This window comes from Micromonospora sp. ATLC20 (genome assembly GCF_057196585.1).
The window spans coordinates 1-52,892 of the sequence record NZ_JBXUOV010000021.1; the positions used below are offsets into that span (position 1 = coordinate 1).

Here is a 52,892-nt window from a genome sequence, read left to right on the forward strand (position 1 = left end):
CGGCGGCGCGGCGGGTGGAGTCGGCGTGCCAGGCGCCGAGCGGCGCGACGCGCATCGCGGCGCCGTTGCCGCAGGAGCCCTGCCCGTCGAACGCGGACGCGGCGGCCACCGGCCAGGGCGTGCCGGTGCGGATCAGCCGCAGCACCGTCACCGTGCCCGGCCCGTACCCCCGGTACGGCTCGCAGCGCTGCGCGAACGCCAGCGCCAGCCGGTCCCGGTCGATGCGGCCGCCGGCGGCCAGCTCGGCCACCACCGAGCACGCCATCTCGGTGTCGTCGGTCCACTCCCAGGGTGGTTCGGGCAGCCGCCCGGCGGCGAGGTCGTCCGGGTGCCGGCCGGGGACGAAGAACTGGGAGCCGAGGGCGTCGCCCACCGACAGGCCGGCCAGCGCGTCGCGGGCGAGCGTGAGGCGGGTGTCGGGGAAGAGCGTGAACGTCATCGCCGTCCCAGCTTGCCCGCTTCCCCGGACCGCCGCAACGCGACCGGCTTGCCACGCCGAGTACGGTGCTGACGTGGCAACCGTCCTGCTGGTCGAAGACGACCACGTCGTGCGCGGCGCCATGCTGCGGTCGCTGACCGACCGGGGGCACGCGGTGCACGCCGTCGGCACCGCGCTGGACGCGCTGCGCCGGGTCGCCGCGGAGACACCGGACCTGGTGGTGCTCGACCTCGGTCTGCCCGACCTGGACGGCTCGGACGCGCTGCGCATGCTGCGCGGCATCACCGACGTGCCGATCATCATCGCCACCGCCCGCGACGACGAGCAGTCGGTGGTGCGGCTGCTGCGCGCCGGCGCGGACGACTACATGGTCAAGCCGTTCACCGGGGCGCACCTGGACGCCCGGATCACCACCGTGCTGCGCCGGGCCGGCCGGGCCAGCCGTACCGTCGCGCCTGCCGTGCACACGGTCGGCGGCCTGCGCGTCGACGTGGGCGAGCGCAGCGCGGTGCTGGACGGGGAGGCGCTGGCGCTGACCCGCAAGGAATTCGACCTGCTGGCGTATCTCGCCGCGCGTCCCGGCCGGGTAGTGTCCCGGCGGGAACTCTTGGAGGAGGTATGGCGGCAGCCATCGGTCGGCGAGGACCAGACCATCGACGTTCACCTGTACTGGCTCCGCCGCAAAATGGGCGAGTCCGCGGCGAAGCCGCGTTACCTGCGCACCGTGCGGGGGGTCGGCTTCCGGCTGGTGGCGCCGGACTGAGGTTCAGCCTCGCCGGGCTCACCGCGGGGCTGTGCGGCCTGATCGCGCTCGCCTTCCTCATCCCGCTCGGGCTGACCCTCGCCGACCGGACCCGGGAGGCGGAGCTGGCCGACGCGGCCCGCCGGGCCGCGCTGGTGACCGGGGCGCTCGCGGTCAGCACCGACACCGCGACCATCGAACGGGCGGTGGCCGCCGCCGCCGGCGACGATCCGGCCATGCGGCCGGTCGTGCACGGCATCGGCGCGGACGAGTCCGCCGGACGCGCCGACCCGCGGGTGCTCGCCGACGCCGCCGCGCAGCGGCAGTCGGTGGTGACCGACGTGGACGGCGGGGTGCTGCGGCTGGACCCGGTGGTGCTCGGTGACCGGGTCGCCGTGGTGGAGGTGTTCGTCCCCGACGAGGTGCTCGACTCCGGCGGCGGCGGGCGGTGGCTGCTGCTGTTCGCGATCGGCGTGGCGCTTGTCGGCGCGGCGGTCGCCGTGGTCGACCGGGTGGCGGCACGGGCCGTGGACGCCACCGGCGATCTGGTCAAGGCGGCGCTCGCGGTGGGCGACGGCGAGCTGGGGGTACGGGTCGAGCCGACCGGCCCGCGTGAGCTGGCCGAGGCCGGGCACGCGTTCAACCGGATGACGGAACGGCTGGTGGCGCTGCGTGCCGACGAGCACGAACTGGTCGCCGACCTGTCGCACCGGCTCCGTACGCCGCTGACCGCGCTGCGGCTGGACGCCGAGGCGCTGGAGTCCGACGACACGAGCATCGGCACGTTCAGCGAGGCGGAGCTGGACCGGCGACGCGGCATCCGGCGGATCCGGCAGGCGATCGTCACGCTGGAGGGCGAGGTCGACCAGCTCATCAAGACGACCCGCAAGGCGGTCGCCCAGGAGTCGGCGCCGGCGTCGTGCGACGTGAGCGAGGTGGTCCGGGACCGGATGGTCTTCTGGTCGGCGCTGGCCGGGGACCAGAACCGGCCGCACCGGGTGGTCGGGGCGCAGTTCCGCATCCCGGCGCCGGTGCCCCGCGCCGAACTGGCCGCCGCGCTGGACGCGGTGATCGGCAACGTGTTCCGGTACACGCCGCAGGGCACCGCGTTCGAGGTGGCGGTGAGCCGCCGGGACGGCTGGGTGGCGATCCGCATCGACGACGCCGGCCCGGGCATCGCCGACCCGGACCGGGCGCTGCGCCGGGGTGAGAGCGACAAGGGCTCGACCGGGCTCGGGCTGGACATCGCCAAGCGGGTCGCGTTGCAGGCGAACGGTTCGGTGAGCATCGACCGGGCCCGGCTCGGCGGGGCGAGCGTGGTGATGCTGCTGGCCGACCCGGATGCGGCACCCCGGCAGGTGAACCGGTTCGGGCTGGTCGGGCGGATGGCCCGGGAGGCCCGCGAGCCGCGTGCCGGGCGGCGCTGGCCGCGCCCGCGCTGACCCGTGGCTGTGTACGGGCGCAAGTTCTCCTTAAAGGTGGTTTAACGACGGCCGGAAAACCGGCGTGAACTGCCAGGATCGCTGACAGAACCCATCAGTTCCGTCGGCCGGGACGCCCCGTAAGACCTTCCGGCCGACGGATCATGCGCGCGGCGGGAGTCCGGTCCCCCCACACCTCGCTCCCGTCGCGCGCGCTCTCCCGTCGATCCCGGGCGCGAGGTGACCGTCATGCCACCGGCCGTCAGTCGTCTGCTCCGCTGGGCCGCCGTCATCGGCCTGGGCATCGCGCTCACGCTCGCGGTCTGGCAGGACCCGGTGCTCGCGCACGGGCCCGTCCGGCCCGCGCCCGCCGCTCCCGGTCCCACCGTCGCGCTCACCGTGCTCGCGCTGTCCGCGATGCTGCTGACCGCGCGGCGCCGGCCGCCCCGGGGATCCCGGCGGCCGGCACCGGTACGGCCGCTCAGCGTGCCGCGCTCCCCAGGTACGCGTCGATCTCGGCGGTGATCCGGGCCTGCTCGGCCGGCGTCAGGAACGCGGCGGCCACGGCGTCGCGGGCCAGCGCGGCGACCCCGTCGGGGCCGAGCCGCAGCAGCCGGGCGGCCACCGCGTACTCGTCGTTGAGCGTGGTGCCGAACATCGGCGGGTCGTCGGAGTTGATGCTGACCGGCACGCCGGCCTCGACGATCCGGGGCAGCGGGTGCGCGTCCAGGCTGGGCACGGCCCGGGTGCGCACGTTGGACGTCGGGGAGATCTCCAGCGGGATCCGCCGCTCGGCGAGGTAGGTCAGCAGCGCCGGGTCCTGCGCGGCGGAGATGCCGTGGCCGATCCGCTCGGCGCCCAGCTCGCGCAGCGCGTCCCAGATCGTCTCCGGGCCGGTGGTCTCGCCGGCGTGCGGCACCGAGCGCAGCCCGGCGGCCCGCGCCTGGTCGAACCAGGGCTTGAACTGCGGCCGGGGCACCCCGATCTCGGGGCCACCGAGGCCGAAGCTGACCAGCCCGTCGGGTCGTTCGTCGAGCGCGATCCGCAGCGTCTGCTCGGCGGCGGGCAGGCCGGCCTCGCCGGGGATGTCGAAGCACCAGCGCAACGCGATGCCGAAGTCGGCCTCGGCGCGCTTGCGGGCGTCCTCGATCGCCTCGCAGAACGCCGGCGCCGGGATGCCGCGGTTGACGTGCGAGTACGGCGTGACGGTCAGCTCGGCGTAGCGGACCTGCTGGCGGGCCAGTTCCCGGGCGACCTCGTGGGTGAGCAGCCAGACGTCGTCGGCGTCGCGGATGAGGTCCACCACGCTGAGGTAGACCTCGATGAAGTGGGCGAAGTCGCGGAACGCGAAGTAGTCGGCGAGCGCCTCCGGGTCGGCCGGGACGGGGCTGCGCCCCTCGTGCCGGGCGGCCAGCTCGGCGACGATCCGGGGCGAGGCCGAGCCGACGTGGTGCACGTGCAGCTCCACCTTTGGCAGTCCGGCGATGAAGGTGGGCAGGTCGGTCACGAGTTCTCCTCTGCGCGGGCGCCGGTGCGGGCCACCATGAAGATCCGGCGGAACGGGAAGTACACCTGACCCTGCCGCACCGGGTACGCCTGCGCGAGCCGTACCCCCAGCTCGGCGCGGAAGGCGGCCCAGCCGGCGGCGTCCAGCGCGGCGCGGACCGGGCGCAGCGCGGTGCCCTCCATCCAGGCCAGCACCGGGTGGTCGGCGCCGGAGGCGGGCAGCAGATGCACGTACGTAGTCTCCCAGGCGTCGACCGCGCAGCCCGCGTCGGTCAGCAGCGTGGCGTACCCGACCGGCTCGTCGACGGGGGCCTCGCGCAGCTTCCCGGCGAGCGCGTCGCGCCACCGGTCCTGCGCGGCGACCGAGCGCAGCAGCCGGTGTGACGGTGCGTCGAAGTTGCCGGGTACCTGGAACGCCAGCCAGGCGCCGGCCGGCAGCGCGCCCGCCCAGCGGCGGAGCAGGTCGCGGTGTTCCGGCACCCACTGGAGCACGGCGTTGCCGACCAGCACGTCCACGTCGGACTCCGGCCGCCAGTCGCGGACGTCGGCGACCGCGTAGCCGACCGGTCCGCCCTCGGCGGCCGCCCGGGCGATCATCTCCGGGGAGGAGTCCAGGCCGGTGACTCGGCTGCCGGGCCAGCGGGCGGCGAGCGTGGCGGTGAGGGTGCCGGGGCCGCAGCCGAGGTCGACCACGGCGCGCGGGTGCTCGGCGCCGACGCGGGCCAGCAGGTCGTGGAACGGCCGGGAGCGCTCGTCGCCGTAGCGCAGGTAGGTGCGCGGATCCCACATGACAGCCTCCAAACCGTACGTACGTCTTGTTAGACGGTACGGCCCGGCGCGCGCCACGGCAAGCCGCTCACTAGGCTCGACCGGGTGGAACAGCGCAGCTTCGACCGGCTCGGCCGGCACGTCGGCATCATCGGACTCGGCGCGTGGCAGCTCGGCGCGGACTGGGGCGAGGTCAGCGAGGACGCGGCGCTCGCCGTCCTGGCCACCGCCGTCGACGCGGGCGTCACCTTCCTGGACACCGCCGACGTGTACGGCGACGGCCGCAGCGAGGCCCTGATCGGCCGGTTCCTGCGCGCCCGCCCCGGGCACGGGCTCACCGTCGCCACCAAGATGGGCCGCCGGGTGGAGCAGACGCCCGAGGCGTACACCCTGGACAACTTCCGGGCCTGGACCGACCGGTCCCGGGCCAACCTCGGCGTCGACACGCTCGACCTGGTGCAGCTGCACTGCCCACCCACTGCCGTCTTCGCCGACGACCGGGTCTTCGACGCGCTCGACACGCTCGTCGCCGAGGGCCGCGTGGCCGGGTACGGCGTCAGCGTGGAGACCTGCGACCAGGCGCTCACCGCCATCGCCCGGCCCGGTGTGGCGAGCGTGCAGATCATCCTCAACGCGATCCGGCACAAGCCGCTGGAGCGGGTGCTGCCCGCCGCCGCTGCCGCCGGGGTCGGGATCATCGCCCGGGTGCCGCTGGCCAGCGGCCTGCTCTCCGGGCGGTACGACGAGAACACCACCTTCCCGGCGAACGACCACCGCACGTTCAACCGGCACGGCGAGTCGTTCGACGTCGGCGAGACGTTCTCCGGCGTGGACTACGACAGCGGCCTGGAGGCGGTACGCCGGCTCGCGCCGCTGGTCGGCGACGACCGCACGATGGCGCAGTTCGCGCTGCGGTGGGTCCTCGACCAGCCCGGCGTGACCGTGGTGATCCCCGGCGCCCGCTCCCCCGAGCAGGCACGGCGCAACGCCGAGGCGGCCGGGCAGCCGGCACTGACCGAGGTGGAGCTGGCCGCGGTGCGGGCCACATACGACGAGCTGATCCGCCCGCAGGTGCACGACCGGTGGTGAACCGGCCGCGCGGCGCGGCGTCGCCGGGCGCCGGCGGCAGGCATGCTGAAGCGGGACTGTCGTCGGAGGGGGAACGATGAGGGGTTGGTTCCGGCTCACCCTGGGGCTGCTCGCCGTGGTGATCGGTGCGTTGTGGACGGTGCTCGGCCTCGGCTACGTCGAGGGCAGCGTCATGAGCGACCAGCGGATCTGGGCGATGGTCGGCCCGGTGCTGGTCCTGTTCGGACTGGCCGGGCTCTGGTGGGGCATGCGGGCGCGACGCCGCTGAGGCGCGGCAAGGCGAAGCCCCGCCTCCCGTACGGGATGCGGGGCTTCCGGCACCGGCCGGCGCGGCCGGTGCGGTCAGCTCAGATGGGGCGGACCTGCTCGGCCTGCGGACCCTTCTGACCCTGGGCGATCTCGAACTCCACCCGCTGGTTCTCCTCCAGCGTGCGGTAGCCGCTGGTCTGGATGGCCGAGAAGTGGACGAACACGTCAGCACCCCCGCCGTCGACGGTGATGAAGCCGAAGCCCTTGTCAGCGTTGAACCACTTCACGGTTCCCTGCGCCATGTGTATCTCCTTCTAAAACTGGCGGCCGAGCACGCCGTGCGGCCGATTGGCCGTTTTCGAGCAGCGGTGCCTGAGGCGGCCCCCAATGCAGGAGACTTCTCTCAACCCACGCGTCTCTCAACAGCGTGAGAAAGCAAACCACGTACGCAAAAACTTCGCACAGCCTAGCGGACGAAATTCTCCGACATGTGACCTGAAGGTCGCGCGGACGGCGCTGCGCGGCCCCGCCGGAGCCATGCGAAAGGCCCCCTCCCCGCGCTCGGGAAAGGGGCCTTTCCGGCCTTTTCGTCAGTCCGGCCAGCGACCGGTCAGCCGGCGTACACCCACCGCCCCGCCCCGGTCGACGGCGGCCCGCACCACCGAGAAGATGGCCCCCTGCAGGGCCGCGGCGGCCAGCACCTCGCCCCAGCGGCGGTCCTCGTCGGTGGCGCTCGGCGCCTCGCCGTCGCCCGCCGTCACCTTCCAGACCTGACGGAAGATCGCCCCGGCGACAGCACCGGCGGCCAGGCCGAGCAGCACCCCCACCGGCTTGTACGCCGCCTTGCCGACCCTGCCGCTCACCTGCGCCTCCCTCGGACGATCACCAACACCACGGCGGTCACCAGCGCGCCGGCCGCGATCGCCGCCCACGGCAACGGGTTGCGCCCGACCGCCTCACCCTTCTCGTACGCCTGCGCCCGGACCAGCCGGGCCCGCTGGGCCGCCCGCCCGCGCACCCGGGCCGCGGTCAGCGACGCCTGCTCGCGCATCCGCGCCTTCGCCGCCTCGGCGGAGTGCCGCACCAGCGCCTTCGGATCGGCCCTGGCCGCGAGCAGCTCCATCGTCTCACCGAGCTCCACCCGGGTCCGGCGGATCTCCTCCCGGAGCGCCGCCACGTCCCCGGTCCCGTTACCGGTCATGCCCGCCTCCCGTCCTTCACCGCGGCGGTGACCGTGTCGACGTCCGCCCGCACGCTGCGGACCGCCGCCTCAGGCACCGGCGGGACGGCACGGCTGACCTGCTTCTTGCCCACCAGCGCCAGGATCCCGGCGAGCAGGAACAGCGCCACCGCCACGATCAGGGCGGCCAGCCACGCCGGCATGACAAGCGCCAGCAGCAGGATCACGGTGGCGACCAGGGCGCCCGCGCCGTAGAGCGCCATTACCCCGCCGCCGCCGAACAGACCGATCCCGATCCCGGCGTGCTTGCCCTTCTGGGTCAGCTCCGCGCGGGCCAGGGCCAGTTCGTCCCGCACCAGGCGGGTGACCTGCTCGGTGGCGCGCTGTACCAGTTCGGCGGTGGACGGCTCGCTCCCGGTCCGCGACGTGCTGCGACTCGCGACGTCAGCCATGCTGTCCTCCTTTCGTCATCACCGCGCTGTATGCCCGGAGTCGCCGCCCGTCAATCCTGCGCGGAGCAGCCGGTCCGCCCGGCCACGCGCCGCCGGGATCGGGTGCCGGGCACCGGATCCGGGGCGTGCGCACCACGTCCCCCGCAACCGCCCGGCCAAACCCGTCCGGCCGCAAAGCCGCCCGGACGCGGGAACCCCCGGCGCCGTGGGCGGCCCGGGGCTCCGATCGGGTACGGGATCAGCGACGCGCCTCGGCGTGCTCCTCCCGGCCCACGAACGCCTCACTGCGGGCCTCGCCGTCGTCGCTGCCGCCGAAGACACGCGCGTCGTCGGGCGCCTCGGTGTCGACCGCGCGGCGGACCGGGCGGCGGGGCGGCACCGCCTGCCAGGGCAGCGGGCCGGCGGTGTCGCCCACCTCGGCGCGCAGCCGGGGCAGGGCGGTCGGGCGCTGGTCGCGTACCCAGGTCACCAGGTGCTCGCGGACCAGGCACCGCAGATCCCACAGGCTGCCCGCGTCGGCGGCGCTGACCAGCGCGCGGACCTTGACCATGCCGCCCGTCGCATCGGTCACCTGGAGCACGCAGACCCGGCCGTCCCACAGCTCGGTGCCCTCGCACAGGCGGCGCAGCTCCTCCCGCATCGCCTGCACCGGGACGGCCCAGTCCAGCTCGAACTCGGCGGTGCCGAGCACCGCCGCCTCGGTCCGGGTCCAGTTCTGGAACGGCCGGCTGGTGAAGTACGAGGTGGGCAGGATCAGCCGGCGGTCGTCCCAGACCTGCACCACCACGTAGCTGAGCGTCAGCTCCTCGATCCGGCCCCACTCCCCCTCGACCACCACCACGTCGTCCAGGCGTACCGCGTCGCTGAACGCGAGCTGGAGACCGGCGAAGACGTTGGCGAGCAGGCTCTGCGCGGCCAGCGCGGCGACCGCGGCGATCACACCGGCGGAGGTCAGCACACCGGCGCCGACCCCGCGTACGGCCGGGAACGTCATCAGCATCACGCCGACCGTGAGGATCACGATCACCGCGATGGTCAGCCGGCGCAGCAGCACCACCTGGGTCCGCACCCGGCGGGCGTGCCTGTTGTTCGGCACGTCGACCCGGAACCGGGCCAGCGCGGTGTCCTCCGCCACCACCAGCAGCGAGGCCACCAGCCAGGCGGTGGCGGCGATCGTCGCGAGCACCAGCGTGTGCAGGACGAACTGCCGCCACGGGCTGCCGACCGCGTACGCGGTGGTGAACCGGACCGCGAACTGCACCGCGGCCACGGTGAGGGCGAGCTGGAACGCGCGGTGCGCGTGCTCGGTCAGCTCAGTCATCAGCAGCGAGCGGCGGCCGAGGCGGCGGATGACGCGGTGCACCACCTGGGCCAGCACCAACGCGATCGCCGCCGCGGCGAGCGCGGCGGCGACTGTCACGACGTAACTCTGCACGAACTCTCTCTCCCTCCGACCGGGCGGGAATCGGGCAAAGGCCCAATGGTGCCCGGCGGCCCGGGTATCGACCAGGATCAGACCTTGCGGTACCGGGACTGGAAGAAGCAGTAGACACCGAACGCGGCGATGCCGAGCGCCATGAGCGCCAGCAGCCACGGCCCGTACGACTGGTCGCGCAGCGTCCGCAGGGCGGCGTCGAGGCCACGCGCCTTCTCCGGGTCGTAGTTCACCGCGGCGACGACGACAAGCACGCCGGCGACGGCGAACACGGCGCCCCGGGAGGCGTACCCGGCCATGCCGAGCCGACGGGTGAGCTGGCGGGTCTTCGGGCTCATCTCGCCGGTCTTGAGGTTGCGCTCGAACTTCTTCTTCAGGCCGTAGATCACCATGCCGACGCCGAGCGCGGCGAGCGCGAGCCCGGCCAGCCCGACCAGCCACCGGCCGCCGTCGGAGGCCATCAGCTTCTCGGAGAGCTGCTGCTGCTGGTCCGAGGCGTTGGAGCTGGCGTCCTGGAAGACCTTGATCGCGGTCCAGCCCAGCCAGACGAACACGACGACCCGGACCACCGAGGCGATCCGTTCGAACAGTCGTTCCTTGCCGGTCCTGGACACGTGGCCGGAGATCGCCTCGAAGGCCTGCCAGATCGCCATGGCGAACAGGCCGACCGCCATCGCGATCAGGAGGAACTTCCCGAGCGGCTGTTCACCGAGGGTGCGCAGCGCGCCGTTCTGGTTACCCTCCTCGCCCGAGTTCCCGAAGGCGATCTGCAGCGCCAGCCAGGCGAGGAGCAGGTGCACGATTCCATATCCGATGAAGCCGCCACGGGTCAACAGTTCGAGCCACCGGCTGTTTCGAGCCTGGGCGGCGGTGGCTCCGGCGTTCCGGGTGAGAGACATGAGCCCTCAATCTCCCGGCGGGCGATTTTCCAAACGTCGCCGCCCGCCGGGACGGCCGAAACGGATCAGGCGCTCAGGTCGCGGGCGACCCGCACCACCACCTGCTGATCGTCGACGCTGTCCAGGCTGACCTGGAAGCCGGCGACCTCGGTGGCCTGCTGGCCCACGGTGAGCGAGAGCTGTTCCCCGGCGACCTCGACGGTCACCTGGTCGCCCTGGGCACCGATCAGCTTCGCCTCGACGCCGAGGATCCGGGCGCTGGCCTCCACGCCACGGTCGAAGGTGATCGTGCAGGCGTCCAGACCGCAGTCGGTCTCGGCACCTTCGGAACTGCATCCGGCGAGCAGTGCGGCGCCGAGGGCGAGACCGGCGAGCAGACCGGCGGCGCGGCGGGCGGGGGCGGAGGTGGCGCGTCGGATCGTCACCCGCCCAAGGATAGGCGGCGAACGCCACAGCGGCCTCGCGGGCGAGCGCGGGACGGCCACGCGGGCGGGGCGTCCGGGGTGCGCGCTAGGGTGCCGGAATGGCTTTCGACGTCGCCCGGGTCCGGGCCGCCTACCCTGCCCTGAGCGAGGGATTCGCCCACTTCGACGGCGCCGGGGGCACCCAGACCGCCGCCGCCGTCGTCGAGGCGGTGGCCGGGGCGATGCGCGCCGCGACTGGCAACCGCAGCACCGCCTTCCTGCCCGGCCGCCGGGCGCTGGACCTGGTCGCCGGGGCGCGGGCGGCGGTCGCCGACCTGCTCGGCGCGCAGCCGTCGGGCGTGGTGCTCGGGCCGAGCGCCACAGCGCTGACGTACACGCTGGCCCGGACGCTCGGCGCCGGCTGGCGTCCGGGCGACGAGGTGGTCGTCTCCCGGCTGGACCACGACGCGAACGTCCGCCCGTGGGTGCAGGCCGCGCAGGCGTCCGGCGCCACGGTGCGCTGGGCCGAGTTCGACCCGGCGACCGGTGAGCTGCCCGCCGGCCAGTACGCCGACCTGGTCACCGAGCGGACCCGGCTGGTCGCGGTGACCGCCGGCAGCAACGCGATCGGCACCGTGCCGGACGTGGCGGCGATCGCCAAGACCGCGCACGCCGCCGGCGCGCTGGTGTGCGTGGACGGCGTGCACTCGGTGCCGCACGGCCCGACCGACCTGGCCTCGCTCGGCGCGGACTTCCTGGTGACCAGCGCGTACAAGTGGTCGGGGCCGCACCTGGCGGCGATGGTCGCCGACCCGGCGCGGTGGGAGGCGCTGCGCCCGGCGAAGCTCGTGCCCTCCGCCGACGCGGTGCCGGACCGGTTCGAGTACGGCACGCCGAGCTTCCCGCTGCTGGCCGGGGTGACCGCCGCGGTGGACCACCTGGCCGGCCTGGACCCGGAGGCGACCGGCGACCGGCGGGAGCGGGTACGCGCCGGGCTGGCCGCCGCGCAGGCGCACGAGGAGGCGGTCTTCGACCGGTTGCTCGCCGGGCTGGCCGACCGCCGGTTCGTGACCGTGTACGGCGCACCCGCCCGGCGCTGCCCGACGGTGTCGTTCCGGGTGGCCGGAGCGAGCCCGGCGCAGACCGCGGCGGCGCTGGGCACGGCGGGCCTGTGCCTGTCGCACGGCGACTACTACGCCTACGAGTACTTCGAGGGCATGGGCCTGCGGGACAGCGGCGGGGCCGTGCGGGCGAGCGTATACCACTACAACACCGTCGACGAGGTGGACCGGCTGCTGGCCGAACTGGACCGGCTGGCCGGGCCCGGAGGGAGAATGATCCGGTGAGTTTTCTGGTCGAGGAGAACACCGCCGAGCGTCGCTTCGAGATCCTGGTGGACGACGCGCTGGCCGGGTTCACCGCGTACACGCCCCGGGGCGAGACGCTCGTGTTCACGCACACCGAGGTCGACGACCGGTTCCAGGGTCAGGGCGTCGGGGCCGCGCTGGTCCGGGGCGCGCTGGACCAGGTCCGCGCCCGGGGCGGCCGGATCGTGCCGCAGTGCCCGTTCGTGGCCTCGTTCATCGAGCGCCACCCGGAGTACGCCGACCTGGTGGCCGGCAAGCCGTGAGGCCCGGCCCGGCCGGGGGACCTCCCCACCCGGCCGGACCGGGAGTCAGCGTGCCCCGGTCAGCACCTCGGCGGCGGCCCGCGCCGCCGCGGCGGTGGCGCCGTGGGTGGCCAGGTGCACCGCGCCGGTGACCAGCTCGGGCACGCCCAGCTCGACCACCACCGCGTCGGGGCGTACGGCCAGCGCCCGGCGTACCGCGTCCCGCATCCAGTCGTGCCGGTGCAGGTCGCGCACCACGAGCACCAGCGGCCGCCCGGCCGGCGTCGCGCCCGGGTCGGCCGGTACGGCGTCGGCGGCGTAGCGGGCGGTGGTGGTGCCGGGCGCCAGGTGCGCCAGCGGCACGGCGACGCCCCACGGCGTCTCCTCGCCGATGGCGATGTTGCGCGGCGGCGCGAACTCCACCACGTGCGCCGGACCGGCCAGCGGCAGCAGCGCGGCGTCGCCGGTGACCCGTACCGCCCGGCGGGCGGCGGCGAGCCCGATCGGTGAGCCGTCGGCCGAAGGCGGGCCGGCGATCCGGCGGGCGCGGGCGGCGACGCTCCACGCGGCGAGCTGACCGACCCGCTTGGCCGCCTCGGCGAGCCGCTCCTCGGGCAGTTCCCCGCTGATCACCGCCGCCACGATCGCGTCACGCAGCTCGCGGGCGTCGGCCTCGGTGGCCCGTTCCCCGCCCACGCAGATCGCGTCCGCGCCGGCCACGAGCGCGCGCACCGCGGCGCCGGTGAAGCCGTACCGGTCGGCCACCGCGCGCATCTCGACCGCGTCGGTGACCACCACGCCGCCGAAGCCCATCTCCTCGCGCAGCAGGCCGCCGAGCACGCGCGGGCTGAGCGTGGCGGGCAGTTCCGGGTCCAGCGCCGGCACCAGCAGGTGGCCGGTCATCACCGCCTGCACCCCGGCGGCCACGGCGGCGCGGAACGGGGCCAGCTCGACCGCGTCGAGCCGGGCCCGGTCGCCGCCGATGCGGGGCAGGTCGTGGTGCGAGTCGACCCGGGTGTCGCCGTGCCCGGGGAAGTGCTTGGCGCAGGCGGCGACGCCGCCGGCCTGGAGGCCGCGTACCCAGGCGGCGGTGTGCCGGGCGACCAGCTCCGGGTCGGCGCCGAAGGAGCGCACCCCGATGACCGGGTTGGCCGGGTTGGAGTTGACGTCGGCGTCCGGGGCGTAGTCCAGCGTGACGCCGACGGCCGCGAGTTCGGCGCCGAGGTCGCGGGCGACCTCCTCGGTCAGCGCCGGGTCGTCGACAGCGCCGAGCGCGTAGTTGCCGGGACGGGAACTGCCCCGGGCGGACTCGATCCGGGTGACGTCGCCGGCCTCCTCGTCGATCGCCACGATGACGTCCGGCCGCTCGGCGCGCAGGGTCGCGGTGAGCGTGGCGACCTGCTCGTGGTCGACGACGTTGCGGGCGAACAGGACCACCGAGCCGAGGCCCTCGCCGAGCCAGCGGCACACCCACGGCGGCGGTGTGGTGCCGACGAACCCCGGTTGCAGGACGGCGGCGGCGAGCGCCGCCAGGTCTCCGGTCGATCCCTCGGTCCGCTCGCTCATGTGCTGTCGTACCCCCGTCTCCCCCACGGACCCGCCGGGGCCGGCGGGTGCTGACATGGTCACACCGCACCGCTAAATAGTCAACAATCCTTACTGTTAGCCGCTGGCGCCCCCGGACCTCGCGTGGGAGAGTTCCCACATGTCCGCTCTGCCGCTCGCCGACGCCACCAGCGCCGCCGACATCCCCGGCGTACGCCTGCTCGGCCTGGTGGTCGGCGGCCTGTTCCTGCTGATCGCGATCCGGGCCATGTTCCGCCGCTGATCCGCACCGGGCGGTGAGCGGCGGTGCCGGTTTCGCGCGGGGTCGCCAGGGGTAGCTGAGGCGCTTGATGAAACTGACCACGCACTCCTCCAGCCTGCGCCGGGCGGCGCGGAACCTGTTCGGCTGGACCGCGCTGCGGCCCAACCAGCTCGCCGCCATGCGCGCCGTGATGAAGCGCCGCGACGCCCTCGTGGTGCTGCCCACCGGCGCCGGCAAGTCGGCGATCTACCAGATCCCGGCCAGCCTGATCCCCGGCCCGACGGTGGTGATCTCCCCGCTGCTGGCGTTGCAGCAGGACCAGATCGCCGCACTCAACGAACGACAGCGCCCGGAGCTGCGCGCGGTGCGGATCAGCTCGGACGAGAGCGCCGCCCAGCAGGCCGAGGCGATCGAGGACATCCGGGCCGGGCGCGCGGAGTTCCTGTTCATCACGCCGGAGGCGCTGAGCAACCCGGACCGGCTCGCCGAGGTCCGCGAGCTGAAGCCGGCGCTGGTGGCGATCGACGAGGCGCACTGCATCTCCGCGTGGGGCCACGACTTCCGGCCGGACTATCTGGCGCTCGGTCACCTGATCGACGGCCTGGGCCGCCCGCCGGTGGTGGCGCTCACCGCGACCGCCTCCCCGCCGGTACGCGACGACATCATCGCCCGGCTGCGGCTGCGCGAGCCGGAGGTGGTGGTCTCCGGTCTGGACCGGCCCAACCTCTTCCTGGAGGTGGCCCACTGCCCGACCGACGACTACCGGTGGCGGCGGCTGATCGCGCTGCTGCGCGACGACGAGCGGCCCGGCATCATCTACGTGCCGACCCGGCGGGCGGCCGAGGAACTGGCCGAGCGACTCACCGGCGCCGGCTTCCCGGCCGAGTTCTACCACGGCGGCATGCCCACCGCGGCCCGGCACGAGCTGCACGAGGCGTTCCTCGCCGACCGGGTGCCGATCATGGTCGCCACGTCCGCGTTCGGCATGGGCATCGACAAGCCGAACATCGCCTGGGTGGTGCACATGGCGCTGCCCGACTCGCCGGACAGCTACTTCCAGGAGATCGGCCGGGCCGGTCGCGACGGCTCGCCGGCCCGGGTGCTGCTGCTGTGGCGCGCCGAGGACGTCGGCCTCCAGCGCTACTTCAGCGGCGGCCTGCCGGACTCCAAGGAACTGACCGAACTCGCCGCGGTGCTGCGCGGAAAGGCCCGCAACCGCAAGGAGCTGCGCGAGCTGACCGGTCTCGGTCCGCGCAAGCTGGGTCAGTACCTGTCCCTGCTGGAGCAGGTCGGCGCCGCCGAGCCACGCGCCAAGCAGCGCATCGGCGCGCCCCGGTACGCCCCGGCGGCCGCCGAGTCGGGCCGGGCCGCGCTGGCCGAGGCGGAACGGCAGCAGACGGTGACCCGGTCGCGTACCGACATGATGCGCGCGTTCGCCGAGACCACCGGCTGCCGGGGCCAGGCCCTGCTGGCGTACTTCGGTGAGCAGATGACCGAGGTCTGCGGGCACTGCGACAACTGCCACGCGGGCACCAGCGTCGCCGGTGACGGCGCGGTCGGTCCGTTCCCGGTGCACAGCCAGGTCCGCCACCCGGAGTGGGGCGCCGGCCTGGTGCTCAGCTACGAGGAGGACCGGATGACTGTGCTCTTCGACGAGGTGGGCTACAAGACGCTGTCCGTGCGCGTGGTGTCCGAACAGGGCCTGCTGGAGCTGGACTAGCCTGACCCGGGCGCCGCGGGGGCGCCCGTCGACAACGACGACCACGGCGAAAGGGGCCTGATCGTGATCGAGCAGCCGGCGTACACCCGGTTCGGCGTCTCCGACGAGGAGTGGGGGCTGCTGGTGGGGCTGCCGCAGTCGGTCCTCACCGCGGCGGCCGCCGCCGAGTCCGACGGCACCCGCCGCACCATGGCGGAGAACGCCGCCGGGCTGGAGACCATCGCGGCCGGCCGCGAGTCGGCCAGTCCGCTGGTCGCCGCGGTGGCCGGTGAGGTCGTCGACCGGGTGGGCGACCCGGAGACCGGTGCGGAACTGCCGGTGATCACGCCGCAGGACCCGAAGGCGATGATCGAGGACGTGCTGGCCCGGGCCGGGCAGGCGTCCGCGCTGCTCACCGCGCGGGTGGACGAGGGGCAGGCCGGGGCGTACCGGCACTGGCTGGTGGAGATCGCCGAGCAGGTGGTGGGGGCGGCCTCCACCGGCGGCATCCTGGGTCTGGGCGGCGACGCGGTGACCGATTCCGAGCGCCGTTTCCGGGACCGGCTGTCCCAGGTGCTGAACGACTGAACGGACTCCTAACAGAAGGCTCACAGATCCGTCAATGACGGACGTCACGCCCCACGGGTGTCGCTTTTCGACCCCGTGGGGCGTCCTGCTTAGAGCAGGAGTGGTGAGCCACGGGGGTCGTTGATGGACGGGAAGCTGCGACGTCAGGTGTTCGACACGGAGGCGCTGCCGCCGCCGGAGCGGTTCGGCATGTGGCTGGACATGATGGCGGGCACGCCGACGCCGCTGCGGGTGCACAGCGCGCACGCCGACGACTTCGTCGCCCGGGCCGAGTTCATCGACCTGGGCCGGATGCAGCTCATCCGCTACCGCTACCCGTCGGTGGACTGCGTGCGCACCTCGAAGCTGATCCAGCGCTCCGACCCCGACTACTACCTGCTGGCGCTGACGCTCACCGGGACCAGCCAGGCCGACCAGGCGGGGCAGCGCGCCTGCTGCCGCCCCGGCGACCTCACCTTCTACGACTGCTCCCGCCCGCACGAGGTCAGCCACCACGCCGACACCGCCGGGCCGGCGTACGCCCGCTCGATCGTGGCGCTGATGCCGTACGACGCGCTGCCGTTGCCGCCCCGCCGGCTCGCTCCCCTGTTCGCCGGCCGGATGTCCGGCTCCGAGGGCGTCGGCGGGCTGGTCGCCGACTTCCTCATCCGGATCACCGCCCACCCCGAGCAGTACCACGCGGCCGACGCGGAGCGGCTCGGCGCCGTCGGGCTCGACCTGATCGCCACGCTGCTCGGCCGCAACCTGGTGTCCGAGGACGAGGTGCCCACCGAGGTCCGGCGCCGCGCCCTCCAGGCCCAGGTGCGCGCGTACGTGCGCCAGCACCTCGGTGACGCCTCGCTGGACCCGGGCGCAATCGCCGACGCGCACCACATCTCGGTGCGCTCGCTGCACCGGCTCTTCGAGGACGAGGAGACCACTGTGGCCGCGTACATCAGGGACGAGCGACTGGCCCGGTGCCGCCGCGACCTGGCCGACCCGGCGCTGAGCGACCGCTCGATCCAGGTCATCGCCGCCCGCTGGGGTTTCCGCGACAAGGCGCACTTCAGCCGGGTCTTCCGGGCCGCGCAGGGTGAGACACCCCAGGCGTACCGGGCTCGTCACCTGGAACCGGCACGGATCGTCAACAGCGAGGCATCCGCCGTCAACCTGTCCCGTACATACTGAAAGCTGGGCTACCGCTCGCGGTGAGCCCACGGATATCGGGGGGCCGGGCGTGGCGCCCGCGGCGGTCCCGGCCGCGGGCGGCCCCGCCCGGTGATGGCTCCCGGGACCGCACCGGCGGCCGAGATTCCCGGCCCCGTCGCGCTTCCCCCCAGGACCGACGGGGCCGGTCGGCGGTCAGCCGGCCTCCTCCTCCAGCAGCGCCAGCACCGACTTCTCCACCGCCTCGCGCGGCATCTCCGGCTGCACCGGCGCCAGCACCCCGTCGTGGTAGAGGTCGACCACACGCGGGTCCACGTACGAGGTGCGGGCCACCGTCGGGGTGTTGCCGAGCAGTTCGGCCACCGAGCGCATCACCCCGGCCACGGCACGCTTGCGGGCGGTGGCGGACCGCTGCGGGCCCACGGTGGCCAGTTCGGCGGCGGCCAGCACCGTCGCGTGCCAGGTACGGAAGTCCTTCGCGGTCATCTCGCCGCCGCTGGCGTCGCGCAGGTAGTCGTTCACCTCGTCGCTGCGCACGTCACGCCAGGAGCGGCCGTCCCAGTAGCCGAACAGCCGCTCCTGGGCACGCCGGCGACGGCGCAGGTTGAGCAGCACCCGGCACAGTTCGGCGTCCTCGATCCGGCGGACCTGGTCGATGCCGCCCTTGGCCGGGAACTCGAACACCACGCACCCGCCCCGGGAGCGAGCGTGCTCGGGGCGCAGCGTGGCCACCCCGAACGTCGGGTCGTCCCCGGTGGCGTACTGGTCGCTGCCGACCCGGAACGCACCCATGTCGAGCAGCCGGGCGACGGTGGCGAGCACCCGTTCCCGGCGCAGGCCGCGCAGCGCCAAGTCGTGCGTGACCCGGTCGCGCAGCGTGGGCAGCCGGTGCGCCACCTCCAGCACGTGGTCGAACTTGGCCTCGTCGCGCTTGCGCCGCCAGCCCGGGTGGTAGAGGTACTGCTTGCGGCCCGCCGCGTCGATGCCGGTGGCCTGGATGTGGCCGTTCGGGTACGGCGAGATCCACACGTCCTGCCAGGCGGGCGGGATGACCAGCTCACGCAGCCGGGTCAGCTCCCCAGCGTCGCGTACCGGCTCGCCGGCCGGGTCGAGGAACAGCCAGCCCTTGCCGCGGCGCCGGCGCGCGTACCCCGGCCGGCCCGGATCGCTACGCCGCAACCGCACCGGAGACCCGTTCCACGTCGGCCACCGCAGCCACCACCTCGTCGATCCCGATGGCATCCAATGTCGGGTGGGTTCCTACCCCGCCCGACCCGGTCGAATCCGGGTTGACGGGCGTGGGCTCGATCGCACCCAGCGCCCGGTGGCGGGGGCGGTCCGGCGGTGGACCCCAGTGTGCCGCCGGCACCGGGCCGAACAGCACCACCGAGGCGGTGCCGTAGCCGGTGGCGAGGTGCGCCACGCCGGTGTCCCCGCTGACCACCAGCCGCGCACTTGCGACGAGCGCGGCCATCTCGGCCAGTCCGGTCCGGCCGGCCAGCACCGCCTGCGGCGGCAGCCCGGCGTCGCGGGCGACCCGCTCGGCCAGCGCCCGTTCGTCCGGCGAGCCGGTCACCGCCACCCGGTGCCCGCGCGCGGCCAGCTCCCGGGCCAGTCCGGCGAACCGGTCCGCCGGCCAGCGCTTCGCCGGGATCTTGCCGCCCGGGTGCAGCAGCGTCACCCCGGCCGGTACGCCGGCCGCCGCCGGACGCCGCAGCGCCAGGTCCCCCGGGTCGGCCGGCAGCCCGTACGCGTGCAGCAGCCGGCACCAGCGGCGGACCTCGTGCTCGTCGTCGTCCCAGGCCGGGCCGTCCGGGTGCCCGGCGCCCGGGTTGCGGTAGGCCAGCACGCGGCCGGGGCGGACGGCGGCCAGCGCCCGGTGCGACTGCGGTCCCCGGCCGTGCAGGTTGACCGCCACCTCCGGCGGCGGTCCGGTCCACCCGATCCGGTCCGGCCCGGTGGTGGGCAGCACCCGGTCGACCGCCCCGGTCAGCTCCGCCAGCGGCGCCAGCCAGGCCGGCGCGGCGAGCACCAGCTCCCGGCCCGGCAGGCCGGCGCGCAGGCCGCGCAGCGCCGGCACGGCGGTCGCCAGGTCACCGACCCCGAGCGCGCGCAGCACCAGGATCACGGGTACGAGGACTCCTGCGCGGCGCAGACCACCATCTCGCGTACCGCGCAGCCGGCCGGCTGGGACAACGCGAACATGACCGCGGCGGCGGTGTCGGCGGGCTCGTTGAGCACCGCGTCCGGGCCGGGGCGGTACTGCGCGTCCCGCTCGTCGAAGAACGCGGTCCGCATCCCGCCCGGGATCAGCAGCGTCACCCCGACCGCTCCGGCGAGTTCGGCGGCGAGCGCCCGGGTGAACCCGACCACCCCGAACTTCGCCGCGCAGTACGCCGTCGCGTCGCTGACCGCCTTCACGCCGAGCGTGGAGGCGACGGTGACGATGCTGCCCCGGGAGGCCTCCAGCCAGGGCAGCGCGGCCCGGATCACCGCGGCGGTGGCGAGCAGGTCGACGGTGACGATCCGTTCCCAGGTCTCGGCCGGGATGTCGGCGAGCTTCCCGGGCACGTCCATCCCGGCGGCGGTGACCACGGCGTCCAGCCCGCCGGAGCGTTCCGCGAGGTCGCGGGTGGCGGCCTCGGCGGCGCGGGTGTCGGCCAGGTCGCACTCGACCCAGGGCACCCCGTCGGCGGGACGCTGCCGGTCCAGCACCAGCGGGCGTCCCCCGGCGCGGGCCACCGCGGCGACCACCGCCGCGCCGAGCCCGCTGGAGCCGCCGGTGACCAGGACGGTCGGCCCGGCTCCGGGCACGCCGGCGCTCACGCCGCCACCGTCGGACCGGCGGGCGCGACCGCGCCGGGTCGGATGCGTCGCTCGTTCATCGTGCTCCCTTCGCCGTGGACCGGACCTGCGCGACGGCCTCGGCCGGGTCGACCGACGAGGCCGGCCAGCCGCCGCTGCCCCGCCCGGCCCGTGCCGCCGCGATCATGTCGGTGGTCGAGCGCCCGTCGAGGTACGGCACGACCACCGTGTGGCCGCCCCAGCGGGCCAGGATCTCCGTCTCGGGCAGCGTCTCCGGGCCGCCACCGCTGGCGTAGTCGCCGCCCTTGACCCAGATGTCCGGGCGCAGCCAGGACAGCGCCGCCTCCGGGGTCGGCTCGTCGAAGATCAGCACCGCGTCGACGCAGCCGAGCGCGGCGAGCAGCCGGCCCCGGTCGCCCTGCGGCACGACCGGGCGTTCCGGGCCCTTGAGCCCGGCGACGCTGGCGTCGGAGTTGAGGCAGACCACCAGGCAGTCGCCGAGTTGCCGGGCCGCCTGGAGCGTCGCCACGTGCCCGGCGTGCAGCAGGTCGAAGCAGCCGCCGGTGGCGACCACGGTGCCGCCGGCCGCGCGTACCCGGGCCACCACCTCGCCGGCCGCCCCGGCGCCGATCCGGTCCCCGCCGCCGGTGACCACCTCCGGGGCCACCGCGCGCACCGGCGCGGGCAGCGCCGCAGCGACGCCGCCGCCGGCCACGTACGCGGACGCCTCGGTGACCGCCTCCTGCACCGCCTCGGACACCAGCGCCCCACGGGCCAGGGCGAGGGTCGCGGTGGACGCGAAACGGTCGCCCGCCCCGCAGGTGTCCCCCTCGGCGGGCGGCGCCGGCACCACAAGGGGCGTGGACCCGGCGTGGCTGAGCAACGCGCCGTCCCCGCCGAGCGTCACCGCGACCGCGCGTGCCTGCCAGCGGCGGCGCAACGCGTGCGCGCTGCGGGACGCGACGGCCAGGCGGGAGCCGCCCGGCGGCGTCTTTGCCAGCTCGCGGGCCTCCGGCTCGTTCGGGGTCGCCAGGTGCACACCGGGCACGGCGGCCGGTCCACGCGGATGCGGGTCCCAGACCACAGGTGCCCGGGTGGCGGTCAGCGCGGCGCGCAGCGCCGGATGAGCTGCCACGCCCCGGCCGTAGTCGCTGACCAGCACGGCGGACGCACCGGCGATCAGCCGCAGCACGGCGTCGCTCGGCTGCCCCGGGGTACCGGCGCTCCCGCCCCGGTCGTGGCGCAGCAGCACCCGCCCGCGCGCCCGCAGCCGGATCTTCTCCGGGGTGGCACCGGCCAGCGGAAGCGCGTACAGCCGGACCCCGGCGGCGGCGAGCAGCGTGCCCAGCCGGGCCCCGCCCGCGTCGTCGGCGACGGCGGTGACCAGCGCGACCTCGGCGCCCTGCGCGGCGGCGAAGACGGCGGCCAGCCCGGCTCCACCCGGCCGGTCGGCGGAGACGGTCTCGTCGAGCACCGGCACCGGGGAGTCCGGGCAGAGCCGGTTCACCAGACCTTCGACGTCGCGGTCCAGCAGCGTGTCACCGAGCACCACCACCGGCCCCCTCATGCCACGCCTCCCCGTCCGGCCGGCGCCGCCGGGTCCGGCTCACCGACGACGACCTCGACGCCGGCGCGTACCGGCCCGGCCGCGGGCTGGGCGGCGAGCGCGGCGGGCAGCGCCAGTTCGACGTACTCGCAGAGCACGTGCGAGGCCACCAGGTGCAGTTCCTGCACGACCTGCCCGTCCGGCGAGTCGATCGCCAGGTGTTCGTGACAGATGTCGGCGAGGGGGTTGGGTGCGGGTCCGGTGAAGGCCCAGCAGCGCATGCCGGTCTGGTGGGCGGCGCGGGCGGCGGTGAGGAGGTTGGTGCTGGTGCCGCTGGTGGACAGGAGCAGGAGGATGTCGTGGGGCCGGCCGTGGGCACGGACCTGCCGGGCGAAGGCCTCGTCGTATCCGTAGTCGTTGGCGATGGCACTGAGGGCGCTGGTTTCGGCGTGCAGGGCGATGGCGGACAGGGGCTGGCGGTCGTGGCGGAGCTTGCCGACGAGTTCGGCGGTGAGGTGCTGGGCTTCGGCGGCGCTGCCGCCGTTGCCCGCGACCAGCAGGCGGCCACCGGCAGCGAGCCGCTGCGCCAGTTCCTCACCCCAGCGGGCCAGCATCTGTTCCGCCTCCCGCAGCGGCAGCAGCGCGGCAGCCAGCAGGCTCAGGTGGTCCTCCAGCACCGTCGCGCCGGCGGCCGGCGTCCCGGCCGTCATCAGGCGACCACCCGGGTCGGGCGGCGCACCGAGGCCACCTCGCCGTACAGCTCGGTGAGGCGGTCCGCGGTGGTGGCCCAGGAGTAGCGGGTGCGGGCCCGTTCCAGCGCGGCGGTGGCGTAGGCGAAGCGGCGGATCCGGTCGCCGAGCAGGCCCCGGAGCGCCGCGCCGAGGGCGGCCGGCTCCCGGGGCGGCACCAGGTCGCCGGTGCGTCCGGCCACCACCGTGTCGATCAGCCCGCCGACCGCAGTCGCGACCACCGGTACGCCGCAGGCCATCGCCTCCAGCGGGGTGAGCCCGAACGGCTCGTACCAGGGTGCGGCCACGAGCACGTCGGCCGACCGGTACCAGCGGCCCATCTCCTCCCGGGGGACCGCGCCGACCAGCCGGACCCGGTCGGCGACGCCGAGGGAGTGGGCCAGCGCGCGCAGGCGCAGCGCGTACGGGTCGGTCTCCAGGAGTCCGGCCGGTGGCCCGCCCACGACGACGCACTCGGCGTCCGGCACCTCGGCGACGGCCCGGATGACGTCCTGGAAGCCCTTGCGCTCGACCAGGCGGCCGACGGTGAGGATGCGGGCCCGGCCGCCGTCGCGGTCGGCGGCCGGGCCGAGCGGGGAGAACGTCGTGAGGTTCACCCCCGACGGCACCACTGTCATCCGGGACCGGGGCACGCCCATCCGGACCAGTTCGGCGACCTCGTCCTGGCACTGGGCGACCACCCGGTCCACCGAGCGGCCCAGCTTCCGCTCGTGTTCGACCCGGCCCGGCGGGCTGGTGTCCTGCACGCCCTGGTGGCGGCGCTTGACGGTGCCGAGCGCGTGGTACGTCTGCACCATCGGCACGCCCGCGCGGCGGGCCGCGGCGAGACCCGCCAGCCCGCTCATCCAGAAGTGCGCGTGCACCACCTCGGGCTGCCAGTCGCCGGTGCGCCACCGGTCGGCAAGCCACTGCCCGAACGACGGCATGTACGGCAGCAGGTCGTCCTTGGCCACCGGTTCGGCCGGCCCGGCCGGTACGTGCACCACCTCGTACCCGTCCGGGGTGCGGACGCTCACCGGCAGGTCCACCGCGTCGAGCCGGGTGTAGACGCGCACGTCGTGACCGGCGGCCGCGAGCGCGGCGGAGAGCTCCGCGACATGCGTGTTCTGGCCACCGGCGTCCTCCCCGCCGAGGACGGCGAGCGGGCTGGCATGCTCCGAGATCATCGCGATGCGCATACTTCCTCCTCCAGCAGCCGGTCCCAGTCGGCGAGGAATCGATCCAGGCCGTAGCGGTCCCGGGCGGCGGCCCGGGCCACGGCGCCCGCCCGGCGGGCGGACTCCCTGTCGTCCAGCAGCCCACGGGCGGCGTCGACGAGCGTGTCGACGCGTGTGGACAGCGCTCCCGCGGCCGGTGGCACCGCCTCCACCGCCTCGGTGGTCGCCAGTGCCACCACGGGCATGCCCATGGTCATGGCCTCGATGAGGCTGAGGCCGAGTGAGGTCCAGCGGCACAGGTGCAGGTACGCGCGCCGTTTGGCGAGTTCGGCGTGCATGGCGTGCTGGGGTACGTCGTCGTGGCTGGTCAGCCGGTCCTCGGGCAGGCCGAGATGGGCGGCGAGACCGTCCACCTTCATCCCGTAGACGTCCAGCGGCGCCAGCGCGGCGAACCGGGCGAGCAGGTCGGTGCCGGTGACCCGCCAGCGGCGTACCGGCTCGTTGATGACCACGGCGAGGCGGTCGAGTTCCCCGGTCCACTCGACGTTCGGTGGTACGACGCCGTGGTCGACGACAGTGGTGCGGGTGGCGCCGTTGTCCCAGAACAGCTCGTTGAACGCGGTGACGTGGGTGAGCAGCAGGTCGTCGCGGTCGGCCATCGGGTGCCGGGTGTTCGGCACGTCGCCTTTCGGCGTGTTGTGCTCGACGTAGATGGCCGGCACGTCCCGCCCGGGCCGGCGGCCGAGCCACTCGGCGGCGAGGTCGAGTTCCTCGGGGCGTTGCAGGATCACCAGGTCGACGTCGGTGTCGCGCAGTTCGTCGGGGGTGACCTCGACGGCACTGTCCGGCCACGGGTAGGTGCGCGCCCGGCCCAGCCCGTACGGCCCTCGATCAGGGGTGACCGGCACCAGGTAGCGGTGCTTGCCGTGCACGAAGGAGGTCGTCCACGACCCGTGGACGTGCCACAGCAGGATGTTCATCCGGCCACCCCGCCCGACACCGGCGCCGGCACGCCGAGCAGCCGCAACGCCTCCAGCACCCGTCCCGGCTCGACAGCCGACAGGCACGGGTGACCGGGCACCGGGCAGACGGTGGCGCGGGTGTCCCGGCACGCCGCCCCCGCGTCGCCGAGCCGCACCGTCGGCACCCGGTACGGCCCCCACTGCCCGAACGGCACCGTGGGGGCGAACAGGCTCACCACCGGCACGCCGAGCGCGGCGGCCAGGTGCGCCGGTCCGGTGTTGCCCACCACCAGCGCCCCGGCGCCGGCGATCACCGCCGCCAGGTCGTCCAGCCCGGTCCGCCCGCCCAGGTCCACGCCGCCCGCGGCGGCCACGCGCTCGGTCAGCTCCCGCTCGTCCGGTCCGCCGGTGACCACGACCCGGTAGCCGGCCGCGCCGAGCACGCGGACCACGCGGGTGGCCAGCTCCTCCGGGCAGGCGCGGGTCTCCACCGACGAGCCGGGGTGCAGGACCACGTAGCCGGGTTCGCCGGCGTCGGCCGCGCGCGGCGGAAGCCGGTCGGTGCGGATGCGCAGCGCCGGTTCGTCGTGGCCGGGCAGCGCGAAGCCGGCGGCGGCCGCGAGGGACAGAGCACGTTCCGGTTCGGGTACGCCTGCCGGAACGCGGTGGCGGACGTCGAGCAGGCTGCCCGGGTAATCGTCGCTGATCGCGCTGATCCGCGGTATCCCGGCCAGGCGCAGCAGCAGCGCGAGGGGCAGGGCGGACTGGTGGAAGGAGGTGAACACGACGGCCTCGTCGGCGCGTACCTCCGACAGCCGGTCGGTGAGCGCGCGCACGGCACCGGGGTCGACGGGTGGGGCGGGCGCGTCGATCCACGGCAGTGGCGCCTCGATGATCTCGTCCACGCCGGGGAGCAGTTCGGCGGCGGCCCGGCCGCGTGGCCCGCACAGCAGCACCACCCGCTGCGCTCCGGCCGCTACCGCCCGGATGCCCGGCCCGGTCACCAGCACGTCGCCCGCCGCGTCGCTGCGGACCACCAGCACCGTCCCGCGACGCGACCGGCGCGCGGGGTGCGGCGCGGCCGTCAGGCGCATCCGGGCCAGCACGATGCCCACCGCGTCCGGCAGGTCGGCGGCGACAGTGGGCGCGGCGGCGACCTCGGCGGCCCGGGTCGCCGGCGTGGGCACCATGATCGCGGCGGCGCCCGCAGCCGCGGCGGCTGCCGTGTCCGCGCCGATGTCACCGATCAGCACGCACCGGGTGGGCCTGGTGCCGAGCGCGCGGGCCGCCTCGTGGACGAGGCCGGGCGCGGGCTTGCGGCAGGCGCACCCGTCAGCTTCCGCGTGCGGGCAGATCACCCAGTGGTCGAAGGGCCCGAGCAGCTCCTCCACCCGGGCGTTGACCAGGCGCAGGTCGTGCGCGGTGAAGTACCCCCGGGCCAGGCCGGACTGGTTGGTGACCACCGCCAGCCGCAACCCGGCGGCCCGCAACCGGTCCAGCGCCTCCCGGGCGCCGGGCACCGGCCGTACCTTCTCGGGGTCGCCGTTGTACGGCACGTCCTCCACCAGCGTGCCGTCCCGGTCCAGCAGGACCGCGTCGTACAGGCCGGACGGGAACCGGTCAGCACCCGGGTCAACCCGGGCTGACCTGCACTGATCCCGCTCCTGGTCCCGTCGCACGGGCGGCGGGTTCCCGAGGCCCCGAGGAGTAAACGTCGGCGTCGGCGCCAGGCCGCCCCGCCGGTGCCGCACAGCCGGGTGCACACCTGCCACGACCGGCCCGGTCCGGCGATACCCGCCGCCCCGGAGAAGCTAACCCGGATCGCCGTTAGCGACCGCCCGCGCGGGGGTACCGCTCGGTGATGGCGGTTGTGGAGAAGGTGATCGACGCGCCCCCGGAGCAGGTCTTCGAGGTGCTCGCGGACGGGTGGACGTACAGCGACTGGGTGGTGGGCACCGCGCACGTGCGGGACGTGGACGACACGTGGCCGCGCGTCGGCAGCCGGCTGCACCACCGGGCCGGGCCGTGGCCGTTCTCGCTCCAGGACAAGTCGACGGTGCTGGAGTGCCAGGCGCCGCACCGCCTGGTCCTGCGCGCCGGGCTGTGGCCGGCCGGGGAGGCGGTCGTGGCGTTCGTGCTGGAGCCGCTCGACGACGGCAGGACCCGGGTGACGCTCGGCGAGGACTTCGCCGCCGGGCCGTTGCGGTGGATCCGGACCAAGCTCAACGACCTGGTGCTGCATCTTCGTAACCGGGAGACGCTTGCCCGGCTGTCCGACATCGCGACGCGGCAGAAGCCGGAGCGGTGATCGATCGCCGGCGGGGCGTCTGTGCGGCCGCCGTGCGAGGGACTGGCTACCCTCTCAGGTGAACCTGTCGGCTGACCGAGGATGTCCGTGATGATCGAACCCGTGCAGTTACCCTCCCCGTGGGGGGATGCGCGCCTGACCGTCGTCGTTCCGACCTACAACGAGGCGGGCAACCTCCCGGTGCTGGTCGAGCGCCTCCTCGCGCTGCCGCTGCCGGGGCTGAAGGTGCTGGTCGCCGACGACAACTCCCCGGACGGAACCGGCGAGGTCGCCGACAAGCTGGCCATCGAGCACCCGGACCGGGTGATGGTGGTGCACCGCCCGGGCAAGGAGGGCCTCGGCCGGGCGTACGTGGACGGCATCGGCCGGGCCCTCGACGACGGTGCGGACTTCGTCGCGCAGATGGACGCCGACCTGTCGCACCCGCCGGAGGCGCTGCCCGGCATGCTCGGCGCGCTGCTGTCCACCCAGGCTTCGGTGGTCATCGGCTCCCGTTACGTGCCCGGCGGTGAGCTGGACGAGAACTGGCCGCTGTACCGGCGCGCGCTCAGCGGCTGGGCGAACCTGTACGTGCACACGCTGCTGCGGGTCCGCATCCGCGACCTGACCGCCGGCTTCAAGATCTGGCGGGCGGACGCGCTGCGCGCGATCGGGCTGGACCGGGTCCAGTCGAACGGCTACAGCTTCCAGGTGGAGATGCACTATCTCGCCACCAAGCTGGGCCACACGATCCTCGAGGTGCCGATCCGCTTCGAGGAGCGCCGCGACGGCGACTCGAAGATGACCACCGCCACGAAGATCGAGAGCGCGCTGATGCCGTTCAAGCTGCGCAGCCGGCACCGCAACCTCGACTCCTGACCCGCTCTCCCGCACCTCCACCGCGCCCTCACGCTGCGTCATTGTCACCGCGCGTGAGGGCGCGGTCGTCCGGCCACATTCCCTCGTCGGCCCCTTTGCTCTGCAGCCATCGGCGCAGCACCGCCCTGAGCAGGGGCGCCTTCCGGAGCACCGTTTCGCCGGGCGCCCGGCTGCGGACACGGTGCGTGACCGATGCGTATGCGGGTGCAGAGCAAAGGCGGCGGTGCGGTCGCGCCTCGTCCCGGGCAGCCCGCAGATCTTGGTAGGAAACGGCCCCCATAGGGGCACTTTCGTACCAAGATCTACGGCGACTCCCAGGATGCGGGCTGCCGATCTCGTTTTCCGGGATCACTCGGCCCGTGGGCGGGGCAGCCGGTGGGGGCGCGGGCGGGTCAGCGGTAGATGGTGCGGTGGGCGGCGGCGATCGTGCGGGCGTACACCTCGCCGGTGACCGCCCGGTCGCGTGCGAGCGCGGCGCGTGCCGCGTTCGCCCCCGGCGCGCCGTGCACGCCACCGCCCGGGTGGGCGGAGGCGCTGGCCAGGTAGAGCCGGTCGACCGGGGTGTCGGCGCGGCCCAGGCCGGGGATCGGCCGCAGGAACAGCTGCTGGTACGCCGCGGCGGTGCCCCCGCCCAGCGCTCCCCCGACCAGGCTCGGCTCGGCGTCCTCCAGGTCGGCCGGGCCGGCCACGTGCCGCCCGACGATCGACGCACGGAACCCGGGTGCCGCCGCCTCCAGCACCTCCTCCATCCGCTCCACGTGCCCCGCCACCTCCTCGGCCCGCCAGTCGCGGCGGAACGGCAGGTGGGTGTAGGACCAGAGCGACTCGGTGCCGGGCGGTGAGTGGCTCGGGTCGGCCACCGACATCTGCCCCACCAGCAGGAACGGATCCCGTGGCAGCTCGCCGCGGGCCAGCTCGGCCGCGTACGTGGTGAGCCCGTCGAGGTCGGCGCCCAGGTGCACGGTGCCGGCGCCGGCCAGGTCGCGGTTCTTCCACGGCACCGGCGCGGACAGCGCCCAGTCGACCTTGAGCGTGGAGCCGTCCCACCTGAAGTGCGCCAGGTCCTCCACCATCCGGGGCGGCAGCGCCGCCGCGCCGACCAGGTCGAGGAAGAGCGCCGGGGCGGGCACGTCGGCGAGCACCGCGCGCCGGGCCCGCCAGTCGGTGCCACCGGCGGTGCGGACGCCCATCGCCCGGCCCCGGGCGGTGAGCACCCGCTCGACCCGGGCGCCGTACGTGATCCGCCCGCCCCGCTCGACCAGCCGCGCGACGAGCGCGTCGGTGATCTTCTGGGCGCCGCCCACCGGTACCGGCCAGCCCACCTGCTGGCCGAGCATGGCGAGCAGCCAGCCGTACACCCCGGAGCCGGCGTCCTCCGGGGACAGGTCGGTGTGCAGGGCGCAGCCGGCCAGCAGCACCGTGCCGCCCTCGCCCTCGAACAGTTCCGCGCCGAGCTTGCGGACCGGCAGCACGAGGCGGCGGGCCAGGCGGAGCGCGCCGCCGACCCGGAGTTGCCGCAGCAGGCCCAGCCCGCCGCGTACCGGCGGGAACGGGGTGGTGATGGTCTGCAGCATCGGCTCGGCCACCTGGCACCAGTCGGCGTACGCGTGCCGCCAGCGCTCCCCGTCGCCGGGGGCGAACGCCTCCAGCGAGGCGGCGGTGGTGTCCAGGTCGCGGTTGACCACTGCGGCGCGGCCGTCCGGGAGCAGGTGCGCCAGCACGTCCGGCGCGTGCGTCCAGGACAGGCCGTGCCGTTCCAGGTCCAGCCCGTCGAGCACCGGGGAGGCGTAGCCGAGCGGGTAGAAGGAGCTGTAGAGGTCGCTGAGGTAACCGGGCGCGGTCACGTACGCGGAGCGCACGGCTCCGCCGGGCGCCTCGGTGGCCTCCAGGACCTCGACGTCCCAGCCGGCGTCCACCAGCAGGTTCGCGGCCACCAGCCCGTTGTGCCCGGCCCCGATGACGACGGCGTCTGCGGTGGAGGTCATCGGATCCGGCTACCCGGCCGGTCACCGGGCGAAACGCGTTTGTCCCGCCCACGCCGGGGCAAGCACGGCCGCATGTACACGGTTGCGCAGCTCATTGGTGGGGTGTGGGGCGCCGGCGGCGAGGGCGGCGAGCTGGTCGTCCACGATCCGGCGGACGGGTCGCCGGTGACGCGGACGCCCGTCGCGACGGCCGACGAGGTGGCCAAGGCGGTGGAGGCGGCCCGGGGCGTGGCGGCGGAGTGGGCCGCGACCGCACCGGCGGAACGGGCCGCGGCGCTGCACCGGGCGGCGGACGCGGTCGAGGCGGCGGCAGACGAGCTGGCCGAGGCGACCACGGCGGAGATGGGCAAGCCGCTCGACGACGCGCGGGGCGGGGTGGCGGCGGGCGTCGGCACCCTCCGACAGTACGCCGAACTGGCCCCCGTCCGGGGCGGCCGGACGCTGCACGGCGCGCACGACGCGCTGGACTTCACGGCCCCCGAGCCGCGCGGCGTGGTCGCCGCGATCACCCCGTGGAACGACCCGGTGGCGGTGTCCTGCGGCCTGCTCGGCGCCGCGCTGGTCACCGGCAACGTGGTGGTCTACAAGCCGAGCGAGCGGACCCCCGCCACCGGCTGGCTGCTGGCCCGCGCGCTGGACTCGGCGCTGCCGGCCGGGGTGCTGTCGCTTCTCACCGGCGGTGGCGAGGTGGGCGCCGCGCTGGCCGGGCAGGAACTGGACGTGATCGCCCACGTCGGCTCCACTGCCACCGGCCGGGCGATCGCCGCCGCGGGCGCGCGTACCGGGGCGAAGGTGCTGCTGGAGAACGGTGGCAGCGACCCGCTCGTGGTGGACGCGGACGTCGACCCGGTCTGGGCGGCCGACCAGGCGGCGCTCGGGTGCTTCGCCAACGCCGGTCAGATCTGCGTGGCGGTGGAACGGATCTACGCGCACCGCGACGTCGCCGAAGGCTTCCTGGACGCGCTCGTGGCGCGCGCCGAGGCGCTCACCGTGGGCCCCGGCCGTGACCCGGGCACGCAGCTCGCGCCGCTGGTGGACCGGCGGCACCGGGACCACGTGCACGGGCAGGTCACCGCCGCGCTCGCCGACGGCGCCCGGGTACGCGCCGGCGGGGTGCTGCCGGACGGGCCGGGCGCGTTCTACCCGGCGACGGTGATCGAGGGCTGCCGGCACGACATGGCGCTGGTTCGTGAGGAGACGTTCGGGCCGGTCGCCCCGGTGGTGGTGGTCGACTCGTTCAGCGAGGGACTGCGCTGCGCGGCCGACTCCCCGTACGGCCTGGCCGCCACCGTGCTGACCGGCTCGATGAGCCACGCCCAGCGCGCCTGGCGGGAACTGCCGGTCGGCACCGTGAAGATCAATTCGGTGTTCGGCGGGGCGCCCGGCGGCGCGGCCCAGCCGCGCCGGGGCAGCGGTCAGGGCTTCGGGTACGGCCCGGAACTGCTGGACGAGTTCAGCACCGTGAAGGCGGTGCACCTGGAGGCGCCGGGCGGCGGCCACTGGTGAGACGGCACGACACGAGCCCGGGACCGAGGCGGTCCCGGGCTCGACGCGTACCCCCAGGGGTCAGCGACCCCCGCGGGCCTTGCGGGTCGCGTTGTTGTTCGCCTTCTCGATCGCCTCGACCAGTTCCGGCTTGGTCATCCGGGACCGGCCGCGCACGTCCAGTTTCTTCGCCACCTCCATGAGGTGATCCTTGCTGGCGTTGGCGTCCACCCCACCGGCCGTCGGCGCGCGCCGCGCCGGGCCGCCGCCTTCGGCCTGCTTGTCGCTGGGCCCCTTGCGGCCCTTGGGCTCCCAGTGGTCGCCCACCTTCTCGAACTCGTGCTTGACCGCGGCGAAGGCGGTGCGGTGCGCCCGCTCCCCCTCGCCGTACGTCTCGACTGCCGAGTCGTGCGTCTTCTCCCAGGTCCGCTGCGCCTTCGCCGGCGAGCGCCGCAGCGTGCTGGGCAGTACCTCGCGCCCGGGCATCTCGTCCTCCTGGAGTCTCGATCGGCTGTCTGGTGTGGTTCCCGCCCGCCCGGCGGGCAAACCGGCACCCGGTTTGTCGATTTCCCGCCGGGGGTACCGCCCGGCCACGCCCGACGGCGGGGCCTGGAGGAGGCGGACATGACCGTGACGACACCACAGACGGTCGGCGGCCGGACACGGTCCCGCTTCCCCCGCCGGATCCGCCAGCTCAACTGGCGCACCTGGCGCGGTGTGCTGGTGCGCAGCGGCAAGGGTTTCGTCACCGACAACTGCGCCGACTGGGCCGCGGCGCTCACCTACTACGGCGTGCTGGCCCTGTTCCCGTCCACGATCGTGGTGGTGGCTCTGGTCGGCCTGGTCTCCGACGGCCCGCGCACCGTCGACACCGTGATCGACCTGGCCCGGGAGATCGGCGCCGGCTCGGTGGTCGGCAACGACGCGTTCGTGGGTGTGGTGCGCAACGTGGTCGAGCAGCAGGGCTCGGCGAAGGTGCTGCTCAGCTTCGGTCTGCTCGGCGCGCTCTGGTCCGCGTCCGGGTTCATCGGCGCGTTCACCCGCGCCTCCAACGCGATCTACGGGGTGCGGGAGGGCCGGCCGTTCTACCGGCTGCGCCCGTTGCAGATCGGCATGGCCGCGGTGACGATCGTGCTGCTCGCGGTGGTGGCCACCGGGCTGATCGTCAGCGGCCCGGTCACCGACGCGGTGGGTGACCTGCTGCACGCCGGGGCGGTGGCCCGCACCACCTGGTCGGTGGCGAAGTGGCCGCTGCTCGCCGTGGTCGCGATGACGCTGCTGTCGCTGCTGTTCTGGATCGCGCCGAACGTCCGCCAGCCGCGGTTCCGCTGGCTCACCCCGGGCGGCGCCCTGGCACTCGTGGCCTGGGTGCTCGCGTCCTTCGGCTTCGGCCTGTACGTGGCGAACTTCGGCTCGTACGACGTCACGTACGGCAGTCTCGGCGCGGTCATCGCGTTCCTGGTGTGGCTCTACCTGTCCAACTGCGCGTTGATGCTCGGCGTTCAGGTGAACGCCGAGCTGCAACGCGGGCGGGCGATGCAGGCCGGGGTCGAGGAGCCGGACGACCCGGTGCTGCCGCCCCGTGCCCCGGCCGAGGACGAGAAGACGGACGGGGAGAAGACGGCCGACCGGTTGCCGCCCGGATGACCGGCTCTCCCGGGCGGCGCCGGTTTACCGGCGGTCCCCCGGGGCATCTCCCAAGGCATGGAACGTGGCAGCAGCAAGCACTCGCCCAGGGTCGACGACCAGATGAGCAGCGAGGTCAGCGGTCTCGTCCAGAGCGCCGGCACCGGCGGTTCGCGGGCCGAGGAGTTCCGGATCCCGGAGCCGGCCGGCGAGGACCAGCCGGAGGCCACCACCGCGCCGGCCGGGGAGCTGCGCAGCGGCACGCCGCAGGGCATGAGCTCCGAGGACGTCGAGGCGCGCAGCCGTCTGGGGCGGTTCATCACGATGACCGCCCTGCCCGGTGACCGGGAGGCGCTGCTGGCGAACGCGCGGGAGAACGAGGCGCCGACGGACATCGTCGCCGCCCTGGAGACCCTGCCCGCGGGCGCCCACTACCAGACGATCTCCGAGGTGTGGGCCGCACTCGGGCACAGGAACGAGACGACGCGCTGGTGAGCGGGCCGGCCCACGGCCCGTACGAGACACACACCGGCGGAACAGGAGGAACCCCGACATGAGTGGCGTTACCGAGCACGTGGACGTGGACGTCCCGATCCGGACCGCGTACGACCAGTGGACCCAGTTCGAGGAGTTCCCGCACTTCATGGACGGCGTGCAGGAGGTGCGGCAGGTCTCCGACACGATGACCCACTGGACCGTCGAGATCGCGGGCGTGAAGCGCGAGTTCGACGCCGAGATCACCGAGCAGCTGCCGGACGAGCGGGTGGCCTGGCGCTCCACCGGGGGCACCCAGCAGGCGGGCGTGGTGACCTTCCACCGGCTCGACGAGGGGCACACCCGGGTCACGCTGCAGATGGAGTTCGAGCCGCACGGCGTGGTCGAGCAGGCCGGCGACAAGCTGGGCGTGGTCGACCGGCGTGCCAAGGGCGACCTGGAGCGGTTCAAGCAGTTCATCGAGCGGCGCGGTCAGGAGACCGGCGCCTGGCGCGGCGCCGTCGACCGCCCCACCCCCTGAGCCACCTCCCCCGTACCCGAGTCTGGATGGCCGCCGGCGGTGCCGGCGGCCATCGCCGTGTCCGGCCGTTTGCGATCATCCGGTCCGGGTACCGCAGGGGAATGACCGACAACGACCGCCACGTGTGGCGCGACGAGGACCGCACTCCCCTGCACGAGCTGGACCAGGCCATCGCCCGGTCGGCCACGGACGGCCAGGGCGACGACGTCACCGCCAACGACGCCGGCGAGGAGGCCGCGTTCGGCCACGGCCCGGAGGCGGTGGACCGGGGCGCCGGCCCGGAGGCCGAGCGGCGTGAGATGACCGATGCGGACCGGGCCTACCGGCCGTCGACGATCGGGCGGACCGGCCCGGACGGCGGGTGATCCCGGGCGGCTGCGGACGCCCCGTGCCGGTGCCCGCGGCCGCCGGATTCATGCTCGGCCGAAACGACAGAAAGTGCGGTACGGACGGCCGGGAAAACGGACAGCCCATCTAGAATCGGCCGAACGGCTGACGGCACTCCCCCTGATGCGCGCAAGACTTTCGGGATGCAACAGGGCTCCGGTTTCCTCTCCAACCGTCAGCGCAAGCTCGCGTGGCTGGGCTTCCTGCTCGCCGCGATCCAGGCTCCGGTCTCCGCCCGGTTCACCGAGGACAGCTCCTGGCTGTTCAGCCTGGTGGTGGCGCTGATGGTCGCGACCGTGATCATCGCCGACGACGGTGCCCGTCGCCGCCCGGCCGAAGCACGCTCCTCCGACTGAGTCAGCGCGTGCCGGGGCGCGCCTCGTGCCCCGGCATCCCCCGGCTGCGGCGGCGCTCCTTCATCTCCGCCTCGTAGAGGTGCCGCCGGCCCTCGACCAGCTCGTCGCGGGCCTGCCGGTCCAGCTCCCGGAAGAGCGCGTAGTAGCCGTCGTCGAAGTCCTCGACGATCTGGAACGTCCACCGCCCGGCGATGACGTTGCGGCCGAGCAGTTCCCTGTCGATCCGCTCGGCGAGCGCCGGGTGACCGGCGGCGCGGAACATCTCCACCGCGTCGTCGAGCATCAGGTCGGCGTGCCCGATGAGCTGGTGCAGCTCGTACAGGTGGCCGCGGGCCCGCTCGACGCACTCCAGGGCCTCGCTGAGCTTGCCCAGCGCCTCGACCGTGGCGTCACTCACTCCTTCCGGGCGCCGGTGTGCCCGGTCCGGTCCGTCGGCCCGCTGTCCCATCGTGTCCCTCCGTGACCCCGATCGTGTGCTCTGCGTAGCGGACTTCTGCCCCCGCACGGGCGACTCAATCCCGCCGGACGACACGACGGCTCCCCCGGACGACCCGGGCATCCCCCGCTCGGCCGAGGCCGGCCCCCGGCGGGCGGCGTTAGCCTCGGACACCATGCGCGTGCCGAACAACCGGGTCGCGACCCGCCGCTCCGCGGCCGTGGCCGCGCGGACGACCCTCACCTCGCTGATCGCCGCCGTCGGCACCGCCGGCCTCGCCGCGGCCCACGCGAACCCCGGGCTGCTCGCCGAGGTCGACCAGCACGCCGCCGGGGTACGCGACACCCTCGACGGCGACCGCCGCCCGCTCACCGTGGCGGCGCTCGCCGGGTACGCCGAGGGGCTGCGCGACGCGGCGGCCGAGCACGGCTGGACGCCGCCGGCCGAGCCCGACTGGTCCGCGCCCGACTGGACGCTCACCCGCCTGCTCGCGGTGTGCCTGCTGACCCGTGGACTGGACCCGCGCCACCTCGCCTGACCCGGACACGGCTACGGGGTGCCCGCGATCACCCCGCGGACACCCCGTCACCCGTTGCCGTCAGCCGTTCGGCCGGCGGAACTGCTGCGTCTCGTCGCCCGCCTCGCCGGAGCGGTACGTGCCCGCGCCCGACATGGACGACTGCGGCGCCGCCGGCGCCGGTTGCCCGCCCCGGTCGGCCATCCGCCGCTCGTAGTCGCCGCGGCCGGCCTGCTGCGCCTGCCGCTGCTGCCGGATCGCCCGGGACTCCTCGGCGGCCCGGTGCAGCCAGCCGTCCCAGCGGTCCTGCATCGGCTTGATCAGACCACCACCGACACCGACGATCAGGATGCCGGCCACGGTGGCGAGGAACGCCACGAGCACCGGCGTGGTCACCGTGGTCGCGATGCCCACCTGGTTCAGCGCGGCGATGATGCCGAGCGCCAGGATGAAGATCGCCGTCACGTCGGCCAGCACCCGGCCGTACGAGAGCCCGCCGAGCGCACCCGAGATCAGGTCCCGGACGGCGTTGGCGATGGCGGCGGCGATCACCACGATCACGATCGCCACGAAGGCCCGCGGCAGCCAGGACACCACCCCACGGATCAGGTCGCTGATCGCGTTCGGTCCCCACACCCCGAAGGCGAACTGCAGGGTGAACAGCAGGACCGCGTAGTAGGCCAGTTTGGCCAGGATGTCGCTGGCGTCGTACTTGGTGCGTTCCAGGGCCCGTTTGACGCCGCCGCGTTCGACGGCGCGGTCGAAGCCCACCCGTTCCAGTGCCGCGTCCACGATTTTGAGGACGGCTCGGGCGATGAGCCAACCCACGACGAGGATCGCGATGAACGCGATCGCCCGCGGTACGAAGAGCAGCACCGACCTCCAGAAGTCGGTCCAGGCCGCACTGATGTCGACCTGTCCGACCGCGAGGGTTTTCGGCATGATGTCCCTCCTGTCGCGTGAACTGCGCCGCCCGCATACCCGGTGACCTGGGCAGCACGCCGGGCCGGACCGGGCCAATTTCCCGACATGACCCGCCGAACCGGCCGTGACCTGCCCGAACATCCGCGCCTGGCGGCACCCGTATCCGCCACGGACGCATGATCGGAACCGCCCGGCCACGCTCCGGTTAGGCTGCGGTCATGCCAGGCACCGTCGGTCGGGTTCCCACGCCGTCCGCTCCCGCACCGGGAGCGCCCACCGATCCCGTCGTCGGCGGGCAGGCGGCCGGGACCGCCCACCCGTGGGCCGGTACGCCGCTGGGTGCCCCGCACACCTGGGACCCCGCGGTCCGCGCCGTCGCGGACGTGGTGCTCGCCTCCCCGGTGCCGATGGCCCTGCTCCTCGGCGACGACCTGGTGGTCTTCTACAACGACGGGTACGCCGAGCTGATCGGCGACCGGCACCCGGAGGCGCTGGGGCGGCCGGCGGCCGAGGCGTTCGCCGAGGTGTGGCGCGACCCGGGTGCCGGCGAGGTGCTGGAGCGGGTCTACCGGCACGGTGAGCCGTTCCTGCAGCGGGAGGCGGTGCTGCCGGCCGACCGGCAGGGCCCGGCCGAGCCGGCCGTGTTCACCAGGGGCCACGGCCCGGTCCATGACTCGGCCGGCCGCATCGTCGGCGTACTCACCGTCTCGGCGCAGACCACCCAGCTGACCCAGCAGTTGCAGAGCCTGAGCGACTTCGCGGCGGCGCTGGCCGGCACGCTCACGCTCGACGACGTCGCGCGGGTGGCGCTGCGCTACTGCCTGCACTCCTTCGACGCCGACCGGGTGTCGTTCGCGGTGGACGAGGGCAGCGCGTGGCGGCTGGTCCGCCGCATCCGCGGTGAGCTGCTCGACGAGGCCGACGAGCGGCTGCCCCCGCTGTGGCGGCGGATGTCCGCCGAGTCGGCGCTGCCCGCGGTGGTGACCGCGCGAAGCGGGGTCGCCTCGTTCACCGCCGACGGGCAGCCGCTGCGCGGCGTCGCGGCGGACCGGCACGACGAGAAGATCCGGGCGCTGGCGGCGCTGCCGCTGCGGACGACTGTGGTGCGGGGCTCGCTGACAGTGGGCTACCGGACGCCGCGGCCCTGGTCGCCGGCGGAACGGGCGCTGCTGGCCGCGTCCGCCGAGCTTGTCGGCCAGGCCGCCGAGCGGGCCCGCCGCTTCGAGACCCAGCACGGCACCGCCCAGATGTTGCAGCGCAGCATGCTGCCGGAGCGGCTGCCGGACCTGCCCCGGCTGCGCATCGCCGCGCGCTACGACCCGGGCGTGGACGGCAACGCCGCGGGCGGCGACTTCTACGACGCGTTCCTGCTGCCCACCGGCGCGCTCGGTGTGGTGCTGGGCGACGTGGCCGGGCACGACGTGCAGGCCGCCGCCCGGATGGGCCAGGTACGCGCCGCGCTGCGCGCGCTCGCCCTGGTCGACTCCCGGCCGGACGCGGTGCTCGACGGGCTGGACCGGCTGGTCGCCAGCCTCGGCGTCGAGGGCGGCACCCAGGAGCTGTTCGTGACAGTGGTCTTCGGCGTGGTCGAGGCGGACCGGGAACTGGTCACGCTGGCCAGCGCCGGTCATCCCGCGCCGCTGATCCGGCGCGCCGGACCCGGCGCGGCGGTGGCCGAGTTCGTCGACGTGCCGCCCGCTCCTCCGCTGGGTCTGGGTGGGCGGGCGCGTACCACCACCGTGCCGTTCCGGCCCGGCGACACGCTGCTGCTCTACAGCGACGGCGTGGTGGAGCGGCGCTGGCAGGACCTGGCCGCCGGGATGGCCGGGCTGGGCGCGGCGGTGACCGGGGCGGCCGGCGGCGATCCGCGCGCGCTGTGCGCGGTGGCGACCGCGTCGGTGCCGGGCGCCACCGAGGACGACGTGGCGGTGCTCGCCGTCGAGTACGCGGTGCGCCCCAGCCGGTCGGCGAGCATGGAGGTGCCGGCCGAGCCGACCGCGCCGAGCCGGGTCCGGCACTGGATGACCGCGCAGCTCGGCGAGTGGCGGGTGCCGGAGGCAGTGATCGGCGCGGCGGTGCTGTGCACCAGCGAGCTGACCACGAACGCGCTGCTGCACGCCGGCACCGCCGCCCGGGTCGAGGTCGACCTGTCCGCGGAGCGGCTGCTGGTGTCGGTGGCCGACTCGGGCACCCGGGGTCAGGTCACCCGGGCGCAGACCGACACGCTCAGCAGCCGGGGCCGCGGGCTCGGCCTGATCGAGGAGCTGAGCGACGCGTGGGGCACCGACCCGACCGTACGCGGATCGACTGTGTGGTTCGAGATCCTCATTCCGGCGGGTGAGCCGCGCGTCGGCGACGCCCCGGCCGGGTAGGAGCCGGACATGGCCGACGACAAGCGACGCGGTGTCCTGTTCGACGTGGACGGCACCCTGGTCGACACGACGTACCTGCACACGGTGAGCTGGTGGGAGGCGCTGCGCCAGGCCGACCACCGGGTGCCGATGGCGCGGATCCACAGGTCCATCGGCATGGGCTCGGACAAGCTGCTCGACCACCTGCTCGGCGCGGAGCGGGACCGGGACGCCGACGGCCGGCTGCGCGACGCGCACGACGCGCTGTACGCGGAGTACTGGGAGCGGCTGGCGCCGCTGCCCGGGGCGCGGGAACTGCTGCGCGCCTGCGCGGAGCGCGGGCTGCGGGTGGTGCTGGCGACCTCGGCCGCCGAGCACGAGGTGACGGCGCTGCGGGCCGCGCTGGACGCGGACGACGTGATCGACTCGGTCACCTCGTCGGCCGACGCGCAGGAGAGCAAGCCGGCGCCGGACATCCTGGTCGCCGCGCTGGACCAGTCGGGGCTGGCCGCCGAGCGGGTGGTGTTCGTCGGCGACTCGGTCTGGGACGTGGCCGCCGCCGGCAAGCTGGACATCCCCTGCATCGGGCTGACCTGCGGTGGCACCGGCCGGGCGGAGCTGGCCGGCGCGGGCGCGGTGGCGGTCTACGACGACCCGGCGGCGCTGCTGGACGCCCTGCCGGACAGCGCCATCGCCACGCTCGGCTGACCGGCCCGTCCGATCGACGGGCACGCGCACGCTTAACCGGGCCCGCTTCGGGGCACTGCTGGACTCCGCCGCCCGGTCCACGGGCGACCGAAGGGTGGTGTCGTGGAACCGGTCGATGTCGCGTTCGCTCTGCTGGGCGTCGGTGCGCTGCTGGCCGGGGTGCTGCCCCGGATCCTGGAGCGACGGCCGCTGTCGATGCCGATCGCGTTCCTCGGGCTCGGCATGCTCGTGTTCGTACTGCCCACCGGTCTGCCCACACCTGACCCGCTGCGCTGGCCGGAACTGACCACCCACCTCACCGAGGTCGGGGTGATCGTCGCGCTGATGGGCGCCGGCCTGAAGATCGACCGCCCGTTGAGCTGGGCCCGCTGGTCGTCGACGTGGCGGCTGCTGGCGATCGCCATGCCGCTGTGCATCGCCGCGGTGGCGCTGCTCGGCTGGTGGTGGGCCGGTCTGGTGCCGGCCGCGGCGCTGCTGCTCGGCGCGGCGCTCGCGCCCACCGACCCGGTGCTCGCCTCCGACGTGCAGGTGGGCGAACCGACCGATGTGGAGGACTCGGAGGACGAGGTGCGCTTCGCGCTCACCTCGGAGGCGGGCCTGAACGACGGGCTCGCCTTCCCGTTCGTGTACGCGGCCATCGCGATCGCCACCACCGGGCTCGCGCCGTCCGGCTGGCTCGCCGAGTGGTTCGCCGTGGACGTGCTCTACAAGCTCGCCGCCGGGGTTGGTGGCGGGCTGCTCGTCGGCTGGCTGCTCGGCAAGCTGTTCTTCCGCGCCCCGAGCAAGCTGCGGCTGGCCAAGCACTCCGAGGGCTTCCTCGCGCTGGCCGCGACGTTCCTCGCGTACGGGCTGGTCGAGGTGATCGGCGGGTACGGCTTCCTGGCCGTGTTCGTGGCTGCCCGCGCGATCCGGGCCGCCGAGCGTACGCACGAGTTCCACTCAGTGCTGCACGACTTCGCCGAGCAGGTGGAGCGGCTGCTCACGGTGCTGTTGCTGCTGCTGTTCGGCGGGGCCGTGATCGGCGGGCTGCTCGCGCCGCTGACCTGGCCGGCGGCACTGGCCGGGCTGGCCCTGGTGCTGGTGATCCGGCCGCTGGCCGGGTGGCTGTCGCTGCGCGGTGCGCCGGGCAGACCGGCCGAGCACTGGGTGATCTCGCTGTTCGGCATCCGCGGCGTCGGCTCGTTCTACTACCTGGCGTACGCCACCAGCAAGACCGACTTCCCGCAGGCGGATCTGGTCTGGGCCACTGTCGGTCTCGTGGTGGTGGTGTCGGTGGTGGCGCACGGGATCGCCGCGACACCGGTCATGCAGTTGCTGGACCGGGAGGGCGAACGCACCGGCGAGGACACGCGGGCCGGGTCGGCGGCGCAACCGGTGGGGGCCACCGGCTGACCGGCCTTGGCCGGGTTCTCAGCCCAGCCGGGCGGCGAGCGCGCGGCCCAGGTCCCGGCCGGAGCGCCAGGCGGTCTGCACGCGCGGGCGGCCGAACGCGTCACCGGCCAGGCCGATGCCGTCGTCGTCCAGGTGGAACGTGGCGCTCCCGGCGTGCGCGGCCGGGGACGCGTACGTCCAGCGGTGCACGTGGCCCGACACCGCCGGCTCGGGGAGTCCGAGCAGGTCGCGGACCGCCTGCTCGATGGCCGGGCGGGCGGCGGTGGGCTGGAGCAGGTGCCCGGCGGCGAACCCGGCGGTGGTGTGCGCGACGAGCACCGGCGCGCCGTCGCCGCGCCGGTCGCCGTCGTCGCAGACCAGGCTGAGCACGGGATGGTCGTTGACGAACGCGCCACGGAAGTCCGCCCAGCGGCGGGCCGGGAAGTGCAGCACCCCGGTCAGCGCCGACGACCAGCGCTGCGCGGCGACCGCCCGGGTCGCCTCGGCCAGCGCCGGGTCCAGCAGCAGCGCGGCCTGCGGGCCGGGCATGGCGAGCACGACGGCCTCGGCAGCGGTGCCGTCCACCCGGGGGCCGGGATCGACTGTCATCACCAGCCGGTCGTGCGTCACCGGCAGGTCGACGGCGAGGTGTTCGACGAGCGAGCGCAGTCCGCGCGGCGCGGCCCAGCGCATCGGGCCGGTGACCGGCTCGCGTCCGCGCGGCCCGTACGCGACGAGCGTGTCGGTCCACTCCCGCGCCAGCCCGGCGTCCCGCCACCGGTCCACCACGGCGGCGAAGTCCGCGTCGTCCACGGTGAAGTACGCGGCGCCCAGGTCGGCCGGGCGGCCGTCGAAGCGCTTGCTGGCCATCCGACCGCCGGTGACCCGGGCCCGTTCGCGTACCCGCACCGGGATGCCGGCCCGCGCCAACTCGGTCGCGCACGCCACCCCGGCGATGCCCGCGCCGACCACCACCACGCCCGCCCGCTCCGCCGTCACCAGGTGATCGTAGGCGGCGGGCGGCATGAACCCGCCGGGCCGGGGGTAGTGGTACACCTGTTCGAGGAGAGGTGATCAGCATGGCCGAGCGCGCCAACACCAGCGGCAGGAACGTGAATCCGGACGCCGCCGTCAAGGACCCGGACGACTGGGTCACCGGCGACGAGCCGCCCACCGCCGCCCAGGAGTCGTACCTGCACACCCTGGCCCAGGAGGCGGGCGAGCCGGTGCCGGAGGGCCTGACCAAGGCCGAGGCGTCCCGGCGGATCGACGAGCTCCAGGCGGAGACCGGCCGGGGCCGCTGAGGTCAGCGCGGGGGCAGGCGGTGCAGTTCGACCCGGTCGAGCCGCCCCGCCGCCACCCGCGCGGTCAGGTAGGTGGCGTACGGCTGCGCCCGCCGGTCGGTGGGTGAGCCGGGGTTGAGCAGGCGCAGGCCACCGGGGGCGACGGTGTCCCAGGGGATGTGCGAGTGTCCGAAGACGAGCAGGTCGCAGTCGCCGTACGCGGCGGCGCAGCGCTCCTCGCGGCGGGTCTTCGGGCCGGTCTCGTGCACCACTGCGACGCGCAGGCCGTCCAGTTCGACGCGGGCCACCTCGGGCAGCCGGGCGCGCAACTCCGGCCCGTCGTTGTTGCCGTACACGCCGACCAGGCGGCGCGACCGCTCCTCCAGCGCGTCCAGCAGCGCCACGTCCACCCAGTCCCCCGCGTGCACCACGACATCCGCGGCCTCGACGGCCCCCCACAGCGCCCCCGGAAGATCCCGCGCCCGCTTGGGCACATGCGTGTCCGCCATCACGACCAGTTCCACCCCCTCATCCTCCCCCACCCCCGCTTCCCCGGGTCGATCATGAAGTTGGCGGCACTCAGGGAGATCGACTTCGCCGTCAACCTCATGATCGACGCGAAGATGCGGCGGCGGCGTCGGTGATGCGGCCGGCGGCGATGATCAGGCCGATGTGCGAGTACGCCTGCGGGAAGTTGCCGACCTGCTCGCCGGTGTCCTGGTCGATCTGCTCGGCGTACAGGCCGAGGTCGTTGGTGCGGGCGGCCAGCCGCTCGAACAGCCGCCGGGCCCGGTCCAGCTCCCCCGCCTCGGCCAGGCAGGCGGCCAGCCAGAACGAGCAGATCACGAAACCGGCCGGGTCGCCGTCCCAGCGGCGCAGCAGCCCGTCGCGGGACAGCCGCCGCTCCAGCACGTCCATCGTGGCGCGCATCCGCGGATCGTTCGCCGGCAGGAAACCGACAAGCGGCATGACCAGCACCGAGGCGTCCAGGTCGTCGGAGCCGAACGCCCCGGTGTACGCGCCGACCCGCTCGTTCCAGCCGTGGGTGAGCACCGTCGCCCGGATCCGGTCGCGCGCGGCGGCCCAGCGTGCCACGTCGGCGGGCTCGCCGATGCGGGAGCCGAACCGGACCGCCCGGTCCAGCGCGGTCCAGCACTCCACCTTCGACGACACGTAGTGCCGCTCCGGACCACGCCCCTCCCACATCCCCGCGTCGGGCCGGTGCCAGCCGCGCTCGGCCTGGTCGGCGAGCGTCCGCAGCAGGTCCCGGACCTCCGGCGACATCGGGTCGAGGTAGTACCGCATCAGCCAGGCGGCGTCGAGCACCTCGCCCAGCACGTCGTTCTGCCGCTGCCGCCAGGCGTCGTTGCCGACCAGCACCGGGCGGCTGTGCTCGTACCCGGCCAGGTGGTCGAGGTCGTGCTCGGTGAGATCCCGCTCCCCCTCGACGCCGTACATGATCGGCACCGGCTCGTCGCCGATCCGGCCCATCGCCCGCGCCACCCAGGTGAACTGCCGGTCCGCCTCGTCCGGGCAGGCCGCCCGCCACAGCGCTTGGAGCGTGAGGCTGAAGTCGCGCAGCCACACGTAGCGGTAGTCGTAGTTGCGGTCGCCGCCGACCCTCTCCGGCACCGACGTGGTGGCCGCCGCGACGACGGCGCCGCTCGGCGCGTACGTCATGCCCTGTACCGCGAGCGCGCTGCGCCGCACCTCGTCGCGGTACTCGCCCTGGTAGTCGTGCAGCGCCGACCAGGACCGCCAGCCGGCGACCGTCCCGGCCACCACCTCGGCGGCGTCCGGCAGCGCCGGTGCGGCGCCGGCGTACGTCGGGGCGTACCCGAGGGTGAAGCGGTGGACGCTGCCGGCGCGGGCGGTGAACCGTCCGGCGGCGGCCCCCTCGGCGACTGTCAGCGGGACGTCGGCGCGCAGTTCCAGCCGGCAGGCGCCGGCGGTGGCGGCCACCACCCCGTCGTGCTCGGTGAGGTAGGCGCCGACCCGGCCGTACTCGAAGCGCGGCGCGTACTCGACGCGCATCGGCACCTCGCCGGTGAGCCCTTCGACCAGCCGGGCGAGCACCCGCGGCGAGCGCATCCCGATGTCGTGACCACGCGCGCCGTGCTCCAGCGCCAGCGCGTCGGTGACGGCGACCGTGCCGGTCGCCGTGGTGAAGACGGTACGCAGCACCAGCGTGTCGTCCAGGTAGGACCGCGTGCTGGTGGCCGTGCCCTCGGGGCGGATGCTCCAGTGCCCGGCGTCGGAGTCGAGCAGCCGCCCGAACACCGACGGCGCGTCGAACCGGGGCGGGCACCACCAGTTGACCGAGCCGTCGCGGTCGATCAGCGCCGCGCTGCGCCCGTCGGCGAGGAAGCCGTGCTCGCTGATGTGTCGGGTCGGCACGGGTGTGGCTACCCGGCCCGGGGCACCGGCATGCCTCGCCACATCGGTCCGGGCCGGTGCGTTACCGCTGCCCGGCGCCGGGAACGCGGTGGGTTGACGAAGGAGGATGCTCATGACCAGACCCTCGACTCCGACCGCGGCCTGGCAACCCGGAATGCCGGGCAGCGACAACCTCCCGTCCGGCCCGGGCGGTCGCCCGACTCCGCCGAGCGGGGACGGGCACGGCCCGCAGGCCGGGGCACCGACCGTCACTATCGGCTCGTACCCGGACTATCCGTCCGCCCAGCGCGTGGTGGACTATCTGGCCGACAACCGGTTCCCGGTGGAACGTACCTCGATCGTCGGTACGGACCTCACGCTCGTGGAGACCGTTATGGGACGGCTCACCACGGGCCGGGCGGCCCTGCTCGGGGCCGGCACCGGCGCCTGGTTCGGCTTGTTCATCGGCTTGTTGTTCGGCATCTTCACCGCCGGCAACTGGCTGGCGGTGATCCTGGTCGGGCTGGTGATCGGCGCGATCTGGGGTGCGGTGTTCGGCGCTGTGGCGCACGCCATGAGCGGTGGGCAGCGTGACTTCACGTCGGCCAGTTCACTGCGTGCCGCGCAGTACGCGGTGACTGTGGACGCGGAGATGGCCGGTCAGGCTCAGCAGTTGCTCAGCCGGATGCACCTGACACCGACCGGCGCCACCGCCCGCTGACCGGCGGTACGCGACATAGAGGGAGGGCCCCGCCCGGGGTCCTCCCTCGCCGCGTCAGTGGTACGCCCGCTCCCCGGCCCGCAGCGGCACGTCCACCCGGTTCTCCGGCGGGGCCAGCGGGCAGGCCCACCTGTCGTCGTAGGCGCAGCTGGGGTTGTAGAGGTAGTTGGCGTCCAGCCGGACCCGGTCGCCGGGGAGCACCGTCAGGCCCCGGCCGAAGGTGCCCTTGACCGTGTCGGTGAGGTACCGGCCCCCGCCGTACGAGCCGTCGCCGCAGGTGCCGTCGCGCAGCGGCAGGAACAGCCCGCCCCCGTACGCCTCGATCCACCAGAGCGTCAGCGGCCCCCACGGCGTCTCGGCGACCGCCACCCGCCGGTACGCGACCACACCGTCCGGACCGCCGGTGTCGATGCGCAGCTCGCCGGAGGCCTGGCGCAGCGGCGCCTCGACCACCGCCGACGGGTCGGGCGGGTACCAGCGCAGTCCGGTGAAGCCGGGCCGGTCGGCGGGCGGCACCGGGCTGCTGGGGTGGGTGCGGAACAGCTCGTCGCGCGCGGCCCGGAATCCGGCCAGGTCGAGGTCGGACAGGTAGAGCCGGGCCACCCGCTCCCGCCAGTCGAGCAGGTCGAGATCGTCCATCCCCCGACCCTAGCCGGGTCATATCTTCAGGTTTGAAGGAGGTCTACGACGGAGCATAGGCCCCCGCGGCAGGAGAGCTTGTTTAAATTTTAAATAGTGCTACTCTCGGAACCATGACGGAGAGCCTGGACGCCGAGCGGATGGCCTGCTGGCGCGCGTACATCGAGTCGAGCCAGCGGCTGTTCACCCGGCTCGAGGACGACCTGCGCGCCGACAGCGACCTGAGCTTCGCCGACTACCACGTGCTGGTGCTGCTCTCCGAGGCGCCCGGCCAGCGGAGACGCATGGGTGACCTGGCCGACCGGCTGGTGTTCTCGCCGAGCCGGCTGACCTACCAGATCACCACGATGCAGAAGCGCGGCCTGGTGGCGAAGGAGGCGTGTCCGGCGGACCGGCGCGGCAGCGAAGCCGTGCTCACCGCCGCCGGCCTGCTCGCCCTGCGCGAGGCCGCGCCGCACCACCTGCGCTCCGTGCGCGCCCACCTGATCGACGACCTCGACGACGCCGAGGTCGCCTGCCTCACCCGGGTCTTCGAGCGGCTCGGCCGGCGCCTGCACGCCGACCGCACCGCGTCGTCCACCCCGGCCGACAACTAAGGAGCCCCGCGATGCCCGCGATCACCGTCGACGACGTCCTCGTCCTGCCCCGCCTGCCGAAGCTCGGCGAGGCCACCGAATACCGCTCGGTCCGCCGGGTCACCACCGCACCCAGCGGGTACGAGGGCGAGGGCTTCCCGGTCCGCCGGGCCTTCGCCGGCGTGCCGATGACCGAGCTGGACCCGTTCATCCACCTCGACCAGATGGGCGAGGTCGACTACGCGCCGGGCGAGCCGAAGGGCACCTCCTGGCACCCGCACCGCGGCTTCGAGACGGTGACCTACATGATCGACGGGATCATGGACCACCAGGACTCGACTGGTGGCGGCGGCACCATCACCGACGGCGACACCCAGTGGATGACTGCCGGCAGTGGCCTGCTCCACATCGAGGCGCCGCCGGAGCACCTGGTGATGAGCGGCGGGCTGTTCCACGGCCTGCAGCTCTGGGTCAACCTGCCCAGCGTCGCCAAGATGAGCGCGCCCCGCTACCAGGACATCCGCGGCCGGGAGTCGGCGCTGCTGACCACGCCCGACGGCGGCGGCCTGATCCGGGTCATCGCGGGTGAGGTCGCCGGGCACCAGGGTCCGGGCTCGACGCACACGCCGATCACCATCGCGCACGTCACGTTGCAGCCCGGCGCCGAGCTGAGCCTGCCGTGGCGGTCGGACTTCAACGCGCTGGTGTACGTGCTGGCCGGCCGCGGCACCGTCGGCACCGACCGGCGGCCGATCCACCTCGGCCAGCTCGCCGTGCACGGGCCCGGTGAGGCGTTGCGGATCACCGCCGACCGGACGCAGGACTCCAACACCCCGGCGCTGGAGCTCTACCTGATGGGCGGCCAGCCGATCCGCGAGCCGGTGGCGCACTACGGCCCGTTCGTGATGAACACCCGCGCCGAGCTGATCCAGGCGGTCGAGGACTTCCAGGCCGGCCGGCTCGGGGTGATCCCGACCGGGCGGGTGCCGCACACCGACGGCCAGGGCGACCGGCCCTGACCTGCTACGGGCGCCCCGGTTCGCCGGGGCGCCCGGCCGCGGTCTCAGGAGACGGCGAAGATCCCGGCCACCCCGAGGATCACCATCAACAGGACCGCCACCAGCGCACCCCGCTCCCCCTCCACCGCCTGGTCGCGGTCGGTCACGGTGTTCGTCGTCTCGGCGGGCATGTCGGTGCCTCCTCGGTATCGCGATCCAGGGGTCCGGCGCACCCCTGACGCGCGGCACCGACGCCGACCTGCTGCTCGACGTGCGGGGCCCTGCCGGGGGTCCTACCGTGTGAGGACGTCGTCGACCTCGGGGGGTGGAACGTGACTCTGCGGGACTGGTTCCTCACCGCACAGGAACGCGCCAACCCGGGGTCTGAGTTACCCGTCTGGGCCGATGGAAACCTCGCCGAGCCGTTGATTCACGGTGCCGCGTACTTCGACCGCCTGGTCAGCGAGGTGGAGGCGCTGTCCGCGGGCGACCATCTGTTCTTCACCGACTGGCGTGGTGACCCGGACGAGCGGATGCGCCCGGACGGCCCCACGGTGGCGCAGTTGTTCGCGCAGGCCGCCCAGCGCGGCGTCATCGTCAAGGGCCTGCTCTGGCGCTCCCACCTCGACACGCTCTCCTACAGCGAGGCGGAGAACCGCGACCTCAGCGCGGCGATCCGCGCGGCCGGCGGCGAGGTGCTGCTCGACCAGCGGGTCCGGCGCGGCGGCTCGCACCACCAGAAGCTCGTGGTGCTGCGCCGGCCCGGCGACCCGAGCCGCGACATCGCCTTCGCCGGCGGCATCGACCTGTGCCACAGCCGCCGCGACGACGCCGGCCACGCGGGCGACCCGCAGCCGGTGGGCATGTCCCCCCGGTACGGCCCCACGCCGCCCTGGCACGACGTGCAGCTGGCCGTGCGCGGGCCGGTGGTCGGCGCGCTCGACACCACCTTCCGGGAGCGGTGGACCGACCCGATGCCGCTGGACTCGGAGAACCCGATGGCGTACCTGCGGGACCGGCTGCGCGGCTCCGACCTGCGCCCGGACCCGCTGCCCGCGCAGCCCGCCGACCCGCCGCCGTGCGGGCCGCACCACGTGCAGGTGCTACGCACCTACCCGGCGGTGCGGCCCCGCTACTCGTTCGCCCCGGACGGCGAGCGCACAGTGGCCCGCGGCTACACCAAGGCGGTACGCCGGGCCCGGCGGCTGATCTACCTGGAGGACCAGTACCTCTGGTCGACCGAGGTGGCCGAACTGTTCGCGCAGGCGTTGCAGGAGCACCCGGACCTGCACCTGGTGGCGGTCGTGCCCCGGCATCCGGACGTGGACGGCCGGCTCGCGCTGCCGCCGAACATGGTCGGCCGGGAGCAGGCGCTGTCGCTGTGCCACCGGGCCGCGCCGGAGCGGGTGCACGTGTTCGACGTGGAGAACCACGACGGCACGCCGGTCTACGTGCACGCGAAGGTCTGCGTGGTGGACGACGTGTGGGCCAGCGTGGGCAGCGACAACTTCAACCGCCGGTCCTGGACGCACGACAGCGAGCTGTCCTGCGCGGTGCTCGACGACACCCGCGACGAGCGGGCGCCGGCCGATCCGGCGGGGCTGGGCGACGGGGCCCGGGTGTTCGCCCGCGACCTGCGGCTGCGGCTGTGGCGCGAACACCTGGACCGCGATCCCGGCGGCGCGCAGGACGACGACCTGCTGGACCCGGCGGACGCGGTCGCGGCGATCACCGCGGCGGCGGATGAGCTGGAGCGCTGGCACGCCGGGGGCCGGGCCGGTCCCCGTCCGCCGGGCCGGTTGCGGCCGCACCGCCCGGAGCGGTTGCCCTGGCGTACGCGGCTCTGGGCGCTGCCCGCGTACCGGCTGGTCTACGACCCGGACGGCAGGCCGCTGCGAGCGCGCCGGGCCGGCACCTGGTGAAGGTCCGCCGGCTCGTCCGGCTCGTCCGGCACGTTCGGGCGGGCCGGGTACGCGAACGACACGCGCGGCGAGTAGAAGCCCCAGCACACGTGCAGCGGGTTGGCCGGCCGCAGCGCGTGGACCGGGTGCTCCGGCGCCGGGAACTCCACCGACTCGACCTCGAACGGTGACACCGGCTCGGCCACGTACGGATAGTCGGTGACGATCAGCTCGCCGTCGTTGCGGGTGAGGTAGCGGTGGTGGCCCATGTGCGCCTCGGTGCCGGTGTGCCCGACCCGGGCGGTGACCCGGATCAGCAGCGTGTCGTCGGCGGCCCGGGTCTCGGCGGTGAGCCGGCCGCCCCGCAGGTCCAGGCGGGTCTCCCCGGCGGCGGCGGGTGCGCCCCGCGCGGCGGCGTACCGCCGGACCCGCTCACTGGAGGCGAGATAGTGCGTCCACCAGCCACCCGGCGTCTCGCCGTCGGGCGGATCCATGTCCGCCAGTGAGACACCCAGGTAGGTGAGCGAGTACGCGCCGAAGCCGGAGGTCTGCGTCTCGTCGTCGACCACGTACTGGTTGACGAACACCTGACGCTGCGGGTGCGGGCGCAGACCGGCGGGCAGCAGGGTCTCGACCGCGCCGGGGTCCGCCGGGAGCCAGCTGAACAGCAGCGTCCGGGCGTTGATGACGAGTTGCGGCGCGGCGGGATCCAGCACGATGCCTCCGTTGACGTGTCGCTACGGACGCTACGGGCGGTCCCGTCGGCGGGACAACGACAGAAAGCCGACACATCGACCACCTGTCGGATTCTTCGTTGACCGATCGGGGCGCGCTATGCCCGGAAAAACGAGGTCCATACCCCGTCACACCTTAAGTACATCGTACTTTCGGCTAGATTTCCGCAGCACGATCGGGCTATGGTGGCTTCCGAACGTACTACCGACACCTAAACCTGAGCGTCACGTCTTTTTTCTTCCGTGGACGAGGTGCAGGGAGGACCACCCATGACCGCTCCCACGACCAGCGCCCCGGCGACCACGCCGGCCGGCTCCGCGAAGCTCGACCCCCGCTCGCTCACCGACAGCGCCGCCGACCTGCTCGCCGCCATGGCCGCGCTGCCGGCCGGCCACCCGTCCCGGCCCGCGCTGCGCGACCGCGCCATCGAGGCGTGGCTGCCGCTGGCGAACCACCTGGCCCACCGCTACAGCGGCCGCGGCGAACCCAACGACGACCTGGCACAGACCGCGGCGATCGGCCTGATCAAGGCGATCGACAAGTTCGACCCGTCGCGCGGCGTCGACTTCGCCGGCTACGCCATCCCCACCATCATCGGCGAGCTGAAGCGCCACTTCCGCGACCGCACCTGGGACATCCGGGTGCCCCGCCGGCTCCAGGAGCTGCGCCTGGCGATCTCCGACGCCAACAGCACGCTGCTCCAGACGCTCGGCCGCTCGCCCACGGTCGCCGACATCGCCGCCCACCTCAAGCTCACCGAGGAGGAGGTGCTGGAGGGCCTGGAGGGCGCCCGCGCCTACAACGCGGTGTCGCTGTCCACCCCGACCGGCGACGGCGAGCGGGCCACCGAGCTGGGCGACCTGCTCGGCGGCGAGGACGGCGAGTTCGAGCTGGCCGAGATGCGCGTCGCCCTCGGCCCGGCGCTCGCCACGCTCGACCAGCGCGAGCAGAAGATCCTCACGCTGCGCTTCTACGGCAACCTGACCCAGTCGCAGATCGCCGAGCAGATCGGCGTCTCGCAGATGCACGTGTCCCGGCTGCTGGCCCGGGCCCTGACCAAGCTGCGCGGTCAGCTCGACGGAACGTACTAGCAAAGGGGGTTGCGGCCGGGTCGGCGGACCCGGCGCGGCGGCCACCCGGCCCGGTCGGCGGTGCGCCGGCCGGGCCGTTCCGCGTTCCGGGGGCAGCGCGGACCGTCCGGCGGCGCGGTGCGAGAGTGGGGCCGTGCTCGCCGACATCCCGCTCGACCTGCCGGTCCGCCCGGTCCTGCCGGCGCTCGTCGGCGCGCTGCGCGAGCGCGGCGCCGCCGTCCTGGTGGCGCCGCCGGGCACCGGCAAGACCACCACCGCACCGCTCGCGGTCGCCGACGCGGTCCCCGGCCGCGTGGTGATCGCCCAGCCCCGGCGGGTCGCCGCCCGCGCCGCCGCGCACCGGATGGCCGCCCTGCTCGGCGAGCGGGTCGGCGGCCGGATCGGGTACGCGGTGCGCGGCGAGCGCCGGACCGGCCCGCGTACCCGGGTCGAGGTGGTCACCACCGGCCTGCTGGTCCGCCGCCTGCACCACGACCCGGAACTGCCCGGCGTGGACGCGGTACTGCTCGACGAGTGCCACGAAAGGCACCTCGACGCCGACCTGGCGCTGGCGTTCAGCGTCGAGGCCCGCGCGACGCTGCGCCCCGACCTGTGGCTGCTGGCGATGTCGGCCACCCCGCAGACCGACCGGTTCGCCGCGCTGCTCGGCGTCGGCGATCCCGCCCCCGTGGTACGCGCCGAGGCCGCGCTGCACCCGGTCGAGCGGGTGTGGGCACCACCGCCGCGCCCGGTGACGCCGCCCGGCGCCGGCCGGGTCGACCCGGCGCTGCTCGACCACGTGGCGGCCACGGTCCGCCGGGCGCTGCGCGAACGCGACGGTGACGTGCTCGTCTTCCTGCCCGGCGCGGGTGAGATCGGCGCCGTCGCGCGCCGCCTGGCCGACCTGCGCGACCTCGCGGTGCTGCCCCTGCACGGACGGCTGCCCGGGCCCGCCCAGGACGCGGCGCTCACCCCGGCCGCCGGACGGCGCGTGGTGCTCGCGACGGCGGTGGCGGAGAGCAGCCTGACCGTCCCCGGCGTCCGGGTGGTGGTGGACGCCGGACTGAGCCGGGTACCCCGCACCGACCTGGCCCGAGGGCTGGGCGCGCTGGTCACGGTGCCGGTGTCGCGGGCCGGGGCCACCCAGCGCGCCGGCCGGGCCGGACGGGAGGCGCCCGGCGCGGTCTACCGCTGCTGGTCGGGGGCGACGCACGAACGGCTCGCCCCGCAGCCCGAACCGGAGATCGCCACCGCCGACCTGACCGGGTTCGCGCTGGAACTGGCGGCCTGGGGCACACCGGACGGCACCGGGCTGGCGCTGCCCGACCCGCCGCCGCCGGCCGCGCTCACGGTGGCGCGGGAGACGCTGACCACGCTCGGCGCGGTGGACCACGACGGCCGGATCACCGCGCGGGGACGGGCGGTCGCGGCGGCGGGCACGCATCCCCGGCTGGCGCGCGCCCTGCTGGACGGCGCGCCCCGGGTCGGCGCCGACCGGGCCGCCCAGGTGGTGGCGATCCTCGGCGAGGACACGCTGGGCGGGACCGGGGACGACCTGCCCGCCCGCTGGCGCCGGCTGCGCGACGGCACCGACCCGGCCGCCACCGCCCGCTGG

Annotated in this window: 59 protein-coding genes; 30 read left to right on the top strand and 29 right to left on the bottom strand. The window is 74.6% G+C overall.

All coding sequences use genetic code 11. The features are described from left to right. A partial coding sequence (locus tag AC2CHG_RS07355) for an ADP-ribosylglycohydrolase family protein (RefSeq protein WP_484524418.1) occupies positions 1-439 on the bottom strand: 439 nt, incomplete at its 3' end. A 73-nt stretch (positions 440-512) separates the two neighbouring features. Between AC2CHG_RS07355 and AC2CHG_RS07360 the strand changes: the two genes are divergently transcribed. The 3 genes from AC2CHG_RS07360 to AC2CHG_RS07370 all read left to right on the top strand — a co-directional run bounded on the left by AC2CHG_RS07360 (position 513) and on the right by AC2CHG_RS07370 (position 3,127). Next, entirely contained in the window at positions 513-1,202 is a 690-nt protein-coding gene (locus AC2CHG_RS07360; protein WP_013285422.1) for a response regulator transcription factor, read from the top strand. Positions 1,203-1,231: 29 nt separating this feature from the next. Continuing rightward, positions 1,232-2,623, top strand: a complete 1,392-nt coding sequence (locus AC2CHG_RS07365) for a HAMP domain-containing sensor histidine kinase (protein WP_484524430.1) — start codon at positions 1,232-1,234, stop codon at positions 2,621-2,623. 228 nt (positions 2,624-2,851) lie between these two features. Further along, positions 2,852-3,127 (top strand): hypothetical protein, encoded by a 276-nt coding sequence (locus tag AC2CHG_RS07370; protein WP_135239358.1) that lies wholly within the window; start codon positions 2,852-2,854, stop codon positions 3,125-3,127. Here the strand turns inward: AC2CHG_RS07370 and AC2CHG_RS07375 are convergent. Both AC2CHG_RS07375 and AC2CHG_RS07380 read right to left on the bottom strand, forming a co-directional pair. Next, on the bottom strand, positions 3,084-4,109 hold the full coding sequence (locus AC2CHG_RS07375) for an adenosine deaminase (protein WP_194801027.1): 1,026 nt from the start codon (positions 4,107-4,109) through the stop codon (positions 3,084-3,086). The genes AC2CHG_RS07370 and AC2CHG_RS07375 overlap by 44 nt on opposite strands. Beyond that, positions 4,106-4,897 (bottom strand): trans-aconitate 2-methyltransferase, encoded by a 792-nt coding sequence (locus tag AC2CHG_RS07380; RefSeq protein ID WP_484524419.1) that lies wholly within the window; start codon positions 4,895-4,897, stop codon positions 4,106-4,108. The genes AC2CHG_RS07375 and AC2CHG_RS07380 overlap by 4 nt, the downstream gene beginning before the upstream one ends. Before the next feature lie 84 nt (positions 4,898-4,981). On the opposite strand from AC2CHG_RS07380, the gene AC2CHG_RS07385 reads away from it, so the two are divergent. Then, positions 4,982-5,965: an aldo/keto reductase gene (locus AC2CHG_RS07385; RefSeq protein WP_262012344.1), complete on the top strand. Its 984-nt coding sequence runs from the start codon at positions 4,982-4,984 to the stop codon at positions 5,963-5,965. Positions 5,966-6,041: 76 nt separating this feature from the next. Next, complete coding sequence (locus tag AC2CHG_RS07390) at positions 6,042-6,233, top strand: hypothetical protein (protein WP_262012343.1); 192 nt, start codon at positions 6,042-6,044, stop codon at positions 6,231-6,233. 79 nt (positions 6,234-6,312) lie between these two features. On the opposite strand, the gene AC2CHG_RS07395 is transcribed toward AC2CHG_RS07390, so the two are convergent. The 7 genes from AC2CHG_RS07395 to AC2CHG_RS07425 form a co-directional block, all read right to left on the bottom strand. Next, complete coding sequence (locus AC2CHG_RS07395) at positions 6,313-6,516, bottom strand: cold-shock protein (RefSeq protein ID WP_007075740.1); 204 nt, start codon at positions 6,514-6,516, stop codon at positions 6,313-6,315. 288 nt (positions 6,517-6,804) lie between these two features. After that, positions 6,805-7,077 carry a DUF4235 domain-containing protein gene (locus AC2CHG_RS07400; RefSeq protein WP_013285416.1) on the bottom strand — a complete coding sequence of 91 codons (273 nt, stop codon included), beginning with the start codon at positions 7,075-7,077 and terminating at the stop codon, positions 6,805-6,807. Next, positions 7,074-7,415: a DUF3618 domain-containing protein gene (locus tag AC2CHG_RS07405; protein ID WP_355507738.1), complete on the bottom strand. Its 342-nt coding sequence runs from the start codon at positions 7,413-7,415 to the stop codon at positions 7,074-7,076. Before AC2CHG_RS07405 ends, AC2CHG_RS07400 begins: the two co-directional genes overlap by 4 nt. Further along, the gene (locus AC2CHG_RS07410) at positions 7,412-7,846 is read right to left on the bottom strand and encodes a phage holin family protein (protein WP_013474843.1); all 435 of its coding nucleotides are present in this window, start codon (positions 7,844-7,846) and stop codon (positions 7,412-7,414) included. Before AC2CHG_RS07410 ends, AC2CHG_RS07405 begins: the two co-directional genes overlap by 4 nt. A 238-nt stretch (positions 7,847-8,084) precedes the next feature. Then, the gene (locus AC2CHG_RS07415; RefSeq protein ID WP_366619237.1) at positions 8,085-9,281 is read right to left on the bottom strand and encodes a mechanosensitive ion channel family protein; all 1,197 of its coding nucleotides are present in this window, start codon (positions 9,279-9,281) and stop codon (positions 8,085-8,087) included. Between the two features lie 77 nt (positions 9,282-9,358). Beyond that, positions 9,359-10,180 (bottom strand): DUF1206 domain-containing protein, encoded by an 822-nt coding sequence (locus tag AC2CHG_RS07420; RefSeq protein ID WP_262012340.1) that lies wholly within the window; start codon positions 10,178-10,180, stop codon positions 9,359-9,361. 65 nt (positions 10,181-10,245) lie between these two features. Continuing rightward, a complete protein-coding gene (locus AC2CHG_RS07425) occupies positions 10,246-10,605 on the bottom strand; it encodes a hypothetical protein (protein ID WP_262012339.1) in 360 nt (119 codons plus the stop codon). Between the two features lie 98 nt (positions 10,606-10,703). Between AC2CHG_RS07425 and AC2CHG_RS07430 the strand changes: the two genes are divergently transcribed. Together AC2CHG_RS07430 and AC2CHG_RS07435 are read left to right on the top strand one after the other, a co-directional pair. Next, positions 10,704-11,930 (top strand): cysteine desulfurase-like protein, encoded by a 1,227-nt coding sequence (locus AC2CHG_RS07430; protein WP_366619235.1) that lies wholly within the window; start codon positions 10,704-10,706, stop codon positions 11,928-11,930. Further along, complete coding sequence (locus AC2CHG_RS07435; protein ID WP_366619233.1) at positions 11,927-12,214, top strand: GNAT family N-acetyltransferase; 288 nt, start codon at positions 11,927-11,929, stop codon at positions 12,212-12,214. The genes AC2CHG_RS07430 and AC2CHG_RS07435 overlap by 4 nt, the downstream gene beginning before the upstream one ends. 45 nt (positions 12,215-12,259) lie before the next feature. Here the strand turns inward: AC2CHG_RS07435 and AC2CHG_RS07440 are convergent, their stop codons facing one another. Further along, positions 12,260-13,759, bottom strand: coding sequence for a glycoside hydrolase family 3 protein (locus tag AC2CHG_RS07440; RefSeq protein WP_366619231.1), 1,500 nt, complete (start codon positions 13,757-13,759; stop codon positions 12,260-12,262). Positions 13,760-13,898: 139 nt separating this feature from the next. Here AC2CHG_RS07440 and AC2CHG_RS07445 point away from each other — a divergent pair, with 139 nt between their 5' ends. From AC2CHG_RS07445 to AC2CHG_RS07460, 4 genes are all read left to right on the top strand, one after another. Further along, on the top strand, positions 13,899-14,021 hold the full coding sequence (locus AC2CHG_RS07445; RefSeq protein WP_013285408.1) for a hypothetical protein: 123 nt from the start codon (positions 13,899-13,901) through the stop codon (positions 14,019-14,021). A gap of 67 nt (positions 14,022-14,088) precedes the next feature. After that, a complete protein-coding gene (locus tag AC2CHG_RS07450; RefSeq protein ID WP_366619229.1) occupies positions 14,089-15,720 on the top strand; it encodes a RecQ family ATP-dependent DNA helicase in 1,632 nt (543 codons plus the stop codon). Between the two features lie 63 nt (positions 15,721-15,783). Next, the gene (locus tag AC2CHG_RS07455; RefSeq protein WP_135239346.1) at positions 15,784-16,287 is read left to right on the top strand and encodes a hypothetical protein; all 504 of its coding nucleotides are present in this window, start codon (positions 15,784-15,786) and stop codon (positions 16,285-16,287) included. A 123-nt stretch (positions 16,288-16,410) separates the two neighbouring features. Beyond that, positions 16,411-17,454: an AraC-like ligand-binding domain-containing protein gene (locus AC2CHG_RS07460; RefSeq protein ID WP_366619226.1), complete on the top strand. Its 1,044-nt coding sequence runs from the start codon at positions 16,411-16,413 to the stop codon at positions 17,452-17,454. 174 nt (positions 17,455-17,628) lie between these two features. Here the strand turns inward: AC2CHG_RS07460 and AC2CHG_RS07465 are convergent, their stop codons facing one another. Genes AC2CHG_RS07465 through AC2CHG_RS07500 form a run of 8 tightly spaced genes read right to left on the bottom strand, consistent with a single transcriptional unit; the run spans position 17,629 to position 26,331 of the window. Then, positions 17,629-18,618 (bottom strand): DNA topoisomerase IB, encoded by a 990-nt coding sequence (locus tag AC2CHG_RS07465; RefSeq protein ID WP_366619224.1) that lies wholly within the window; start codon positions 18,616-18,618, stop codon positions 17,629-17,631. After that, a complete protein-coding gene (locus tag AC2CHG_RS07470) occupies positions 18,602-19,561 on the bottom strand; it encodes a glycosyltransferase family 9 protein (protein WP_366619222.1) in 960 nt (319 codons plus the stop codon). The genes AC2CHG_RS07465 and AC2CHG_RS07470 overlap by 17 nt, the downstream gene beginning before the upstream one ends. Continuing rightward, positions 19,558-20,259 (bottom strand): SDR family oxidoreductase, encoded by a 702-nt coding sequence (locus AC2CHG_RS07475; RefSeq protein WP_484524420.1) that lies wholly within the window; start codon positions 20,257-20,259, stop codon positions 19,558-19,560. The genes AC2CHG_RS07470 and AC2CHG_RS07475 overlap by 4 nt, the downstream gene beginning before the upstream one ends. Positions 20,260-20,314: 55 nt before the next feature. Beyond that, complete coding sequence (locus AC2CHG_RS07480) at positions 20,315-21,805, bottom strand: PfkB family carbohydrate kinase (RefSeq protein WP_484524421.1); 1,491 nt, start codon at positions 21,803-21,805, stop codon at positions 20,315-20,317. Continuing rightward, a complete protein-coding gene (locus AC2CHG_RS07485; protein ID WP_262012329.1) occupies positions 21,802-22,494 on the bottom strand; it encodes a D-sedoheptulose-7-phosphate isomerase in 693 nt (230 codons plus the stop codon). The genes AC2CHG_RS07480 and AC2CHG_RS07485 overlap by 4 nt, the downstream gene beginning before the upstream one ends. Beyond that, positions 22,494-23,711: a glycosyltransferase gene (locus tag AC2CHG_RS07490; RefSeq protein WP_484524422.1), complete on the bottom strand. Its 1,218-nt coding sequence runs from the start codon at positions 23,709-23,711 to the stop codon at positions 22,494-22,496. Before AC2CHG_RS07490 ends, AC2CHG_RS07485 begins: the two co-directional genes overlap by 1 nt. Next, the gene (locus AC2CHG_RS07495) at positions 23,696-24,670 is read right to left on the bottom strand and encodes a glycosyltransferase (RefSeq protein WP_262012327.1); all 975 of its coding nucleotides are present in this window, start codon (positions 24,668-24,670) and stop codon (positions 23,696-23,698) included. The genes AC2CHG_RS07490 and AC2CHG_RS07495 overlap by 16 nt, the downstream gene beginning before the upstream one ends. Continuing rightward, positions 24,667-26,331: an HAD-IIIA family hydrolase gene (locus AC2CHG_RS07500; protein WP_484524423.1), complete on the bottom strand. Its 1,665-nt coding sequence runs from the start codon at positions 26,329-26,331 to the stop codon at positions 24,667-24,669. The genes AC2CHG_RS07495 and AC2CHG_RS07500 overlap by 4 nt, the downstream gene beginning before the upstream one ends. A gap of 182 nt (positions 26,332-26,513) precedes the next feature. On the opposite strand from AC2CHG_RS07500, the gene AC2CHG_RS07505 reads away from it, so the two are divergent. Together AC2CHG_RS07505 and AC2CHG_RS07510 are read left to right on the top strand one after the other, a co-directional pair. Continuing rightward, on the top strand, positions 26,514-26,960 hold the full coding sequence (locus tag AC2CHG_RS07505) for an SRPBCC family protein (RefSeq protein WP_194801005.1): 447 nt from the start codon (positions 26,514-26,516) through the stop codon (positions 26,958-26,960). 90 nt (positions 26,961-27,050) lie between these two features. Further along, the gene (locus AC2CHG_RS07510; RefSeq protein ID WP_194801004.1) at positions 27,051-27,818 is read left to right on the top strand and encodes a polyprenol monophosphomannose synthase; all 768 of its coding nucleotides are present in this window, start codon (positions 27,051-27,053) and stop codon (positions 27,816-27,818) included. A 392-nt stretch (positions 27,819-28,210) separates the two neighbouring features. Here the strand turns inward: AC2CHG_RS07510 and AC2CHG_RS07515 are convergent, their stop codons facing one another. Continuing rightward, positions 28,211-29,803: a phytoene desaturase family protein gene (locus tag AC2CHG_RS07515; protein WP_355507715.1), complete on the bottom strand. Its 1,593-nt coding sequence runs from the start codon at positions 29,801-29,803 to the stop codon at positions 28,211-28,213. Between the two features lie 72 nt (positions 29,804-29,875). Between AC2CHG_RS07515 and AC2CHG_RS07520 the strand changes: the two genes are divergently transcribed. Beyond that, positions 29,876-31,309 carry an aldehyde dehydrogenase family protein gene (locus AC2CHG_RS07520; protein WP_484524424.1) on the top strand — a complete coding sequence of 478 codons (1,434 nt, stop codon included), beginning with the start codon at positions 29,876-29,878 and terminating at the stop codon, positions 31,307-31,309. Positions 31,310-31,369: 60 nt separating this feature from the next. Here AC2CHG_RS07520 and AC2CHG_RS07525 read toward each other — a convergent pair whose 3' ends face one another. Further along, positions 31,370-31,774, bottom strand: a complete 405-nt coding sequence (locus tag AC2CHG_RS07525; RefSeq protein ID WP_262012323.1) for a ChaB family protein — start codon at positions 31,772-31,774, stop codon at positions 31,370-31,372. 138 nt (positions 31,775-31,912) lie between these two features. Here AC2CHG_RS07525 and AC2CHG_RS07530 point away from each other — a divergent pair, with 138 nt between their 5' ends. The 5 genes from AC2CHG_RS07530 (at position 31,913) to AC2CHG_RS07550 (ending at position 34,672) form a co-directional block, all read left to right on the top strand. Continuing rightward, on the top strand, positions 31,913-32,935 hold the full coding sequence (locus tag AC2CHG_RS07530) for a YihY/virulence factor BrkB family protein (protein WP_357208640.1): 1,023 nt from the start codon (positions 31,913-31,915) through the stop codon (positions 32,933-32,935). Between the two features lie 57 nt (positions 32,936-32,992). Beyond that, positions 32,993-33,409, top strand: a complete 417-nt coding sequence (locus tag AC2CHG_RS07535) for a DUF2795 domain-containing protein (RefSeq protein ID WP_194800999.1) — start codon at positions 32,993-32,995, stop codon at positions 33,407-33,409. Positions 33,410-33,467: 58 nt separating this feature from the next. Then, positions 33,468-33,929 carry an SRPBCC family protein gene (locus AC2CHG_RS07540; protein ID WP_262012321.1) on the top strand — a complete coding sequence of 154 codons (462 nt, stop codon included), beginning with the start codon at positions 33,468-33,470 and terminating at the stop codon, positions 33,927-33,929. 101 nt (positions 33,930-34,030) lie between these two features. Next, positions 34,031-34,294, top strand: a complete 264-nt coding sequence (locus AC2CHG_RS07545) for a hypothetical protein (protein ID WP_262012320.1) — start codon at positions 34,031-34,033, stop codon at positions 34,292-34,294. Positions 34,295-34,459: 165 nt separating this feature from the next. Beyond that, entirely contained in the window at positions 34,460-34,672 is a 213-nt protein-coding gene (locus AC2CHG_RS07550) for a hypothetical protein (RefSeq protein WP_018784964.1), read from the top strand. 1 nt (position 34,673) lies between these two features. Here AC2CHG_RS07550 and AC2CHG_RS07555 read toward each other — a convergent pair whose 3' ends face one another. After that, positions 34,674-35,120 carry a hypothetical protein gene (locus tag AC2CHG_RS07555; RefSeq protein WP_013285386.1) on the bottom strand — a complete coding sequence of 149 codons (447 nt, stop codon included), beginning with the start codon at positions 35,118-35,120 and terminating at the stop codon, positions 34,674-34,676. 163 nt (positions 35,121-35,283) lie between these two features. On the opposite strand from AC2CHG_RS07555, the gene AC2CHG_RS07560 reads away from it, so the two are divergent. Further along, a complete protein-coding gene (locus AC2CHG_RS07560; protein WP_262012319.1) occupies positions 35,284-35,646 on the top strand; it encodes a DUF6401 family natural product biosynthesis protein in 363 nt (120 codons plus the stop codon). Positions 35,647-35,706: 60 nt separating this feature from the next. Here AC2CHG_RS07560 and AC2CHG_RS07565 read toward each other — a convergent pair whose 3' ends face one another. Further along, positions 35,707-36,567, bottom strand: coding sequence for a mechanosensitive ion channel family protein (locus AC2CHG_RS07565; protein WP_355507706.1), 861 nt, complete (start codon positions 36,565-36,567; stop codon positions 35,707-35,709). 200 nt (positions 36,568-36,767) lie between these two features. On the opposite strand from AC2CHG_RS07565, the gene AC2CHG_RS07570 reads away from it, so the two are divergent. From AC2CHG_RS07570 to AC2CHG_RS07580, 3 genes are all read left to right on the top strand, one after another. Continuing rightward, complete coding sequence (locus tag AC2CHG_RS07570) at positions 36,768-38,921, top strand: ATP-binding SpoIIE family protein phosphatase (protein ID WP_484524425.1); 2,154 nt, start codon at positions 36,768-36,770, stop codon at positions 38,919-38,921. 9 nt (positions 38,922-38,930) lie between these two features. Then, positions 38,931-39,608, top strand: a complete 678-nt coding sequence (locus AC2CHG_RS07575) for an HAD family hydrolase (RefSeq protein ID WP_262012316.1) — start codon at positions 38,931-38,933, stop codon at positions 39,606-39,608. 102 nt (positions 39,609-39,710) lie between these two features. Next, complete coding sequence (locus AC2CHG_RS07580) at positions 39,711-41,000, top strand: cation:proton antiporter (protein WP_262012315.1); 1,290 nt, start codon at positions 39,711-39,713, stop codon at positions 40,998-41,000. 18 nt (positions 41,001-41,018) lie between these two features. Here the strand turns inward: AC2CHG_RS07580 and AC2CHG_RS07585 are convergent, their stop codons facing one another. Next, positions 41,019-42,005 carry an NAD(P)/FAD-dependent oxidoreductase gene (locus AC2CHG_RS07585; protein ID WP_357208688.1) on the bottom strand — a complete coding sequence of 329 codons (987 nt, stop codon included), beginning with the start codon at positions 42,003-42,005 and terminating at the stop codon, positions 41,019-41,021. Positions 42,006-42,058: 53 nt separating this feature from the next. Here AC2CHG_RS07585 and AC2CHG_RS07590 point away from each other — a divergent pair, with 53 nt between their 5' ends. Further along, positions 42,059-42,283 (top strand): DUF3072 domain-containing protein, encoded by a 225-nt coding sequence (locus AC2CHG_RS07590; protein ID WP_135239321.1) that lies wholly within the window; start codon positions 42,059-42,061, stop codon positions 42,281-42,283. Between the two features lie 2 nt (positions 42,284-42,285). Here AC2CHG_RS07590 and AC2CHG_RS07595 read toward each other — a convergent pair whose 3' ends face one another. Together AC2CHG_RS07595 and AC2CHG_RS07600 are read right to left on the bottom strand one after the other, a co-directional pair. Beyond that, the gene (locus tag AC2CHG_RS07595) at positions 42,286-42,786 is read right to left on the bottom strand and encodes a metallophosphoesterase family protein (RefSeq protein WP_262012314.1); all 501 of its coding nucleotides are present in this window, start codon (positions 42,784-42,786) and stop codon (positions 42,286-42,288) included. Between the two features lie 82 nt (positions 42,787-42,868). After that, positions 42,869-44,659: a glycoside hydrolase family 15 protein gene (locus tag AC2CHG_RS07600; RefSeq protein ID WP_484524426.1), complete on the bottom strand. Its 1,791-nt coding sequence runs from the start codon at positions 44,657-44,659 to the stop codon at positions 42,869-42,871. A gap of 112 nt (positions 44,660-44,771) precedes the next feature. Between AC2CHG_RS07600 and AC2CHG_RS07605 the strand changes: the two genes are divergently transcribed. Beyond that, positions 44,772-45,359, top strand: coding sequence for a general stress protein (locus tag AC2CHG_RS07605; protein WP_366619194.1), 588 nt, complete (start codon positions 44,772-44,774; stop codon positions 45,357-45,359). 54 nt (positions 45,360-45,413) lie between these two features. Here AC2CHG_RS07605 and AC2CHG_RS07610 read toward each other — a convergent pair whose 3' ends face one another. Further along, positions 45,414-45,998, bottom strand: a complete 585-nt coding sequence (locus AC2CHG_RS07610; protein WP_135239317.1) for a DUF1684 domain-containing protein — start codon at positions 45,996-45,998, stop codon at positions 45,414-45,416. A 113-nt stretch (positions 45,999-46,111) separates the two neighbouring features. Between AC2CHG_RS07610 and AC2CHG_RS07615 the strand changes: the two genes are divergently transcribed. Then, positions 46,112-46,594 (top strand): MarR family winged helix-turn-helix transcriptional regulator, encoded by a 483-nt coding sequence (locus AC2CHG_RS07615; RefSeq protein ID WP_262012311.1) that lies wholly within the window; start codon positions 46,112-46,114, stop codon positions 46,592-46,594. 11 nt (positions 46,595-46,605) lie between these two features. Next, positions 46,606-47,592 carry a pirin family protein gene (locus tag AC2CHG_RS07620; RefSeq protein ID WP_355507696.1) on the top strand — a complete coding sequence of 329 codons (987 nt, stop codon included), beginning with the start codon at positions 46,606-46,608 and terminating at the stop codon, positions 47,590-47,592. A gap of 44 nt (positions 47,593-47,636) precedes the next feature. Here the strand turns inward: AC2CHG_RS07620 and AC2CHG_RS07625 are convergent, their stop codons facing one another. Then, positions 47,637-47,762 (bottom strand): hypothetical protein, encoded by a 126-nt coding sequence (locus AC2CHG_RS07625; RefSeq protein ID WP_013285371.1) that lies wholly within the window; start codon positions 47,760-47,762, stop codon positions 47,637-47,639. Positions 47,763-47,903: 141 nt separating this feature from the next. Between AC2CHG_RS07625 and AC2CHG_RS07630 the strand changes: the two genes are divergently transcribed. Further along, a complete protein-coding gene (locus AC2CHG_RS07630; RefSeq protein ID WP_484524427.1) occupies positions 47,904-49,493 on the top strand; it encodes a phospholipase D family protein in 1,590 nt (529 codons plus the stop codon). Here the strand turns inward: AC2CHG_RS07630 and AC2CHG_RS07635 are convergent. Beyond that, on the bottom strand, positions 49,442-50,188 hold the full coding sequence (locus AC2CHG_RS07635; protein ID WP_484524428.1) for a hypothetical protein: 747 nt from the start codon (positions 50,186-50,188) through the stop codon (positions 49,442-49,444). The genes AC2CHG_RS07630 and AC2CHG_RS07635 overlap by 52 nt on opposite strands. Positions 50,189-50,476: 288 nt before the next feature. Between AC2CHG_RS07635 and AC2CHG_RS07640 the strand changes: the two genes are divergently transcribed. Beyond that, positions 50,477-51,298, top strand: coding sequence for a SigB/SigF/SigG family RNA polymerase sigma factor (locus AC2CHG_RS07640; protein ID WP_135239312.1), 822 nt, complete (start codon positions 50,477-50,479; stop codon positions 51,296-51,298). Between the two features lie 133 nt (positions 51,299-51,431). After that, on the top strand, positions 51,432-52,892 hold a 1,461-nt coding region (locus AC2CHG_RS07645), incomplete at its 3' end, for a helicase-related protein (RefSeq protein WP_484524429.1).

Bases quoted from the DNA above. Each gene is read 5' to 3' on its own strand.
- AC2CHG_RS07515 (WP_355507715.1), bottom strand. From the start codon at position 29,803: ATGACCTCCACCGCAGACGCCGTCGTCATCGGGGCCGGGCACAACGGG.
- AC2CHG_RS07510 (WP_194801004.1), top strand. From the start codon at position 27,051: ATGATCGAACCCGTGCAGTTACCCTCCCCGTGGGGGGATGCGCGCCTG.
- AC2CHG_RS07545 (WP_262012320.1), top strand. From the start codon at position 34,031: ATGACCGACAACGACCGCCACGTGTGGCGCGACGAGGACCGCACTCCC.
- AC2CHG_RS07490 (WP_484524422.1), bottom strand. From the start codon at position 23,711: ATGCGCATCGCGATGATCTCGGAGCATGCCAGCCCGCTCGCCGTCCTC.
- AC2CHG_RS07395 (WP_007075740.1), bottom strand. From the start codon at position 6,516: ATGGCGCAGGGAACCGTGAAGTGGTTCAACGCTGACAAGGGCTTCGGC.
- AC2CHG_RS07380 (WP_484524419.1), bottom strand. From the start codon at position 4,897: ATGTGGGATCCGCGCACCTACCTGCGCTACGGCGACGAGCGCTCCCGG.
- AC2CHG_RS07605 (WP_366619194.1), top strand. From the start codon at position 44,772: ATGACCAGACCCTCGACTCCGACCGCGGCCTGGCAACCCGGAATGCCG.
- AC2CHG_RS07520 (WP_484524424.1), top strand. From the start codon at position 29,876: ATGTACACGGTTGCGCAGCTCATTGGTGGGGTGTGGGGCGCCGGCGGC.
- AC2CHG_RS07530 (WP_357208640.1), top strand. From the start codon at position 31,913: ATGACCGTGACGACACCACAGACGGTCGGCGGCCGGACACGGTCCCGC.
- AC2CHG_RS07460 (WP_366619226.1), top strand. From the start codon at position 16,411: ATGGACGGGAAGCTGCGACGTCAGGTGTTCGACACGGAGGCGCTGCCG.
- AC2CHG_RS07540 (WP_262012321.1), top strand. From the start codon at position 33,468: ATGAGTGGCGTTACCGAGCACGTGGACGTGGACGTCCCGATCCGGACC.
- AC2CHG_RS07450 (WP_366619229.1), top strand. From the start codon at position 14,089: ATGAAACTGACCACGCACTCCTCCAGCCTGCGCCGGGCGGCGCGGAAC.
- AC2CHG_RS07495 (WP_262012327.1), bottom strand. From the start codon at position 24,670: ATGAACATCCTGCTGTGGCACGTCCACGGGTCGTGGACGACCTCCTTC.
- AC2CHG_RS07560 (WP_262012319.1), top strand. From the start codon at position 35,284: ATGCGCGTGCCGAACAACCGGGTCGCGACCCGCCGCTCCGCGGCCGTG.
- AC2CHG_RS07410 (WP_013474843.1), bottom strand. From the start codon at position 7,846: ATGGCTGACGTCGCGAGTCGCAGCACGTCGCGGACCGGGAGCGAGCCG.
- AC2CHG_RS07445 (WP_013285408.1), top strand. From the start codon at position 13,899: ATGTCCGCTCTGCCGCTCGCCGACGCCACCAGCGCCGCCGACATCCCC.
- AC2CHG_RS07420 (WP_262012340.1), bottom strand. From the start codon at position 10,180: ATGTCTCTCACCCGGAACGCCGGAGCCACCGCCGCCCAGGCTCGAAAC.
- AC2CHG_RS07620 (WP_355507696.1), top strand. From the start codon at position 46,606: ATGCCCGCGATCACCGTCGACGACGTCCTCGTCCTGCCCCGCCTGCCG.
- AC2CHG_RS07555 (WP_013285386.1), bottom strand. From the start codon at position 35,120: ATGGGACAGCGGGCCGACGGACCGGACCGGGCACACCGGCGCCCGGAA.
- AC2CHG_RS07485 (WP_262012329.1), bottom strand. From the start codon at position 22,494: ATGACGGCCGGGACGCCGGCCGCCGGCGCGACGGTGCTGGAGGACCAC.
- AC2CHG_RS07565 (WP_355507706.1), bottom strand. From the start codon at position 36,567: ATGCCGAAAACCCTCGCGGTCGGACAGGTCGACATCAGTGCGGCCTGG.
- AC2CHG_RS07550 (WP_018784964.1), top strand. From the start codon at position 34,460: ATGCAACAGGGCTCCGGTTTCCTCTCCAACCGTCAGCGCAAGCTCGCG.
- AC2CHG_RS07570 (WP_484524425.1), top strand. From the start codon at position 36,768: ATGCCAGGCACCGTCGGTCGGGTTCCCACGCCGTCCGCTCCCGCACCG.
- AC2CHG_RS07440 (WP_366619231.1), bottom strand. From the start codon at position 13,759: ATGAGCGAGCGGACCGAGGGATCGACCGGAGACCTGGCGGCGCTCGCC.
- AC2CHG_RS07405 (WP_355507738.1), bottom strand. From the start codon at position 7,415: ATGACCGGTAACGGGACCGGGGACGTGGCGGCGCTCCGGGAGGAGATC.
- AC2CHG_RS07430 (WP_366619235.1), top strand. From the start codon at position 10,704: ATGGCTTTCGACGTCGCCCGGGTCCGGGCCGCCTACCCTGCCCTGAGC.
- AC2CHG_RS07480 (WP_484524421.1), bottom strand. From the start codon at position 21,805: ATGAGGGGGCCGGTGGTGGTGCTCGGTGACACGCTGCTGGACCGCGAC.
- AC2CHG_RS07615 (WP_262012311.1), top strand. From the start codon at position 46,112: ATGACGGAGAGCCTGGACGCCGAGCGGATGGCCTGCTGGCGCGCGTAC.
- AC2CHG_RS07625 (WP_013285371.1), bottom strand. From the start codon at position 47,762: ATGCCCGCCGAGACGACGAACACCGTGACCGACCGCGACCAGGCGGTG.
- AC2CHG_RS07505 (WP_194801005.1), top strand. From the start codon at position 26,514: ATGGCGGTTGTGGAGAAGGTGATCGACGCGCCCCCGGAGCAGGTCTTC.
- AC2CHG_RS07640 (WP_135239312.1), top strand. From the start codon at position 50,477: ATGACCGCTCCCACGACCAGCGCCCCGGCGACCACGCCGGCCGGCTCC.
- AC2CHG_RS07535 (WP_194800999.1), top strand. From the start codon at position 32,993: ATGGAACGTGGCAGCAGCAAGCACTCGCCCAGGGTCGACGACCAGATG.
- AC2CHG_RS07370 (WP_135239358.1), top strand. From the start codon at position 2,852: ATGCCACCGGCCGTCAGTCGTCTGCTCCGCTGGGCCGCCGTCATCGGC.
- AC2CHG_RS07590 (WP_135239321.1), top strand. From the start codon at position 42,059: ATGGCCGAGCGCGCCAACACCAGCGGCAGGAACGTGAATCCGGACGCC.
- AC2CHG_RS07390 (WP_262012343.1), top strand. From the start codon at position 6,042: ATGAGGGGTTGGTTCCGGCTCACCCTGGGGCTGCTCGCCGTGGTGATC.
- AC2CHG_RS07610 (WP_135239317.1), bottom strand. From the start codon at position 45,998: ATGGACGATCTCGACCTGCTCGACTGGCGGGAGCGGGTGGCCCGGCTC.
- AC2CHG_RS07575 (WP_262012316.1), top strand. From the start codon at position 38,931: ATGGCCGACGACAAGCGACGCGGTGTCCTGTTCGACGTGGACGGCACC.
- AC2CHG_RS07525 (WP_262012323.1), bottom strand. From the start codon at position 31,774: ATGCCCGGGCGCGAGGTACTGCCCAGCACGCTGCGGCGCTCGCCGGCG.
- AC2CHG_RS07585 (WP_357208688.1), bottom strand. From the start codon at position 42,005: ATGCCGCCCGCCGCCTACGATCACCTGGTGACGGCGGAGCGGGCGGGC.